38 protein-coding genes, 1 tRNA gene and 1 pseudogene (1 of these 40 only partly in view) are annotated in these 46309 nt (G+C 72.2%); 17 read left to right on the top strand and 23 right to left on the bottom strand.

Annotation, left to right across the window (positions count from 1 at the left end; genetic code table 11):
- Nucleotides 1–51: 51 nt before the first annotated feature.
- The 4 genes from V5O46_RS16745 to metH form a co-directional block, all read right to left on the bottom strand.
- Nucleotides 52–1632: an ABC transporter substrate-binding protein gene (locus V5O46_RS16745; RefSeq protein WP_332885407.1), complete on the bottom strand. Its 1581-nt coding sequence runs from the start codon at nucleotides 1630–1632 to the stop codon at nucleotides 52–54.
- Between the two features lie 119 nt (nucleotides 1633–1751).
- Nucleotides 1752–3353: an ABC transporter substrate-binding protein gene (locus V5O46_RS16740; protein WP_332885406.1), complete on the bottom strand. Its 1602-nt coding sequence runs from the start codon at nucleotides 3351–3353 to the stop codon at nucleotides 1752–1754.
- A 456-nt stretch (nucleotides 3354–3809) separates the two neighbouring features.
- On the bottom strand, nucleotides 3810–4511 hold the full coding sequence (locus tag V5O46_RS16735) for an HAD family hydrolase (protein ID WP_332885405.1): 702 nt from the start codon (nucleotides 4509–4511) through the stop codon (nucleotides 3810–3812).
- Between the two features lie 178 nt (nucleotides 4512–4689).
- Nucleotides 4690–8202, bottom strand: coding sequence for a methionine synthase (metH, locus tag V5O46_RS16730; protein ID WP_332885404.1), 3513 nt, complete (start codon nucleotides 8200–8202; stop codon nucleotides 4690–4692).
- A gap of 349 nt (nucleotides 8203–8551) precedes the next feature.
- On the opposite strand from metH, the gene V5O46_RS16725 reads away from it, so the two are divergent.
- The 4 genes from V5O46_RS16725 (at nucleotide 8552) to V5O46_RS16710 (ending at nucleotide 13724) form a co-directional block, all read left to right on the top strand.
- Nucleotides 8552–9316 carry an IclR family transcriptional regulator gene (locus V5O46_RS16725; protein ID WP_332885403.1) on the top strand — a complete coding sequence of 255 codons (765 nt, stop codon included), beginning with the start codon at nucleotides 8552–8554 and terminating at the stop codon, nucleotides 9314–9316.
- Nucleotides 9317–9680: 364 nt separating this feature from the next.
- Nucleotides 9681–10475 carry an MIP/aquaporin family protein gene (locus V5O46_RS16720; protein ID WP_332885402.1) on the top strand — a complete coding sequence of 265 codons (795 nt, stop codon included), beginning with the start codon at nucleotides 9681–9683 and terminating at the stop codon, nucleotides 10473–10475.
- 84 nt (nucleotides 10476–10559) lie between these two features.
- Entirely contained in the window at nucleotides 10560–12098 is a 1539-nt protein-coding gene (glpK, locus tag V5O46_RS16715; RefSeq protein ID WP_332885401.1) for a glycerol kinase GlpK, read from the top strand.
- A gap of 9 nt (nucleotides 12099–12107) precedes the next feature.
- Nucleotides 12108–13724 (top strand): glycerol-3-phosphate dehydrogenase/oxidase, encoded by a 1617-nt coding sequence (locus tag V5O46_RS16710; protein WP_332885400.1) that lies wholly within the window; start codon nucleotides 12108–12110, stop codon nucleotides 13722–13724.
- A 71-nt stretch (nucleotides 13725–13795) separates the two neighbouring features.
- Here the strand turns inward: V5O46_RS16710 and V5O46_RS16705 are convergent, their stop codons facing one another.
- On the bottom strand, nucleotides 13796–16261 hold the full coding sequence (locus V5O46_RS16705) for an NACHT domain-containing protein (RefSeq protein ID WP_332885399.1): 2466 nt from the start codon (nucleotides 16259–16261) through the stop codon (nucleotides 13796–13798).
- Nucleotides 16262–16527: 266 nt separating this feature from the next.
- Here V5O46_RS16705 and V5O46_RS16700 point away from each other — a divergent pair, with 266 nt between their 5' ends.
- Complete coding sequence (locus V5O46_RS16700) at nucleotides 16528–17514, top strand: PAC2 family protein (RefSeq protein WP_332885398.1); 987 nt, start codon at nucleotides 16528–16530, stop codon at nucleotides 17512–17514.
- Nucleotides 17515–17615: 101 nt separating this feature from the next.
- Here the strand turns inward: V5O46_RS16700 and mshC are convergent, their stop codons facing one another.
- The 6 genes from mshC to V5O46_RS16670 all read right to left on the bottom strand — a co-directional run bounded on the left by mshC (nucleotide 17616) and on the right by V5O46_RS16670 (nucleotide 23300).
- Nucleotides 17616–18845, bottom strand: a complete 1230-nt coding sequence (gene mshC, locus V5O46_RS16695; RefSeq protein ID WP_332885397.1) for a cysteine--1-D-myo-inosityl 2-amino-2-deoxy-alpha-D-glucopyranoside ligase — start codon at nucleotides 18843–18845, stop codon at nucleotides 17616–17618.
- Between the two features lie 131 nt (nucleotides 18846–18976).
- A complete protein-coding gene (locus V5O46_RS16690) occupies nucleotides 18977–19795 on the bottom strand; it encodes an SCO1664 family protein (RefSeq protein ID WP_332885396.1) in 819 nt (272 codons plus the stop codon).
- Nucleotides 19759–20349 (bottom strand): DUF3090 domain-containing protein, encoded by a 591-nt coding sequence (locus V5O46_RS16685; protein ID WP_332885395.1) that lies wholly within the window; start codon nucleotides 20347–20349, stop codon nucleotides 19759–19761. The genes V5O46_RS16690 and V5O46_RS16685 overlap by 37 nt, the downstream gene beginning before the upstream one ends.
- A gap of 68 nt (nucleotides 20350–20417) precedes the next feature.
- On the bottom strand, nucleotides 20418–21104 hold the full coding sequence (locus V5O46_RS16680) for a histidine phosphatase family protein (protein ID WP_332885394.1): 687 nt from the start codon (nucleotides 21102–21104) through the stop codon (nucleotides 20418–20420).
- A 94-nt stretch (nucleotides 21105–21198) separates the two neighbouring features.
- A complete protein-coding gene (locus V5O46_RS16675; RefSeq protein ID WP_332885393.1) occupies nucleotides 21199–21987 on the bottom strand; it encodes a ferritin-like domain-containing protein in 789 nt (262 codons plus the stop codon).
- 257 nt (nucleotides 21988–22244) lie between these two features.
- On the bottom strand, nucleotides 22245–23300 hold the full coding sequence (locus V5O46_RS16670; protein WP_332885392.1) for an LLM class F420-dependent oxidoreductase: 1056 nt from the start codon (nucleotides 23298–23300) through the stop codon (nucleotides 22245–22247).
- Between the two features lie 195 nt (nucleotides 23301–23495).
- Here V5O46_RS16670 and V5O46_RS16665 point away from each other — a divergent pair, with 195 nt between their 5' ends.
- Together V5O46_RS16665 and V5O46_RS16660 are read left to right on the top strand one after the other, a co-directional pair.
- Complete coding sequence (locus V5O46_RS16665; protein ID WP_332885391.1) at nucleotides 23496–24482, top strand: aldo/keto reductase; 987 nt, start codon at nucleotides 23496–23498, stop codon at nucleotides 24480–24482.
- The gene (locus V5O46_RS16660; RefSeq protein WP_332885390.1) at nucleotides 24479–26731 is read left to right on the top strand and encodes a helix-hairpin-helix domain-containing protein; all 2253 of its coding nucleotides are present in this window, start codon (nucleotides 24479–24481) and stop codon (nucleotides 26729–26731) included. Before V5O46_RS16665 ends, V5O46_RS16660 begins: the two co-directional genes overlap by 4 nt.
- A gap of 723 nt (nucleotides 26732–27454) precedes the next feature.
- Here the strand turns inward: V5O46_RS16660 and V5O46_RS16655 are convergent.
- Complete coding sequence (locus tag V5O46_RS16655) at nucleotides 27455–28195, bottom strand: hypothetical protein (RefSeq protein ID WP_332885389.1); 741 nt, start codon at nucleotides 28193–28195, stop codon at nucleotides 27455–27457.
- Nucleotides 28196–28242: 47 nt separating this feature from the next.
- Between V5O46_RS16655 and V5O46_RS16650 the strand changes: the two genes are divergently transcribed.
- A complete protein-coding gene (locus V5O46_RS16650) occupies nucleotides 28243–28431 on the top strand; it encodes a DUF5703 family protein (protein ID WP_332885388.1) in 189 nt (62 codons plus the stop codon).
- 104 nt (nucleotides 28432–28535) lie between these two features.
- On the opposite strand, the gene V5O46_RS16645 is transcribed toward V5O46_RS16650, so the two are convergent.
- From V5O46_RS16645 to V5O46_RS16635, 3 genes are all read right to left on the bottom strand, one after another.
- Nucleotides 28536–29411 (bottom strand): chaplin, encoded by an 876-nt coding sequence (locus tag V5O46_RS16645; protein WP_332885387.1) that lies wholly within the window; start codon nucleotides 29409–29411, stop codon nucleotides 28536–28538.
- Nucleotides 29412–29654: 243 nt separating this feature from the next.
- Entirely contained in the window at nucleotides 29655–29888 is a 234-nt protein-coding gene (gene chpH / locus V5O46_RS16640) for a chaplin ChpH (protein WP_332885386.1), read from the bottom strand.
- Nucleotides 29889–30088: 200 nt separating this feature from the next.
- On the bottom strand, nucleotides 30089–31414 hold the full coding sequence (locus V5O46_RS16635) for a M20/M25/M40 family metallo-hydrolase (protein ID WP_332885385.1): 1326 nt from the start codon (nucleotides 31412–31414) through the stop codon (nucleotides 30089–30091).
- Between the two features lie 183 nt (nucleotides 31415–31597).
- On the opposite strand from V5O46_RS16635, the gene V5O46_RS16630 reads away from it, so the two are divergent.
- Nucleotides 31598–31685: transfer RNA gene (locus V5O46_RS16630), tRNA-Leu, on the top strand.
- A 70-nt stretch (nucleotides 31686–31755) separates the two neighbouring features.
- Nucleotides 31756–32133 (top strand): YchJ family protein, encoded by a 378-nt coding sequence (locus tag V5O46_RS16625; protein WP_332885384.1) that lies wholly within the window; start codon nucleotides 31756–31758, stop codon nucleotides 32131–32133.
- A gap of 33 nt (nucleotides 32134–32166) precedes the next feature.
- Here the strand turns inward: V5O46_RS16625 and V5O46_RS16620 are convergent, their stop codons facing one another.
- Complete coding sequence (locus V5O46_RS16620) at nucleotides 32167–32868, bottom strand: FadR/GntR family transcriptional regulator (RefSeq protein ID WP_332885383.1); 702 nt, start codon at nucleotides 32866–32868, stop codon at nucleotides 32167–32169.
- Between the two features lie 148 nt (nucleotides 32869–33016).
- Here V5O46_RS16620 and V5O46_RS16615 point away from each other — a divergent pair, with 148 nt between their 5' ends.
- Together V5O46_RS16615 and V5O46_RS16610 are read left to right on the top strand one after the other, a co-directional pair.
- A complete protein-coding gene (locus V5O46_RS16615; RefSeq protein ID WP_332885382.1) occupies nucleotides 33017–33544 on the top strand; it encodes a gluconokinase in 528 nt (175 codons plus the stop codon).
- A 109-nt stretch (nucleotides 33545–33653) separates the two neighbouring features.
- Nucleotides 33654–35051 (top strand): GntP family permease, encoded by a 1398-nt coding sequence (locus V5O46_RS16610; protein WP_332885381.1) that lies wholly within the window; start codon nucleotides 33654–33656, stop codon nucleotides 35049–35051.
- A gap of 122 nt (nucleotides 35052–35173) precedes the next feature.
- Here V5O46_RS16610 and V5O46_RS16605 read toward each other — a convergent pair whose 3' ends face one another.
- The 4 genes from V5O46_RS16605 to V5O46_RS16590 form a co-directional block, all read right to left on the bottom strand.
- A complete protein-coding gene (locus V5O46_RS16605; protein WP_332885380.1) occupies nucleotides 35174–35806 on the bottom strand; it encodes a cytochrome b/b6 domain-containing protein in 633 nt (210 codons plus the stop codon).
- Nucleotides 35790–36515, bottom strand: coding sequence for a molybdopterin-dependent oxidoreductase (locus V5O46_RS16600; RefSeq protein WP_332885379.1), 726 nt, complete (start codon nucleotides 36513–36515; stop codon nucleotides 35790–35792). The genes V5O46_RS16605 and V5O46_RS16600 overlap by 17 nt, the downstream gene beginning before the upstream one ends.
- Before the next feature lie 93 nt (nucleotides 36516–36608).
- The gene (locus V5O46_RS16595; protein ID WP_332885378.1) at nucleotides 36609–38153 is read right to left on the bottom strand and encodes an APC family permease; all 1545 of its coding nucleotides are present in this window, start codon (nucleotides 38151–38153) and stop codon (nucleotides 36609–36611) included.
- 35 nt (nucleotides 38154–38188) lie between these two features.
- Nucleotides 38189–39139 (bottom strand): hypothetical protein, encoded by a 951-nt coding sequence (locus V5O46_RS16590; RefSeq protein ID WP_332885377.1) that lies wholly within the window; start codon nucleotides 39137–39139, stop codon nucleotides 38189–38191.
- A gap of 219 nt (nucleotides 39140–39358) precedes the next feature.
- Between V5O46_RS16590 and V5O46_RS16585 the strand changes: the two genes are divergently transcribed.
- From V5O46_RS16585 to V5O46_RS16565, 5 genes and pseudogenes are all read left to right on the top strand, one after another.
- Nucleotides 39359–39868, top strand: a complete 510-nt coding sequence (locus tag V5O46_RS16585) for an NUDIX hydrolase (RefSeq protein ID WP_332885376.1) — start codon at nucleotides 39359–39361, stop codon at nucleotides 39866–39868.
- Between the two features lie 502 nt (nucleotides 39869–40370).
- Entirely contained in the window at nucleotides 40371–40763 is a 393-nt protein-coding gene (locus tag V5O46_RS16580) for a YidH family protein (RefSeq protein WP_332885375.1), read from the top strand.
- Nucleotides 40760–41089 (top strand): annotated as a pseudogene (locus tag V5O46_RS16575) (DUF202 domain-containing protein); the annotation flags it as partial. The gene V5O46_RS16580 and the pseudogene V5O46_RS16575, both read left to right, overlap by 4 nt.
- Before the next feature lie 355 nt (nucleotides 41090–41444).
- A complete protein-coding gene (locus V5O46_RS16570; RefSeq protein WP_332885374.1) occupies nucleotides 41445–42479 on the top strand; it encodes a phosphotransferase family protein in 1035 nt (344 codons plus the stop codon).
- A 5-nt stretch (nucleotides 42480–42484) separates the two neighbouring features.
- Entirely contained in the window at nucleotides 42485–43699 is a 1215-nt protein-coding gene (locus tag V5O46_RS16565; protein ID WP_332885373.1) for an acyl-CoA dehydrogenase family protein, read from the top strand.
- A 63-nt stretch (nucleotides 43700–43762) separates the two neighbouring features.
- Here V5O46_RS16565 and V5O46_RS16560 read toward each other — a convergent pair whose 3' ends face one another.
- The 3 genes in view from V5O46_RS16560 to V5O46_RS16550 are tightly spaced (at most 35 nt apart) and all read right to left on the bottom strand, a layout consistent with a single transcriptional unit that may run on beyond the window.
- The gene (locus V5O46_RS16560) at nucleotides 43763–44356 is read right to left on the bottom strand and encodes a TetR/AcrR family transcriptional regulator (RefSeq protein WP_332885372.1); all 594 of its coding nucleotides are present in this window, start codon (nucleotides 44354–44356) and stop codon (nucleotides 43763–43765) included.
- 35 nt (nucleotides 44357–44391) lie between these two features.
- Nucleotides 44392–46056, bottom strand: a complete 1665-nt coding sequence (locus V5O46_RS16555) for a class I adenylate-forming enzyme family protein (protein WP_332885371.1) — start codon at nucleotides 46054–46056, stop codon at nucleotides 44392–44394.
- Nucleotides 46053–46309: the 3' end of an SDR family oxidoreductase gene (locus tag V5O46_RS16550; RefSeq protein ID WP_332885370.1), read on the bottom strand. 508 nt of this gene lie beyond the right edge of the window; only the last 257 of its 765 coding nucleotides appear in the window; the start codon falls outside the window, past its right edge; its stop codon occupies nucleotides 46053–46055. Before V5O46_RS16550 ends, V5O46_RS16555 begins: the two co-directional genes overlap by 4 nt.

The raw sequence follows: 46309 nt of genomic DNA, 5'->3' as shown, positions 1-46309 counted from the left end.
TGTGCGCGGACGCTATGCCGTGTCCGGCAGGCTGTGCCGTGTCCGGCAGGGTCAGCTCTTGCGGAGCTCCCAGAAGCGGAAGACGGTGGAGGCGTCCAGGCAGGACTCCACGCCGTAGACGCCGTCGCCGACCACCGCGTACTGCTTGGCCTGCCAGACGGGCAGGACGGGGATGTCCTCGGCGACGATGTCCTGGAGCCGGCCGAAGTCCTTGTCGGTGCCGGAGCGGTCGCTCTGGGCGGCGGTGGCGGGGATGAGGGTGCCGGTGATGGTGTCGTTGGTGTAGTTGTTGCCGAGCACATTGCCCTCGCCGAAGAAGGGGGCCGTGAAGTTGTCGGCGTCGGGGTAGTCGGGCACCCAGCCCTTGACGTACACGCCGTACTTGCCGGCGGCGATGTCCTTCTCGTACTGCTCGAAGGGGACGGACTTCATCTCGGCCTCGAACAGCCCGCTGGCGTTGAGCTGCTCGGCGATGGCGGTCAGTTCCTCGTCGGTGGCGGGGCCGTAGCGCGACGGGGTGGACCACAGCGTGAGCTTCACCTTGCCGGTGATGCCCTCCTCGTCCAGGGCGGCCTTGGCCTTGGCCTTGTCGGGGCGGGCGCCGTAGGTGTCGAAGAAGGCGGTGTTGTGGCCGGCGATGCCGGCCGGGACGATGGAGTACAGCGGGCTGGCGGTGCCGCGGTGGACGTCCGCGATGAGAGCGTCGCGGTCCAGCAGGTGGGCGATGGCCTTGCGGACGCCGAGCTGTCCGGCGACCGGGTCGTCCATGTTGAAGACGAGGTGCTGGACCTCGGCACTGCTGCCCTCCACGACGTCGGCGCCGGTGCCGTCGTCGGACTTGTCGACGTCGTCGATGTCGTGCGCGGTCAGACCGCGGTAGGCGACGTCGACGTCGCCCCCGAGGACGGCCTTCTTCAGGCCGGCCCGGTCACCGTGGAAGAAGCGGAGGGTGACGCCGCTGTTCTGGATGTCGGCGGTGCCCTGGTAGTGCTCGTTGACGGAGAAGACGGCCCTGTCGTCGCGGAAGGACTCGAGCCGGTAGGGGCCGGAGCCGACCGCTTCGCCGTCCTTGCGGAGCCCGTCGGCGTCGTACTCGCGGTGGTTGACGATGGAGCCGGCGCCGGAGGCGATCTTGCTGGGGAAGGTGGCGTCGGGTGCCGAGAGGTGGAAGACGACGGTCTTCTCGTCGGGCGTCTGGACCCGGTCGAGGGTGGTGAACATGACCGCGGGGCCGGCGGCGTCGTCGATCTTCAGCATGCGGTCGAAGGAGAACTTGACGTCCTTCGAGGTGAGCGGATCGCCGTTGCTGAACTTCAGGCCGTCGCGCAGCGTGCACTGGTAGATGCGCGCCTGAGTGTCGCTGAAGCCGCACTTGTCGGCGGCTTCCGGCTGGGGCTCGGTGGCGCCCACGGGGAAGCTCAGCAGCGACTGGAAGACGTTGTTGAACAACAGCCAGGAGCCGGGGTCGTAGCCGGAGGCGGGGTCGGTGGCCAGGACGTCGTCGGACATGCCGACCACCACGGTGGAGGAGTCGCTCGCGGGTCCGGAGCCTTCCGTACCGCAGCCGGTCAGCAGTCCGCCGGCCAGCACTGCCACGACGGGCAGGGCGGGCCACTGGTTACGCAGGTTCACGTGCATGGTGCCTTGTCTTCGGTTCTGGCCGGTGTCTTGGGTTCTGGCCGGTGTCTTCTTCGGTTCCGTCCGCGTGGGGCCGCCGTGGGTGGACGGCCCCGGCGCGGACGCGGGTGACGTCAGCCGCTGACGCCGCGGCTGAGTTCCCACAGCTGGAGCGTCGAGGAGGAGTTGAGGGCGTAGGCGGTGCCCGTGACGTCGTCGCGTGCGGCGACGTACTGCTTGCCCTGCCACAGCGGCAGCACCGGGACGTCCTCGGCGACGATGTCCTGGATCTGCGTCAGGCTGTCGGCCGCGGAGAGCCGGTCGGCCTCGCGGCGGGACTCCGGGATGAGCGTGTTGTTGACGGTGCTGTTGGTGTACGGCGAGTTGAGGAAGTTGTCCTTGTCGAGGAACGGGGCGAGGAAGTTGTCGGCGTCGGGGAAGTCCGGGAACCAGCCCATGCCGTAGACGTCGTACTCGCCCTTCATCCCGGCGGGGCGGAACCTGTCCCAGGGGGCGCCCTGGATGTCGACCTGGAACAGGCCGCTGTCGTTGAGCTGCTGCCTGAGCACCTCGAACTCGCGCTCGGTGGCGGCGCCGTAGTGGTCGGTGGTGTAGTGCAGGGTCAGCTTCACGGGGGTGCTGACCCCGGCGTCCTCCAGCAGGGACTCGGCCTCGGCCTTGTCGGGGTCGCCGTACTTGTTGAAGAACGAGTTGGAGTGGCCGGTGACGGTGGCGGGGACCAGCGAGTAGAGCGGCTCGGCCTGGGTTCCGTAGACCTTGGAGACGAGTTCGCTGCGGTTGATCAGCTGGGCCATGGCCTGCCGGACGGCCTTGTCCTCGACGGACTCGGCATCGGTGTTGAAGCCCAGGTAGCGGATCTCCAGGCCGGCCATCTCGATGAGATCGACCTTGGTGTCCGAGGCATTGGCGAGCTTCTTGACCTGTTCCGGGGTCATGGCCCGGGTCATCAGGTCGATGTCGCCCTTCTCGAGGGCGGTGCCCATGGTCTCGGCGTCGTCGTAGGAGACCATCTCGACCTTGCCGTTGTTCACGTTGAGGCTCCCCTTGTAGTCGGGGTTCCTGGTGAACACGGCCTTGGTCAGGCGGCCGTCCTCGGTGTGGGACTTCAGGGTGTACGGGCCCGAGCCGGACACCTCGAAGCCCTCGCGCAGCTCGCCCTTGTCGTAGTCGTCGGGGTCGACGATGCCGGCGACGGGGGTGGACAGCTTGAACGGGAAGGTGGCGTCGGCGTTCCTGAGGTGGAAGATGACCTCTCGGTCGCCCTGGGTCTCGATGGTGTCGATGGTGGAGAGCAGGGCGAACACGCCGCTGTCGGCCTTGAGGGAGAGCGCCCGGTCGATGGAGTACTTCACGTCCTCCGCGGTGATGGGGTCGCCGCCCGCGAAGGTCAGACCGTCCCGGAGGGTGCAGGCGTACCGCTCGTTGCCGGTGTCGGTGAAGCCGCACTTCTCGGCTGCCTCGGGGACCGGGTCGCCGCCGCCCCGGGGCTGGACCATCAGGGTCTGTACGGTCTGCCGGAGGACGTTCCAGGTGCCGACGTCGTAGGCGTAGGCGGGGTCGAGGGGGGCGGGGGCGTCGGCCGAGGCGGTGAACCGGTCCGTGGTGCCGACGACGATCGCGTCACCGCCGCTGCCGCTGTCGGACCCGCCGCAGGCGGCGAGCGCCGGCGTGAGCAGGCCGACGACGGCCGGCAGCACCAAGGTCTTGCGGTTCATGCTCGGGGTTCTCCACAGCTGTCGGCTCCGTGTACCCGGCACGCATGGGTGGTGCGGCGGTTCACGGGTGTTGGGGCGAGGTTCTCGCGACGAGGTTAGTCCGGGCCCGCAGAAGGGTTCGCGGCCACCGGAGTTGACCGCTCATCACGCTGCGAAACCGGGTGCGGACACACCGAAAACCCGACAGCGGAAGGTTTGGTGCAGCGTCTCATCAAACGGGACACATGGGCATGCCCACCGACGGTACGACACGGCCGGGAGCATATGCCGGGCGGCCTGTCGACCCTGGATGCCGTGACGAACGTCACATGGCCGGGTCCGCGGGCATCCGGCGGAATTCGGCCGTCCGAGCGGCGTGAATTCCCCTGGCGAACAGATGTGCCTTCTCCCCCGCCCGGGTGTGTTCCGGTGTTCCGGAATTTCCGTGGCAGTGTCCGGTGCACGCTGGGTGAGGGGTCAGGCGGCGCGGGTCATCAATCCGCGCAGGAAGGTCAGGTCGACCGCTTCGAGCGAGGGGACGACGGTACGCCGGGCGGACGGGGTGATGGGGGCGACCGAGGGGACCGCGACCACCTGGCACCCGGCCGCCTCTGCGGCGGCTACGCCGGTGGCCGTGTCCTCGACGACGGCGCACCGGGCGGGGTCCACGCCGAGCCCGGCGGCGGCCGCCAGGTAGGGGTCGGGGTGCGGCTTGGTGCGCGGGACCTCGTCGCCGGCCACGGTCAGGGCGAAGTGGTGGGCGCCGAGCGAGTCCAGCACACGGTCGATGATGCGGCGGTGCGAGGCGGAGACCAGCGCCGTGGGGATCTCGTACTCGTACAGCTCGGCCAGCAGCCGCGCGGCGCCGCGCATCAGGGGCAGGGCGCGGCCGATCCGGTCCTCGAACCCGTCGTTGAGCAGCACGGTGAGCTCGGCCAGGGTGATGTCGGCGCCGGTGGCCTCGATCAGGAACCCGGCGCTGCGGCTCATCGGGCCGCCGACCACGACATGGCGCCAGGAGTCGTCGAGGGTGTGTCCGAGGGCGGCGAAGACCTCGACCTCGACGTCCCACCAGAAGCCCTCGGTGTCCACCAGGGTGCCGTCCATGTCGAGGAGCACGGCCTGCAGGGCCGAGCCGTCGGCCGTACGGGTGCCGAGCGCGGGGACCGTACTGGTCATCCACCTACCTCCTTGAGGGACGATCAGGCCGGTTCCCACGAGGGGAACCGGCCTGCAGTGGACCGACCAGTCTACGTCGCCCGGGAGCGAAACGCCTGTTTTTTACGATGTGCCCTGGGGCACACGGGACCGGCGGTGCTCAGCGGGGCGTGCTGAGCGGGCGCTCGGCCCGACCTCCTCAGCGGGCGTTGAAGTACTTGGCCTCCGGATGGTGGATGACGATGGCGTCGGTGGACTGCTCGGGGTGCAGCTGGAACTCCTCGGACAGCTCCACCCCGATGCGCTCGGGCTGCAGCAGTTCGGCGATCTTGGCCCGGTCCTCCAGGTCGGGGCAGGCGCCGTAGCCCAGGGAGAAGCGGGCACCCCGGTACTTCAGGGCGAACATGTCCTCCATCTCGGCCGGGTCCTCGCCGGCGAACCCGAGCTCGGAGCGGACCCGTGCGTGCCAGTACTCGGCGAGGGCCTCGGCGAGCTGGACGGAGAGCCCGTGCAGCTCGAGGTAGTCGCGGTAGGCGTTGGCCTCGAAGAGCTTGGCGGTCTCCTCGCCGATGCGGGAGCCGACGGTGACGACCTGGAGACCGATGACGTCCTGCTCGCCGGACTCCTCGGGGCGGAAGAAGTCGGCCAGGCACAGGCGCCGGCCGCGGCGCTGGCGGGGGAAGGTGAAGCGGGTGCGCTCGTTGCCCCGCTCGTCGAGGAGGATGAGGTCGTCGTCCTTGGAGACGCAGGGGAAGTAGCCGTAGACGACGGCCGCCTCCAGCAGGTTCTCCGTCTGGAGCCGGTCCAGCAGGCCGCGCAGCCGGGGCCGGCCCTCGGTCTCGACGAGTTCCTCGTAGGTGGGGCCCTCGCCGGTGCGGGCCTGCTTCAGGCCCCACTGGCCCTTGAACAGGGCGCCCTCGTCCAGCCAGGAGGCGTACTCCTTGAGCTGGATGCCCTTGATGACGCGGGTGCCCCAGAAGGGGGGCTCGGGGACGGGGTTGTCGGTGGCGACGTCGGAGCGGACGTGGCCTTCCTCGGGCCGCTCCTCGACCTGGACGGTGGCCGCCCGCACCCGGCGCTGCCTGAGCTCGGGCAGTTTGGCACCCGGCACGCCCCGCTTGACCCCGATCAGCGCGTCCATCAGCCGCAGGCCCTCGAAGGCGTCGCGCGCGTAGCGGACCTCGCCCTCGTAGATCTCGTGCAGGTCCTGCTCGACGTAGGCGCGGGTGAGGGCGGCGCCGCCCAGGATGACGGGGTAGTCGGCGGCGAGGCCGCGCTGGTTGAGCTCCTCCAGGTTCTCCTTCATGATCACCGTGGACTTGACCAGCAGCCCGGACATGCCGATGACGTCGGCCCGGTGTTCCTCGGCGGCGTCCAGGATCGCGGAGACCGGCTGCTTGATGCCGAGGTTGACGACGTTGTAGCCGTTGTTGGACAGGATGATGTCGACGAGGTTCTTGCCGATGTCGTGGACGTCGCCACGGACCGTGGCCAGCACGATGGTGCCCTTGCCCGCCTCGTCGGTCTTCTCCATGTGCGGTTCCAGATAGGCGACGGCGCTCTTCATCACCTCCGCCGACTGGAGTACGAACGGCAGCTGCATCTGGCCGGAGCCGAACAGCTCACCGACCACCTTCATGCCCTCCAGCAGCACCTCGTTGACGATCTCCAGGGCCGGGCGTGCCTCCAGGGCGGAGTCCAGGTCGGCCTCCAGGCCGTTGCGCTCGCCGTCGATGATGCGCCGCTGGAGGCGCTCCTCCAGCGGCAGCGCGGCCAGCTCCTCGGCTTTGGAGGCCCTGAGGGACTTGGCGGTGGCGCCCTCGAACAGCGCCATCAGCTTCTGCAGCGGGTCGTAGCCCTCGGCACGGCGGTCGTAGATCAGGTCGAGCGCGGTGGTCACCTGCTCCTCGTCGAACCGGGCGATCGGCAGGATCTTGGAGGCGTGCACGATGGCGGAGTCCAGGCCCGCCTTGACGCACTCGTCGAGGAAGACGGAGTTGAGCAGGATCCGGGCGGCCGGGTTGAGGCCGAAGGAGATGTTGGACAGCCCCAGGGTGGTCTGCACCTTCGGGTGCCGCTTCTTCAGCTCGCGGATGCCCTCGATGGTGGCGATGCCGTCGCCGCGGGACTCCTCCTGGCCGGTGCAGATGGTGAAGGTCAGGCAGTCGACGAGGATGTCCTCCTCGTGGATGCCCCAGTTGCCGGTCAGGTCGTCGATCAGCCGCTCGGCGATCTCGACCTTCTTCTCGGCGGTACGGGCCTGGCCCTCCTCGTCGATGGTCAGCGCGATCAGCGCCGCGCCGTGCTCCTGTGCCAGCCGGGCGACCTGGGCGAACCGGGACTCGGGGCCGTCGCCGTCCTCGTAGTTCACCGAGTTGATCACGGCGCGTCCGCCGAGCCGCTCCAGCCCGGCCCGGATGACGCCGACCTCCGTGGAGTCCAGCACCACCGGCAGCGTCGAGGCGGTGGCGAACCGTCCGGCCAGCTCCGCCATGTCGGCGACGCCGTCCCGGCCGACGTAGTCCACGCACAGGTCCAGCATGTGGGCGCCCTCGCGGATCTGCTCGCGGGCCATCTCCACACAGTCGTCCCAGCGGCCCTCCAGCATGGCCTCGCGGAACTTCTTGGATCCGTTGGCGTTGGTCCGCTCGCCGATCGCCAGGTACGAGGTGTCCTGCCGGAACGGCACGGTCTGGTACAGCGAGGCGGCGCCGGGCTCGGGGCGCGGTTCCCGCTCGGCCGGGGCGAGCTCGCGCACCCGCTCCACGACCTGGCGCAGATGCTCGGGGGTGGTGCCGCAGCAGCCGCCGACCAGGGACAGGCCGTACTCGCGGACGAAGGTCTCCTGGGCGTCGGCCAGCTCGGGGGCGGTCAGCGGGTAGTGGGCGCCGTCCTTGCCCAGGACCGGCAGGCCGGCGTTGGGCATGCAGGACAGCGGGATGCGGGAGTGCCGGGCGAGGTAGCGCAGGTGCTCGCTCATCTCGGCAGGGCCGGTCGCGCAGTTCAGGCCGATCATGTCGATGCCGAGCGGTTCCAGCGCGGTCAGTGCGGCGCCGATCTCGGAGCCGAGCAGCATGGTGCCGGTGGTCTCGACGGTCACCGACACGATCAGCGGCATGTCGATGCCGAGGGCGTCCAGGCCGCGGCGGGCGCCGAGCACGGAGGCCTTGGTCTGCAGCAGGTCCTGGGTGGTCTCCACCAGCAGTGCGTCCGCGCCGCCGGCCACCAGGCCCTCGGCGTTCTGCTGGTAGGCGTCGCGCAGTACCTGGTACGGGGCGTGGCCGAGCGTGGGCAGCTTGGTGCCGGGGCCCATGGAGCCCAGCACCCAGCGCTGCCGGCCGTCCTCGGCGGCGAACTCGTCGGCGACCTCGCGGGCCACCCGGGCGCCCGCCTCGGACAGCTCGTGCACCCGGTGCGGGATGTCGTACTCGCCGAGGGCGGAGTGGTTGGCGCCGAAGGTGTTGGTCTCGACGCAGTCGACGCCGGCGGCGAAGTACTCGCGGTGCACCGAGCGGACGATGTCGGGCCGGGTCAGGTTGAGCACCTCGTTGCACCCCTCCAGCTGCTGGAAGTCGTCCAGCGAGGGGTTCTGCGCCTGGAGCATGGTGCCCATGGCTCCGTCGGCCACCACCACGCGGGTGGCGAGCGCCTCGCGGAGGGCGGTGACACGGGTCCGGACGTCGGCGGACGGGGTGGATGGCGACGAGGCCATGAAAGGGCTCCCTTGATGCGACGGCTGTCGGCTTTGCGTCTCCCCGGATCCGTCGGCGGGCGACGTCCGGGAGACGGACGCACCCAGCCAGGGTAGCCGGGAGGCGGGGTCGATCGTCAGAGCGTCCACGGGACGGACGAGGATGTCGGGGCAATCGGCGGAGGAACCGCGAGGGAGCGGCGGGAACGGCGAGAACGGCGTCCGGGGGGCGCCGCGCGGCTCAGGAGTGCGAGAGTTGCCGACCAAGCATTAGCGGTAGGTCGGCATCGACCGGTAGTGTTCGACATTGCCGAACGATGGCATCGGACGCCACGGGTCGGCGGTCGAAGGGGACGGAGGCAGGACGGCGATGGCACGGAACATCCAGTCGCTCGAACGGGCGGCGGCGATGCTGCGGCTGCTCGCGGGCGGCGAGCGACGACTCGGCCTGTCGGACATCGCCTCGTCGCTGGGCCTCGCCAAGGGCACCGCGCACGGCATTCTGCGCACCCTGCAGCAGGAGGGCTTCGTCGAGCAGGACGACGCCTCGGGGCGGTACCAGCTGGGCGCCGAGCTGCTGCGGCTGGGCACGACCTATCTGGACGTGCACGAGCTGCGGGCGCGCGCCCTGGTGTGGACCGACGACCTGGCCCGCTCCAGCGGCGAGAGCGTCCACGTGGGCGTGCTGCACCAGCAGGGCGTGCTGATCGTGCACCACGTCTTCCGACCGGACGACAGCCGGCAGGTGCTGGAGATCGGGGCCATGCAGCCGCTGCACTCCACGGCTCTCGGCAAGGTGCTGTCGGCGTACGACCCGGTCGCGCACAGCGAGGTGCTGGAGGCCGACCGCAAGGCGTTCACCGACCGGACCGTGTGCGGGCTGGAAGACTTCGAGCACGTCCTGGACCTCACCCGCGCGCGCGGGTACGCGGCGGACGTGGAGGAGACCTGGGAGGGCGTCGCCTCCATCGCCGCGCCCATCCACGACCGGCGGCGCATGCCGGTCGGTTCGGTCGGCATCACCGGCGCCGTGGAACGGGTGTGCCGGGACGGGGAGCTGCGCCCCGAGCTGGTCGCGGCGGTGCGGGACTGCGCCCGCGCGGTGTCCCGGGACCTGGGCGCCGGGCGCTTCTGAGGCGCGGCGCGGTCACGACACGGAGCAGTGAGCACCGGGACGCCACGGGCGGCGTTCCGGCCTTCGGCCTACCCTGAAGCCCACAGAAAACCACTCGAATCGGTCAAATAGCCGCATATACCGTCGAAGATCGACAGGTAAAGGCGATCAATAACGATCGCGTTATCGACAACACAGCTCTTGACGCACGTGTGACGCCGGGGAAAGACTCCCGTCCATCGGTCGGCATTGTCGAACACCTACCGGCAATACACGCTAGAGTGTGACAACGCCAAGGGCCGGGATCGCTCTCACCCCCGAGGGCGCCAGAACTCCGGTGGGACCCGGGGTTCGGCTCCCTGGACGAAGGACAAAGGAGTCGCGGGTGTCCAGCTCCGACATCTTCATCGGCGAGACCATCGGTACCGCCATACTCATCCTGCTCGGTGGCGGCGTGGTCGCCGCCGTGACCCTCAAGGCCTCCAAGGCCCGCAACGCCGGCTGGCTGGCCATCACCCTCGGGTGGGGCTTCGCCGTCATGACCGCGGTGTACGTCGCCGGTCCGCTCTCCGGCGCACACCTCAACCCCGCCGTGACGGTCGGCCTCGCCATCAAGGACGGCGACTGGAGCAACGTTCCGGTGTACTTCGCCGGCGAACTGCTCGGCGCCATGATCGGCGCGACGCTGGTCTGGCTCGCCTACTACGGCCAGTTCCAGGCCCATCTCACCGACCGTGAGATCGTCGGCGGCCCCGACGCCGAGGACTCGAAGGCCAAGGCCGTCGAGGCCCAGGAGAAGGGCGCGGGCCCGGTCCTGGGCGTGTTCTCCACCGGTCCCGAGATCCGGCAGACGGTGCAGAACCTCGCCACGGAGATCATCGGCACCTTCGTGCTGGTCATCGCCGTGCTCACGCAGGGCCTGAACGACGAGGGCAACGGCCTCGGCATCCTCGGTGGCCTGATCGTCGCGCTCGTGGTCGTCTCCATCGGTCTGTCGCTCGGCGGCCCGACCGGCTACGCGATCAACCCCGCGCGCGACCTCGGCCCGCGCATCGTCCACGCCCTGCTGCCCCTGCCCAACAAGGGGGGCTCCGACTGGGGCTACGCCTGGATCCCGATCGCCGGTCCGCTGATCGGCGGAGCGATCGCCGCAGGTGTCTACAACGTCGCGTTCGCCTGAGCGGGTATCTCGCCCATCAGGCATCGAGCCGCACAGCACGCGCGTACGTACCGCCCCTCAACCACGGAACCTCAGGAGCACACAGTGACCGACGCCCACACCGCCGGCCCCTTCATCGCTGCGATCGACCAGGGCACGACATCCTCCCGCTGCATCGTCTTCGACCGTGACGGCCGCATCGTCTCCGTCGACCAGAAGGAGCACGAGCAGATCTTCCCGAAGCCGGGCTGGGTCGAGCACAACGCCACCGAGATCTGGACCAACGTCCAGGAGGTCGTCGCCGGAGCCATCGAGAAGGCCGGCATCACCCGCGACGACATCAAGGCCATCGGCATCACCAACCAGCGCGAGACCACCGTGCTGTGGGACAAGAACACCGGTGAGCCCGTCCACAACGCCATCGTCTGGCAGGACACCCGCACCGACGCCCTCTGCAAGGAGCTGGGTCGCAACGTCGGCCAGGACCGCTTCCGCCGCGAGACCGGCCTTCCCCTGGCCTCCTACTTCGCCGGTCCCAAGGCCCGCTGGCTGCTGGACAACGTCGAGGGCCTGCAGGAGCGCGCCGAGGCCGGCGACATCCTCTTCGGCACCATGGACACCTGGGTCATCTGGAACCTGACCGGCGGTGCCGACGGTGGCCACCACGTCACCGACGTCACCAACGCCTCGCGCACCATGCTCATGAACCTGCACACGATGCAGTGGGACGAGAAGATCGCCGAGTCGATCGGTGTGCCGACGCAGATGCTGCCCGAGATCCGCTCCTCCGCCGAGGTCTACGGCGAGATCAAGGGCGGCCGCCTCGGCGAGCTGCTCGGCGGCATCCCGGTGGCCTCCGCGCTCGGCGACCAGCAGGCGGCCCTGTTCGGCCAGACCTGCTTCTCCGAGGGCGAGACCAAGTCCACCTACGGCACCGGCACCTTCATGGTGATGAACACCGGTGACAAGATCATCAACTCCTACAGCGGCCTGCTGACCACCGTCGGCTACAAGATCGGCGACCAGGACACGGTCTACGCCCTGGAGGGCTCGATCGCCGTCACCGGCTCGCTGGTGCAGTGGATGCGCGACCAGATGGGCCTGATCTCCACCGCCGCCGAGATCGAGACCCTCGCCCTGTCGGTCGAGGACAACGGCGGCGCCTACTTCGTGCCGGCCTTCTCCGGCCTGTTCGCCCCGTACTGGCGCTCCGACGCCCGCGGTGTGATCGCCGGCCTGACCCGGTACGTCACCAAGGCGCACCTCGCGCGCGCCGTGCTGGAGGCCACCGCCTGGCAGACGCGGGAGATCGCCGACGCCATGACGAAGGACTCCGGTGTGGAGCTCACCGCCCTCAAGGTCGACGGCGGTATGACCTCCAACAACCTGCTGATGCAGACGCTCTCGGACTTCCTGGACGCACCCGTGGTGCGCCCGATGGTCGCCGAGACCACCTGCCTCGGCGCCGCCTACGCCGCCGGTCTCGCCGTCGGCTTCTGGAACAGCACCGACGACCTGCGCGCCAACTGGCGCCGTGCCGCCGAGTGGACCCCCCGCATGGACGCGGACACCCGCGACAGTGAGTACAAGAGCTGGCTCAAGGCCGTCGAGCGGACCATGGGCTGGCTCGAGGACGAGGAGTAAGAAACCGCAATGACCACTCAGTCCACCCTGCAGTCCATACCTGCCCTGGGAACGCGCCCGGCCTCCGGCTCGAACCCGAGCCGAGCCGAGACCCGGGAGCAGCTCTCCCAGGCGTCGTACGACCTGCTCGTCATCGGCGGCGGCATCCTGGGCATCTCCACCGCCTGGCATGCCGCGCAGTCCGGCCTCAGGGTGGCTCTGGTGGACGCCGGTGACTTCGCCGGCGCCACCTCCTCCGCCTCCTCCAAGCTTCTCCACGGCGGTCTGCGCTATCTGCAGACCGGCGCGGTGAAGCTGGTGGCGGAGAACCACTTCGAGCGCCGTGCGGTCTCCCGCCAGGTGGCCCCCCACCTGGCGAACCCGCTCACCTTCTACCTCCCGGTGTACAAGGGCGGGCCGCACGGCGCGGCGAAGCTCGGGGCCGGTGTGTTCGCGTACTCGGCGCTCTCCGCGTTCGGGGACGGCGTCGGCCATCTGCTCTCCCCCGCCAAGGCGCAGGCGGACGTGCCCGAGCTGCGTACCGAGAACCTCAAGGCCGTGGCCGTGTACGGCGACGACCAGATGAACGACGCCCGGATGGCGCTGATGACGGTCCGCGCGGCCGTCGACGCCGGCGCGACCGTCCTCAACCACGCCGAGGTGACCGGCCTGCGGTTCACCCAGGGCCGGGTGACCGGGGCCGAGCTCAGGGACCGGCTGTCCGGCGAGGAGTTCGGCGTCAGCGCCCGCCTGGTGCTCAACGCCACCGGCCCGTGGGTCGACCACCTGCGCCGTATGGAGGACCCGAACGCCGCGCCGTCGATCCGGCTGTCGAAGGGCGCGCACCTGGTGCTCAAGCGCACCTCCCCGTGGAAGGCCGCGCTGGCCACCCCGATCGACAAGTACCGCATCACCTTCGCCCTCCCCTGGGAGGACATGCTGCTGCTGGGCACCACCGACGAGATGTACGAGGGCGACCCGGCGGACGTCGCGGTCAACGACAAGGACATCGCGCAGATCCTCGACGAGGCCGCCTTCTCCGTCCGCGACCAGCAGCTCGACCGCGATCTGATCACCTACGCCTTCGCGGGTCTGCGGGTGCTGCCGGGCGGCCCCGGCGACACCGCCAAGGCCAAGCGGGAGACGGTGGTCACCGAAGGCCGGGGCGGCATGCTGTCGATCGCGGGCGGCAAGTGGACCACCTTCCGCCACATCGGCCGTACGGTGATGAAGAAGCTGGAGTCGCTGCCGGGCCACCCGCTGGGCGAGGACTTCGAGCCGATCGCCTCGCTGCCGAAGAAGCTGCCGCTGCCGGGCGTCGCCAACCCCCGCGCGGTCGCCCACCGGCTGCTGGTGGACGGGCCCGCGCCGGGCCCGCGGATGGCGGCGGACACCGCCAGGCACCTGGCCACCCACTACGGTTCGCTGGCCTTCGACATCGCGCGGCTGGCCAACGAGAGCCCGGAGCTGGCCGAGCGCGTTCACCCGGACGCCCCCGAGATCTGGGCGCAGGTCGTGTGGGCCCGCGACCACGAGTGGGCCGAGACCGCCGACGACGTGCTGCGCCGGCGCACCACGCTGACCATCCGCGGCCTGGCCACGGACGACGTCCGCGGCCGGGTCCAGGACCTGCTCGACAAGAAGTAGGCCCACCGGACGCGGAGGGCGGCGGCTCCACGCCGATGGAGCCGCCGCCCTTCGCTTGCCCGCCCGGCCGCTCACCCGCGCCGCGGTTCCGCTTCGGGCCCCGCCAGATGGTGCTGGAGTTCGATGTGCCGGAACTGGTGCACGGCGCCCACCCGGCGCAGCACCCCGCGGTCGTGGGCGTCCGCGAGGAAGGCCATGAGGTCGAGGGGCAGCCCCGCGCGGAGGGCGAGCCAGCAGCGGGCGACCGTGTAGCGGCTCCAGGCCGCCTGCCGGATGCCGATGGCCAGGCCGACGAGCAGCGCGGGCACCAGGCCGACCAGGTACATCCACAGGCGGCTCTCGGCGACCGTGGCGCCCCACACCCGCGTCGAGCCGAAGAGTGTGGCGAACCAGCCCTGGGTACCGAGCACCAGGGCGCCTACCACGGCGGCGGTCAGCACACAGGTGCCGAGCGTGCGCCGGTCGTTGGCCAGCAGGGCGCGGACGTCCACCGAGACGCCCAGGTCCACCGGGACCGTGCGCAGACCGTGCACCAGCAGACAAGCCACCGCGAAGACCGCGCTCACCTGCTGGGCCGCCCAGAACGCCGCCGACGGATCGGGGGGCGCCAGGTACTCCCGTCCGTCGCCGGGCGCGAGCACACCGGCGAGCAGCCCTTCCAGGAGGATTCCCGAGCCGAGCAGCGTCCCGCCCAGCAGCCCTCTCAGAACCCCGCGCGGAGTCCAGCGCCACCGCAGCCGGGCGGCCGGGCAGGCCGGGTCCCGGAGCACGCCGTCCGCTCCGACGACGGCCGCGGTGAGACCGTAGAGCAGGGAGCTCGCGACGCCGGCGCCGTTGCCGTACGCCAGCACGTAGCAGAGCGCGGACGACACTCCGGTCAGCAGAGCCCACCGGTGCCGGCCGGACGGCGAACGCAGGCGCGGCCGGGCACCGAAGGCGAAGCCTGCAATGGTCATGCCCACCAACGCCAGGGAACCGCAGTCCCCTAGGCGGCTCAGCACCAGTTCGGCGGAGACGCCCGGCCCGGCGGCGGCCACACACAGCAGCGTGATCACCGCGGTGGCCGCGAGTCCGCCCGCCAGCCCACCGCAGATGCCCGCGGCCACGGCGCCGAGCCCGCCCCGCTGCTCCCAGAGCGGCGGGAAGAGAGGGTTGGGCGCGAACCGGTGGTCGAGTTCCATGGCCGTGCCCTCGACCAGCCAGCCGGTGGCGCCCAGCAGCGCTCCGGCCAGGGCCCGGGGCAGTGCGGCGGGCACGACGTGGTGCAGCTTCCACCAGGCGACCTCGGCGGCTCCGTCGAGCCCGCGTTCCATGTGCCGGGCCAGGAAGCGCAGCGCGACCCGGGCCCGGTCGGCCGTCCACCGGCCGGGACGCCCGGTGCGCGGCCGGTACGCGGCACCGAGGAACGCGGCCAGGAGGTGGTGTTCCACCGCGGCGCGCGTGGGCAGCCGCAGCAGCCCGGCCGGGTCCGGGAGCCGCCGGTGCCCCTCGTCGGGGCGCGGGTTGTAGACCGTCCGGGCCAGGGACACCATCAGGGGGCTGGTCAGGGCCCGTGCCACGGGCGCGTCGGTGCCCAGGACCGCGGTCACCGGATCCCATCGCCGGGCCGCCGGGGTCCCGGCCCCGCCCGCGTCGGCGAGCAGGTGGTCGGCGACGTCCCGGCCGTCGAGCGGGCGCAGGAGGACGGCGGCCGTCCCGGTGAGCCGTGCGGGCACCCCGGTGCGCGGCCGGAGCGCGGCCCGGTACTCGGCGGGCCTGCTCGACAGCACCATGCCGCATCCGTACGGCAGCTCGTCGTTGAGCCGGTGCAGCACCCGTGCGCCGGCGTCGGCCGGGAGTTCGTCGAAGCCGTCGAACAGCGGCAGGACCAGCCGCTGGTCCAGCAGCATCCGGGCCAGGGTGACCTCGCCGTACCGCTCCGGGGCGGCGGCGCCCAGCTCCGGGTGGTCCTGTACCAGTCTGCGCTCCATCCACCCGCGCAGGTCGGCGGCGGGATCGGCGGTGGCGAGCGGGAAGAGCACGGGAACGGGATCCGCGGGCCGCCGTCCGTCGATCAGCGCGAGCAGCAGCCGGACCAGCAGTACCGTCTTGCCGGAGCCCGGGTCGCCCAGCACCAGCAGCCGGGGGGCGGCGAGGCGTTCGGTGAACACCGTCGCGATCTCCGCGTCCCGGCCGGACAGCCGGTCCGGCTCCGGGGCACCGGTGAGGTCGACGGTGGCGGCCGTCCAGGAGACGGGCAGCGGGCGGGGGCCCAGCCGTGCCCGTGCCTCGCCCTCCCACTGCCGCCGTACGGCCAGGGCGAGGCGGTCGGCGGCGGCGCCGGGGTCCTCCGCGGCGGTCGCCTCGATCCGGTCGGCCCGGTAGGCGCTCCAGGCCAGATAGGCACCGGCCCCGGTCGGCAGCAGGGCGGCGAGGACGGACGCCGGGTCGTCCAGGTGCGGTGCGGTGAGCAGCGCCCCCACGGCGCCCGCCCCGAGCAGCACCAGATAGACCAGGCCTGCGCGGCGCACACGTGACCTCGGGGAAGCTTCGCTCACCTGCCGCAGGGTCCCGCATCGTGCCCATGCCCCGCGGGGATTCGGACCCGGCCCACACGAGTAGGTGAAACGGCGGGTCCGGGGGGACGCCGGGGCGCCGGAGACGGACGCCGGGGCGCCGGAACGGGTGTGACCCGCCGGGGTGTTCCGGGGTGGCTCGCGGGGCAGTGATCCGTTCACTCCCCCGTGCAAGGGGGCTGCGGGCGCCCCCTCGGCACGCCGTAAGGTTGGGGCGTACGAGAGGGAACGTCGGAAGGAGGCGCTGGGTGATCGAGCTCGAGGGGGTTCCCGAGCTGATCGACCCGGTCATGGTGGCCGCGTTCGAGGGCTGGAACGATGCCGGCGACGCCGCCTCCACCGCGGTCGCGCATCTGGACAGGGAGTGGAAGGGCGAGGTGTTCGCGGCGCTGGACGCCGAGGACTACTACGACTTCCAGGTCAACCGCCCCACGGTGTTCATGGACGCGGGCGTCCGCAGGATCACGTGGCCGACGACGCGGCTGTCGGTGGTCCGGGTCGGCGGCGAGAAGCCGCGCGACCTCGTGCTGGTCCGGGGCATCGAACCGTCCATGCGCTGGCGGTCGTTCTGCAACGAGCTGCTCGGCTTCGCCCACGAGCTGGGCATCGAGCTGGTGGTCATCCTGGGCGCGCTGCTCGGTGACACCCCGCACACCCGTCCGGTCCCGATCAGCGGGACGACCTCGGACGCCGATCTGGCACGCCGGATGGACCTGGAGGAGACCAAGTACGAGGGCCCCACGGGAATCGTCGGCATCCTCCAGGAGGCCTGTACGCACGCGGGCGTCCCCGCGGTGTCGCTGTGGGCCGCGGTGCCGCACTACGTGTCACAGCCGCCGAACCCGAAGGCCACGCTGGCGCTGCTGAACCGCCTGGAGGACCTGATCGACTTGCGGATCCCGCTGGGGGAGCTGGCCGAGGACGCGCGCGCCTGGCAGGTGGGGGTGGATCAACTGGCCGCCGAGGACAGCGAGGTCGCCGAGTACGTCCAGTCGCTGGAGGAGGCCCGGGACACCGCGGAGCTGCCGGAGGCGTCGGGCGAGGCGATCGCCCGCGAGTTCGAGCGGTATCTGCGGCGCCGGGACGGGGGCGGCCCGGCGGGCGGGCACGCCACGGCCGACGGCGGCGACGGCCCGCCCGGCTCGCCGTATCTGCGGGACAATCCCGGCGGGCGTACGCGCCCGCCGAAGCCGCCGAAGGCGGGCGGGGACGACGAGGAGCCGTCGGAGGACTGAGCGGAGAACTCAGCGGTCCCGGCCGCACGCGTGAGGGGGGCGCTTCCGCTAGCGTAAGCGCCCCCTCTGCCGTGTCCGGGTGCGTGCGTCGGCTCAGGTGGTCAGAGCGCGACGCCGAGCAGGGCGTCGACCGCGCGCGAGACCACTCCGGGTGCGCCGGTGTCCGTGCCGCCGGTCTCCTCCTGGCGTGCGGCCCAGCGGTCGACCGCGGCGAGAGCGGCCGGGGAGTCCAGATCGTCGGCGAGGGCCTCGCGGATCTCCTCGACGAGCGCGTCGGCGGACGGGCCGTCCGGCCTGGAGACGGCGGCGCGCCACCGGTCGAGGCGGGCGGCGGCGTCCCGCAGCACCTGGTCGGTCCACTCCCAGTCGGCGCGGTAGTGGTGGGCGAGCAGGGTCAGCCGGATGGCGGCGGGGTCGACGCCGTCGCGGCGCAGCCGGGAGACGAAGACCAGGTTGCCCTTGGACTTGGACATCTTGGCGCCGTCGAGAGCGACCATCCCGGCATGGACATAGGCCTTGGCCATGGGGAACTCGCCGGTGAGCACCTGGGCGTGGGAGGCGCCCATCTCGTGGTGCGGGAAGGCGAGGTCGGAGCCGCCGCCCTGGACGTCGAAGCCCATGCCCAGGTGGTCGAGGGCGATGGCCACGCACTCGATGTGCCAGCCGGGGCGTCCACGGCCGAGGGTGCCGCCGTCCCAGCTGGGCTCGCCGTCGCGGGCCGCCATCCAGAGCATCGGGTCGAGGGGGTTCTTCTTGCCCGGCCGGTCCGGGTCGCCGCCGCGCTCGGCGGAGAGCAGCCGCATGGCGGCGGCGTCGAGACCCGAGACCTGCCCGAAGTACGGGTCGGACTCGACGGAGAAGTAGACGTCGCCGTCCAGCTCGTAGGCGGCGCCGGCGTCCCGGAGCCGCTCGACGAGAGGGACGATGCCCGGTATCGCCTCCACGGCGCCTATGAAGTGCCGTGGCGGCAGCATCCGCAGGGCCGTCATGTCCTCGCGGAAGAGGGCGGTCTCCTGCTCGGCGAGGCCGGCCCAGTCGACGCCGTCGCGCCGGGCCCGCTCCAGGAGGGGGTCGTCGATGTCGGTGACGTTCTGGACGTAGTGGACCTGCCGCTTGGTGTCGAGCCACACGCGCTGCACGAGGTCGAACGCGTTGTAGGTCGCCGCGTGCCCCATGTGGGTGGCGTCGTACGGCGTGATGCCGCAGACGTAGATGCGGGCGACGGGACCGGGGTCGAGGGTGACGAGGCCGCCGGTCGCGGTGTCGTGGATCCTGAGATCGCGGCCCTGACCGGGCAGGGCGGGGACCTCGGAAGCGGGCCAGGCATGCATGCCTCGAGCCTAACCGGACAGCTGTCGCGTACACGAACCGGACCGGGGCGGATGGCTGGTTGGGCACTCTTGCGGAGAGCCGGCTGCTGTGCTTGCCCTGCTGCCCGGGAAGGGAGCTGTCCGGACCGGCCTCACACCGGTGGCCACGGGATGGCGGGCCACTGCCCGCCCGGCTCCGGGTGGGTGCCGGAGGCCAGCAGCGCGTCGACCCGCGCGCGAGTGGCGTCGATCTCGCCGGGCGTGATCAGGCCGGCCAGCCGGGTGGCCAGGGCGGCGCCGTCCTTGAGCTGCTCCTGCAGGGCGCCGAGGGCGGTCACGGCGTCCGGGGTGAGCGGTTCCCCGGCCCAGCCCCACAGCAGGGTGCGCAGCTTGTCCTCGGCGTGGAAGGTCACTCCGTGGTCGATGCCGTACAGGCATCCGTCGCCGGCGGGCAGCAGGTGGCCGCCCTTGCGGTCGGCGTTGTTGATCACGGCGTCCAGGACGGCGAGCCGGCGCAGCCGCTCGTCGTCGGCGTGTACCAGCAGCGCCGTGCGTCCCTCGCCGACGTCGGCGAAGCCGACCGCCTTCCAGCCGGGTCCGGGCTCCTCGGCGTCGACCAGGGCGAGCAGCTCGGCCTCCGGCACCGCCTCGACCCACAGCTGGCACATGCCCTCGCCGTACGGTCCGTCGCGCAGCACGGTGGGCGGGACGAGGGTCCAGCCGGTGGCCTCGCCGACCTCGTATGCGGCGACCTCGCGCCGGGCGAGGGTGCCGTCGGGGAAGTCCCACAGGGGGCGCTCTCCGGCGACCGGCTTGTAGATACAGGCGGCCTCGCCGCCTTCGTACGCGACCGTGCAGTACAGCGCAGCGTTGGACGCCTCCCGGATGCGTCCGCGCACCGTCAGCTCACCGCGGGTGAGCAGCTCGGCGGGGGTCACGCTCCGCGGCGGTATCCGTTCTGGCGCGGACATACGTGTCCTTCCGGGTCGAGCGGGAGGCTGCACAGCGGGCACGGCGGCCTTCCGGCGTTGACGACGTCGAGGGCGCGCTTGGCGAAGGCCCTGGCCTGCGCGCCGGTGAGCCGGACCCGCAGCATCGGCGGGCCGTTCTCCTCGTCCTGGAGCAGCCGTTCCTCGGCCTCGGCGAGGTCCTCCTCGGACTCGGCGTCCAGCTCCACCAGGGCCTGCGCCTCGACGATCATGCGCTGGTCCTCGCCGTCCCAGGCCAGCGCCATGGTGCCGACCCGGAACTCCTCGTCCACGGGGGCGTCCAGCGGGGCGGTGTCGGAGATCTCCGTGGGGGCCATGGCGGGGACGGCCGCGCTGCCGCCGCTGCGGCGCACGACCTCGTCGAGGAGTTCGTCCATGCGTTCGGCGAGCGCGGCCACCTGGGTCTTCTCCAGGGCCACGCTGGTCACCCGGGAGCCGGCGGAGGCCTGGAGGAAGAACGTACGGCGCCCGGGCAGTCCGACCGTGCCGGCCACGAAGCGGTCCGGCTGGTCGTAGAGGAACACCTGACGGGACACGTCCTGTCTCCATTGCGAGTCGGTGGGTGGCTACTGCTGGGACCGCTTCACCCTACTGCGGTCGACGATCACGGTGCGCCTGCACTGCCCCCGACCGTGGCGTCGTCACCGGGCGGCTCCTCGCGCGGCGCCAGGGACGCGAGATCACCGGTGTCGCCGAGGCGGACGAGAAAGGGCCGCAGCCGCGTGTAGCGGATCGCGGTGACGGAGCAGGGCTCCACGGAGATCCGCTGGAAGAGATCGAGATGCAGTCCGAGTGCGTCGGCGACGAGCGACTTGATGATGTCGCCGTGCGAGCACATGAGGTAGACGGCGTCGGCGCCGTGGTCGCGCTCCACGCGCGCGTTCCACTCGCGCACGGCCTCGGCGGCGCGGGTGTGCATGGCCCGCATCGACTCGCCGCCGGGGAAGGCCGCCGCCGAGGGGTGCGCCTGCACCACCTCCATGAGGGGCTCGTCCTTGAGCTCGGCGAGCTTGCGCCCGGACCAGTCGCCGTAGTCGCACTCCCCGATGCGTTCGTCAGTGTGCGTCGGCAGCCCGGGCCGGGCGTCGAGCAGCGGCCGGACCGTCTCCCGGCAGCGCTGCAGGGGGCTGGTGACGACCTCGGAGAGCGGCAGCCCGGCGAGCCGGCCGGGCAGGGCGGCGGCCTGTGCGGCGCCGCGTTCGTCGAGGGCGACGCCGGGCATCCGGCCCGCGAGCAGTCCCTCGGTGTTGGCTGTGGAGCGTCCGTGCCTGACCAGGATCAGCGTGGGCATGCGCCCAGGGTAGGCGTACGGTGCGGGGCTCCGGCGCCCGGCCACCGCCTCCGGCCGGTGTGCGGGCGGCGGTGGCGGCGGTGGCCGGGTGCGGTCAGGCGAATTCGGGGGCGGCGGAGGCGGGTCCGCCCAGTGCGTTGCGCCGCCGGGGCATCTTCAGGGAGACCATGCGGCGCCAGCCGCCGAGCCGCTCGTAGAGGTAGACGGCGTGGATGCCGGCGGCGAGGACCGCGGACCTGGCCTTCGGCCAGCCCAGGACCCGGCCCATGTGGGCCATGACGGCGAGGCTGACGTCGCGGTAGACGGCGATCTCGGCGAGGGCGCACTCGCGCAGGGTGCTCTGGATGAACCGGCCGTGTCCGGCGGCGGCGAAGCGGAGCAGCTCCTCGTGGGAGTAGGCGAGGTGGTTGTCCTCGTCGTCGGAGATCATCCGGACGGCCTTGCCGATGTCGGGGTGGTCGGTGAAGTGCTTGCGCAGCATCTGCATCTGCTCGGCGGCCCGCTGCTCGGTGACCCTGCTGTGTGCCAGGTAGGTGATGATGTCCTGCACGGTGAGCGGCTGGTCGGCCTGGAGCTTCTCGTGGGCCAGGCCGATGCCGTGCCGCTCCAGGAGCATGGTGTAGTCGGTCTCCGGCGGGACCTCGGCGGGTTCGAGGCCGCGCTTCCTCAGCAGTGCGTTGAAGATCCGCCCGTGCTTGTCCTCGTCCGCCCCGTGCCGGGTGATCTTCGGCGCGAGAGCGCGTTCGCTCTCCGGTACCAGCGCGGCGATGCGCGCGTTCTCCCAGCCGCCCTGCGACTCCCCGCTGGCCGCGATGGAGCAGAACAGACGGAACGAATCGTCGTGGTCGAGGATCTCCTGGAACAGACTCTTGGCCGACAGCATCGGTGCACCTCTCTGCTTCGTGCAGGGCTCATGCCGGACTCCGCGCAGGTTCCGCAAAGTGAGAGTCAAGTCCCGTGCGGGCGGCAGGGCAACAGGTGACTCGGGCAACTCCGCCGAAAGAAGGACGCCGAGGGGCGTGCGAGGGCGTAACCCCGCGCGCGCGTGGGCGTTGTTCCCCGTGACGGCCGTGGCGGGGAAGACCCCCGAGCCCCCACCACGGCCGCAGAAATCTCCGACGGGTGCGCCGGGTGGCCGGTTCAGGCGAGCCCGGCGCGCTCCATGGCCTCGGTTCCGGCGCGCAGGGCGGCGATCCGCTCGTCCAGGGTGAAGCCGGCCGGGGCGAGTGTCAGGGTGGTGACGCCGGCCGCCGCGTAGGCCTTCATGCGGTCCGCGATGCGGTCGACGGAGCCGAGCAGCGTGGTCCGGTCGATCAGGTCGTGCGGGACGGCCGCCGCGGCGCCCTGCTTGTCGCCGGAGAGGTACTTGTCCTGGATCTCGGCGGCCTCCCGCTCGTAGCCCATGCGCTGGGCGAGCTGGTTGTAGAAGTTCTGCTTGCGGCTGCCCATGCCGCCGACGTAGAGCGCCGTGTAGGGGCGGAAGGTGTCGGCGAGCGCGGTGACGTCCTTGTCCTCGCCGAGGGCCAGCGGGAGGGTCGGGCAGACGTCGAAGCCGTCCAGGGTCTTGCCGGCCTTCTCGCGTCCGGCGCGCAGATGCCGGATCGCGGTCTCCTCCAGGTGGTCGGCGGACGGGAAGATCAGCAGGGCCCCGTCGGCGATCTCGCCGGTCTGCTCCAGGTTCTTCGGGCCGATCGCGGCGATGTACAGCGGGATGTGCTCGCGCTGCGGGTGCACGGTGAGCTTGATGGGCTTGCCGGGGCCGCCGGGCAGCGGCAGCGTCCAGTGCTCGCCCTCGTAGGACAGGCGTTCGCGGGTCATCGCCTTGCGGACGATCTCGACGTACTCGCGGGTGCGGGCGAGCGGCTTGTCGAACTTGACGCCGTACCAGCCCTCGGAGACCTGGGGACCCGAGACGCCGAGGCCGAGCCGGAAGCGGCCCTGGGAGAGCGAGTCGAGGGTGGCTGCCGTCATCGCGGTCATGGCCGGCTGGCGGGCCGGGATCTGGAAGATGGCCGAGCCCACGTCGATGCGCTCGGTCTGCGCGGCGACCCAGGTGAGCACCGTGGCGGCATCGGAGCCGTAGGCCTCGGCGGCCCAGCAGACGGCGTAGCCGAGCCGGTCCGCCTCCTGGGCGACAGCCAGATTGTCCGCGTCCATCCCGGCGCCCCAGTAGCCGAGGTTGATCCCGAGCTGCATGGCCGATACCCCTTACCGATCAGTAACGTCACTGGTGCCCCGACCTTAGCGTGCGGTTTCGCGGTGCGTAAGGCACCGGCGGGTGTGCCGGCGGGGTGACGGCGCGGGATCGGCGCCACCACCCGGGACGGTGCGGGAAATTCGGTTGTCCACAGGCCCCCACAGGTCAACTTCTGGCCAGTAATCTCGGCGTTCATGGAGCAGAGGCATCTCGGCCGGACCGGCCTGCGTGTGTCCCGCATCGGACTCGGCACCCTGACCTGGGGCCGGGACACCGACGAGCACGAGGCCGCGGACCTCCTGAAGACGTTCTGGGAGGCGGGCGGCTCGCTGGTCGACACGGCGGACGTGTACGGCGACGGGGAGGCCGAATATCTGCTCGGGCGGCTGCTGGACGGCCTGGTGCCGCGCCGGGACCTGGTGATCGCCACCAAGGCGGGCAGCGTCCCCGATCCCGACCGCCGCTTCGACGGCTCGCGCGGCCATCTGCTCTCCGCGCTGGACGCCTCGCTGGCCCGGCTCGGCACGGACCACGTGGACGTGTGGCACGTGCACGCCTACGACCCCGCCACCCCCCTGGACGAGACCCTGCACGCCCTCGACCTGGCGGTGTCCAGCGGCCGGGCCCGCTATGCCGGGGTCTCCAACTTCTGCGGCTGGCAGCTGGCCAAGGCGGCGACCTGGCAGCTGGCGGCGCCGGGCGTGCGCAACCGGCTGGCGAGCACACAGCTGGAGTACTCGCTGCTCCAGCGGGGCGTCGAGCGCGAGGTGCTGCCCGCCGCCCTCGACCTGGGCATCGGGCTGCTGCCCTCCTCCCCGCTCGGGCGCGGTGTGCTCACCGGCAAGTACCGCGGCGAGGCGCCTCCGCCGGACTCCCGGGGCGCCTCGGAGCACATGGCGCCGTTCGTCGCCCCGTATCTCGACGACACGGCGAGCCGCGTCGTCGACGCGGTGTCGACGGCGGCGGACGGGCTCGCGGTCTCCCCGCTCCAGGTCGCCCTCGCCTGGGTCCGGGACCGGCCCGGCGTGGTGGCGCCGATCGTCGGCGCGCGCAACGCGCAGCAGCTCACGGCGGCACTGTCAGTGGAGGCCCTTAGTCTTCCTGACGAGATCTGCCGGGCGCTGGACGATGTGTCGGCGCCCGTGCACCGCTATCCCGATCACGACTGGAGCACGCTGTGAGCACGGAGCCCGGCCCCGCCGAGAACACCGAGGAGCCCGCGGACGCCGTGGCCGCCGGGCCCGGGGAACCGGGCGCGGACACCGCCGTCCCGGGGGCCGTGGAGCCGGCCGGCGAGGCCGCGCAGGAGGACGCGGCCGGGGCCTCCGGTCCGGTGTCGGAGGCCGAGGCCGAGCTGGCCGCCCAGCGGATCGAGCGGGAGCGCATCGAGCGGCGCAAGGCGGAGCGGAAGGGCCCGGTCGAGGCCGGGGGCAAGCTCAGCGGTACAGCGGCCGACCTGCTCGCCGCGGTACGGGCCGTGGAGAGCGGCGAGCGCCCGTCGGCGGCGGTCCTCGCCGCGCCCGTCCCCGAATCCGCCGCCGGGCGCGGGTCCGCGCCCGGACCGCACCGCTCGGCGGCCGAGGCCGCGCCGGTACGTCGGCCGCGGCCGGCCCCGGAGCCGACGTCCGGTGTCCCGGCGGGGCCGGCCCCGGAGACGGTCCTGACCGTGCGGCGTGTGCTGGCCGACGGCGGCGCCCCCGAGGCGCTGGCGCCACAGGTCGCCGCCCTGCTCGGGGAGGGAGCGGAGCAGGCACTGCGCGCCGACCCCTGGCAGTTGCTGCGGGTCGCCCAGGTGCGGCCGGAGCAGGCGGACGGTTTTGCGCGGGCGCTGCTCGGCGCTGAGTGCCGTGCGGACGACGAGCGGCGCGGACGGGCGCTCACCGTCCGGCTCCTGGAGCAGGCGGCGACGGCCGGGCACACGGCCCTGGAGCTGGAGCGGCTCACCGCCGAGCTGGGCCGGCGGGGTGTGCCGGATCCGGACGCCGCCGTCCAGATCGCGCTCGCCGAGAGCGAGGCCCTGGCCTTCGAGGACGCCCTGGAGGATCCCGGCACCCCGGCCCCGCGGGCGGACGGCCCCGCACCGGACGCGGAGGCAGCGGCGGAGGAGGACGCGGAGCGGCGGCCGGTCCGGATCCTGGTCGGCCTGGAGCGGTACGCGCTCGCGGAGGAGAGTCTCGCCGACGGACTGGCCCGGCTGGTCGGTTCGGTGCCGAAGCAGGGGGGATCGGCACCGGAGTGGGAGGAGGCGGCCTCCGCGGCCCGGGGCGGTGCCGCCGAGCTGATCCGGGCGGTGGCCGGCCACGGGCTGGTGCTGCACACCGGCGGTGAGGCCGCCCTGGCCGAACCCGCGGCCCTGCTGAGCGCCGCCGGCCGGCTCGGGCTGCGGGCCTGGACCGCGAGCCCCGGCGCCCTGGGCCGCGCCCGCTTCGCCGCCCTCGTGGAGCGGGCCGGCGGCACCGCGGTGGAACCGGTGGCACCCGTGGTCACCGTCGACGGGCTGCTGACCGGTGCCGAGGGGCCCGGGCGGGACGCCGACGGCGCCCTGGACCTGGATCTGCTCGTGGTGTCCGATGCGCCGCAGCTGGACGTCGAGGCGGCGGCGCTGCTGACCGAGTCGCTGCCGGACGGGGCCCGGCTGGTGCTCGCCGGGGACCCGGCGGTGCTCTGGTCGGCGGGCGCCGGGCGGGTGTTCGCCGATCTGCTCGCGGCGCGGGTCTGCCCGCAGATCGCCTCCCGGGTGCCCGACCCGGGCCCGCTGGGTGAGCTGGTCTCCGGTATCGGCATCGGCGAGCTGAACCAGGTGGAGGCGCCCGGCAAGGAGGTCGTGGTCGTGCCGGTGCGGGACGCGGGCGAGGCCGTGCACCGTGCCGTGCAGCTCGTGGTGGACTCGGTGCCCCGTGCCATCGGCGTTCCCGCCGAGGACACCCAGGTGATCACGCCGGGGCACGGTGGCGCCGTGGGCACCCGCGCCCTCAACGCGGCGCTGAAGGAGAGGCTCAATCCCGGTCCCGGCCGGTTCGGCGGCTTCGACCCCGGTGACCGCGTCGTCCACTCCCCCGTGCCGGGCCGAGTGGTGCCGGGCCGGGTGGAGCGGGCCGACGCCGACGGGCTGCATCTGTCCTGCGCCGACGGGTCCGTGGTGGTACCGAAGGAGCGGGTGGAGCTCTGCGTACGGCACGGGTGGGCGCTGACCGCGCACCAGGCCGTGGGGGGCCGGTGGCCCGCGGTGGTCGTGGTGCTGCCCGGGGATGCCGCGCAGGTCCTCAGCCGTCCATGGGTCTATACGGCCTTCGGCCGGGCCGAGCGCCATCTCTCCGTCGTCCACGGCGTGGAGGAGGCGCTCCCCCGCGCCGTGGCCGAGATCCCGGCCAGACCTCGCACCACACGGCTTCCGGTGCTGCTCGCCCCGCAGCCTGCGGAGTCCGACTGACGACCGGCCGGGAACCGGTACGCCGGCGAACGTCCGGGAGCCCGCGGCGGCCCCCAGGCGCGGCGAAACCGGCGGACCCGCCGGACCGGCAAGCCGCGTAACGGGCCCGCCGGCCCCGTTACGCCCGGCGGTCCGCCGGGTCTTGCGGACCGCGACGCGCACCCGGTCCTCCGTCCCTGGTCGTTCGTGCTTGCCGGGGCCGCCGCTGGACTGCCCGGTCGGGTGGGCGAGCCGTGCAGGCCGGGCGCGTCGCGGTCTGCGGTGACTCCCGGTCGTTCGTGTTCGTCGGGTCGCTGGACTGCCCGGACCGGGCGGGATCGCTGCGCTGGTCGCGTGCGTCGAGGTCTGCCGTGTGTCCCCGGTCCGTGCTGCTTGCCGGGGCCCCGGACCGCCCGGACCGGCGGTCTCGCTGTGGTGGCCGACAGGGCTGCGGGACGGGCAGTCCGGGGCGCGCCGGATGAGCCCGGCAGACCGGCAGACCGAAAGGACCCCGGGGACCCGGGACGCCACGGGGGGCCGGAAAGACGCGGCAGGCCGCCGAGACGCAGCCGGGCCGGGGAGACGCGGCAGGCCGAAGCAGCCGGCCGGGGAGATCCGGCGGACGGCCGAGACGCAGCAGGCCGTTGGGCCGGGCAGCGCGGCAGGCCCCCGAGCTGCGAGGCCACCGGACCGGGGAGACGCGGTTGGCCGGTGGGCCGGGAGTCCCGGACGCCGGCCCGGGGTTCAGCGGTCCGCGTCCAGCGGTTCCAGCTCCTCCTCGTCCAGATCGAGCTCCCCGTCCGGACTCCCGTCGCCGTCCGGGTCCCCGTCGAGGTCGCCGCCGATGTCCAGGTCGAGATCGGTGTCGAGATCGGTGTCGAGGTCGTCGTCGAAGACGGCGCTGACGTCGAAGCGGCAGACCACCCGCTGCGGATCGACCTGGTCGAACGGCGCCTCCAGCCACTCACCGGCCTCGGCGCGCTCGTCGGCGGCGGTGACCCACAGCGTGGAGTCGCCCTCGTCGAGGCCGAACTCCTTGTGCCGGGAGGCGATCTCGTCCGGCTCGAACTCACCGAACAGGACGCCCAGCGCCCCGTGCACCGTCTCGGCGGCGTCCGTGCCGTCGTCCTCACCGTCCGCCGCCTCGACCCGGCGTGCCTGTGCCAGCAACCGCTGGGGCTCCACCACGGCGTAGTCGCGGCGGATGAGCACGCTCAGCGCGTGCGGTTCCTCGGGCCCCAGGTACGGCGGCAGGGCGTCCTCTGCACCGGGGATCTCGAAGGGGGTGACCTCGTCGTAGCGGTCGTAGAGCAGCTCGTCGTACGCCTCGGCAGCCGTGGCGAGCTCGTTGAACGCCTCGTAGACGGCCGGGTCGTCCTCCCCCGACCGGCGTTCGACCGCGGCCAGGTGGCGGTCGAGCGCGGTCTTGACCGCCTCGGCGGCGGCACGTACCTCGGCAGCCGTGGGCTGCGCAGCATCAGACATACTGCAGACGCTATCCGTACCGGGCCCCAGCCCGCACAATAGATGCGATGCCGGAATATGAATTTGTCGACGTGTACCTGCCGCGTGGGGTTTCCCGCAGGGAGACGGCACGTCTGCTGACGGACCACGCCGAGTACGGGCACTGGGAGTTGTACCGACTGAGCCTGCTCCGGGACGGCAGCCGGAAGGTGCGGCTGCGTCGGCGGATCATCCGCCAGGTACGCGCCACCTGGTGAGCCGGGCGGCCGTGGGCGACGGAAGACGGAACGGGCCCCGCCGATGCGGGGCCCGTTCCGTGCGTCCGGGGCTCTTCCGGCTCACGCTCGACTGCTGCGTGCCGTCATGCCGAGGCACGCGCCTTGCGGTAGAGCACCGCGCCCGCGAGCAGTGCGCCCGCGCCCACCGGGAGGGTGAGCCCGAGCGGCAGGTCGCTGCCGGTCCGGGCGAGCGCCGCGGCGTCCTGGGACTGGCTGACGGCGTGGACACCGGTCCGGTTGCCGTCCGCTGAAGCACCGGACGACGCACCGCCCTGGCCGTCCTGACCGTCCTGACCGTTCTGGCCGTCCTGGCCGCCGGTACCGCCCTGGTCGTCGCGGTCGTCTCGGTCGTCCTGGCCGTCGGAGCCGTCCGGGCTCCCGGAGTCACCCGGGTTGCCGGACTCCCCCGGGTTGCCGGGGTTCCCCGGGTCGTCGGGGTTTCCCGGAGTCCCCGGGGGCGTTTCGTTCCCGCTGCCCGGCGGGTCCGTGCGGTGCCCGTGGCCGCCGCCGGGGTTGGCGCAGTCGTTGCCCGTGGTGGCGTTGGCGACGCCGATCACGTCGACGCTGTTGCCGCAGACGTTCACCGGCACGTGGACCGGCGCCTGGACGTGGTTGCCGGAGCCGATGCCCGGCGAGTCGGTGGCGTGACCGCCCGCGTGCGAGCCGCCGTGCGCGCCGTGGCCGCCGGAGTGGCCGTTGCCGCCGTGTGCGCCGCCCCCGGTGTTGGCGCACGCGTTGCCGATCGACGGATTGAGGACGCCGACGACGTTGACCGTGTTGCCGCAGACGTTCACCGGGACGTCCACCGGCGCCTGCACCGTGTTCCCGGAGAGCACGCCGGGCGACCCCGAACCGGAGCCGTGTGCACCGGAACCGGCGTGGGCGGTGCCGCCCGCGGCGGCGATCACACCGGTGGCCGCCGCCACCGTCATCAGGCCCTTGCGGGTGACCTGTCGCATGTGCTGGATTCCCTGCCTTAGACCGTGCCGAGAACTCTGGACTTCTCTCGGCATCCCGACGTTCCGAAAAGGCCGGTCGGCCCCGGAGCGCATGGCACACGCTCCGGGGCCGACGGGCTCAGGCCCTCAGGGACTCAGACCATCAGGGACTCGGGCCCCCGGGTACTCAGACCCTCAGGGGTGCTGCCCCGCTCCCGGCGGGCTCGGCCCGCACGGGGCCGAGCCCATGGGCGGGGCACGACGTCACTTGTTGACGCAGGTGTTGCCGAAGGCGGGGTTCAGCAGCCCGATCACGGAGATCGTGTTGCCGCAGACGTTCACGGGCACGTGGACGGGCACCTGAACGACATTGCCGGACGCGACACCCGGAGAGTGCACAGCGGCGCCCTGAGCGCCGGCGTCGGCGACGGCCATGCCCGCGCCCGCGAGAACCAGCCCACCGGTGGCAGCCGCAGCAGCGACGACCTTCTTGATCATTATTCCTCCTCGTTGGCAATGCGATCCCAATGTGCGGATCACATGACGAGTAACGAGGAGGGAGTAATGGGGCTACGAGCTTATGGTCGCATTCACCCTTCCCAGTAAGTCCCGCACGCGCGAACGAATAATGAAGTGTCGTTTCAGTGGGCCAAAGCAGGGCGGCGGGCGCGAGCTCCGGTACCCGCCGCCCCGCTGCATCAGGACGCGTCGATGAACCGGTCCAGTACCCGCACGCCGAACTTGAGGCCGTCCACGGGCACCCGCTCGTCCACGCCGTGGAACATGCCCGCGAAGTCCAGCTCCGGCGGCAGCTTCAGCGGCGCGAAGCCGAAGCAGCGGATGCCGAGGTCGTCGAAGGACTTGGCGTCGGTGCCGCCGGAGAGCATGTACGGCACGGCCCGGGCGATCGGGTCCTCGGCGCCCAGCGCGGTCTGCATGGCGTCGACGAGGCGGCCGTCGAAGTCGGTCTCCAGTGCCTTGTCTGCGTGCACGTCCTCGCGCCGCACCCGCGGGCCGAGGATGCGGTCGAGATCGGCGAGGAACTCCTCCTCGTGGCCGGGCAGGAAGCGGCCGTCGACATGGGCCGTCGCCTGGCCGGGGATGACGTTGACCTTGTAGCCGGCGCCGAGCATGGTGGGCGCGGCCGAGTTGCGGAGCGTGGCGCCGACCATCTTGGCGATGCCGCCGAGCTTGGCGAGCGTCTCCTCCATGTTCTCGGGGTCGAGTTCGGTTCCGAGCGCGTCGGACAGCTCGTCCAGGAAGGACCGTACGGTCTTGGTGACACGGACCGGCCAGGTGTGCCGGCCGAGCCGGCCGACCGCCTCGCAAAGTTCGGTGATCGCGTTGTCGTCGTTGGTCATCGACCCGTGGCCGGCCGTGCCGTCCACGGTGAGCCGCATCCAGTGCATGCCCTTCTGGGCCGTCTCGACGAGGTAGAGGCGCAGCTTCTCGTTGACGGTGAAGGAGAACCCGCCGACCTCACCGATCGCCTCGGTGACCCCCTCGAACAGCTCCGGATGCTTGTCGACCAGGTGACGGGCGCCCCAGGTACCGCCGGCCTCCTCGTCTGCGAGGAAGGCGAGCACGATGTCGCGGGGCGGCCTGCGCCCGCTGCGCAGCCGGTCGCGGACCACGGCGAGGGTCATCGCATCCATGTCCTTCATGTCGACGGCGCCCCGGCCCCACACGCACCCGTCGGCGATCTCACCGGAGAAGGGGTGATGGGTCCAGTCGTCGGCGTTGGCCGGGACGACGTCGGTGTGGCCGTGGATCAGCAGCGCGGGCCGGGAAGGGTCCTCGCCCTCGATCCGCGCCACGGTGGAGGCGCGCCCCCGGTGCGACTCGAAGATCTGCGGTTCCAGGCCCACCTCGGCGAGCTTCTCGGCGACGTACTCCGCCGCCTTGCGCTCGCCCGGGCCCGAGTGGTCGCCGTAGTTGCTGGTGTCGATCCGGATCAGCTCGCGGCAGAGGTCCACGACCTCGTCCTCGCCGGTGACGCTCCCGGCCGTGCCCGTCTCGCTCACGTGCTTCCTCCCGCTGTCACTGCTGGTGGGTCCCCCTCATCCTCCTCCTCCCACCGTCGCCGCCCAAGACCGGACCCGGTCCGTCACGGGGCGTTCGCGCCGGACGGGGGGTGATCGGCCACTCTCGAAAGCCTGGTAATGTTTACGTCGTCGCCGCGGGAAGCCCCGCACGACAGACACCTTGTCCGGGTGGCGGAATGGCAGACGCGCTAGCTTGAGGTGCTAGTGCCCTTTATCGGGCGTGGGGGTTCAAGTCCCCCCTCGGACACCAGATGAGACCCCTGCTGAGCAGGGGTCTTGTTGCTTTCCGGTGCCGCCCGGCGGGCGGGCAGAATGACGGCATGACGACGACGCGTTCCTGCCCCTGCGGGCTGCCCGAGGCGTACGAGGCGTGCTGCGGCCGCTACCACCGCGGCGCCGCGTCGGCGCCGACCGCCGAGGCGCTGATGCGGTCGCGCTACAGCGCGTTCGTGCGGCGGAACGCGGAGTATCTGCTGCGGACCTGGCACCCCCGGACGCGGCCCGGCCGTCTCGATCTCGATCCGATGATGCGCTGGACCGGACTGGAGATCCTGGACACGGCCGACGGGTCGGCCTTCCACTCCACCGGCACCGTGACCTTCCGCGCCTCCCACCGGGGCGGGTCGCTGCACGAGCGGAGCCGCTTCGAGCGGGTCGACGGGCTCTGGGTGTATGTCGGCGGGGAGTTCCTGGACTGACCCGGCCCCCGCAGGTCCGGCGGTCCGGTCGGGCTACGGCGCCAGGATGTCCAGCTCCTCGAGGGCGCCCACCGTGATCTCCCGGGTGAGCCGCTCCGCACGCCCGGCGTCGCCCTCGCGGACCGCCTCGGCGACCTGGACGTGGAGGGTGACGGCGGCCGGGTCCGGGTCGGGGAACATCACGTCATGGTGGGTGCGGCCGGCCAGCACCTCGGCGACCACGTCGCCGAGGCGGGCGAACATCTCGTTGCCGGAGGCGGTGAGGATCACCCGGTGGAAGGCCACGTCGTGGAAGAGGTACTGCTCGAGCTGTTGGCCGCGTGAGTTGGCGACCATGCCGAGCGCGCACTCGGTCAGCGTCGCGCACTGCTCCGGCGTGGCGTGCGCCGCGGCCAGGCCGGCGGCGACCGGCTCCACGGCGGAGCGCAGCACCGTGAGCGAGCGCAGCTGGCGGGGGCGGTCGGCGCCGGCCAGCCGCCAGCGGATGACCTGGGGGTCGTAGACGTTCCACTCGGACTCGGGCAAGACGGTCACGCCCACCCGGCGGCGGGACTCGACCAGGTGCATGGACTCCAGCACGCGGACCGCCTCGCGCATCACGGAGCGTGACACGTCGAAGCGCTGCGCCAGCTCGTCGGTGCGCAGCACGCTGCCCGGGGGGAAGTCGCCCGCGGTGATGGCAGGACCGAGGGAGTCCAGTACATGGCCGTGCAGCCCCCGGCCCGGTGTGCTCATGCACTCAGCGTACGGGGTGGATCACGCCCAGAAAAAGTCAGACTTATATGTCGCACACTCTTGAATTCGTCGTACCTAATGCGTTTCAGTTGCGTTCGACATCACGTGTCGACGCAAGACAGCAGACACAGCAGACAGCGAGAGCACGATGCAGCAACTGCACACCCCCCACGTGGTCGTGGTCATGGGCGTGGCGGGCACCGGCAAGACCACCGTCGGTCCCCTGCTCGCGGCCCGGCTCGGCGTCCCCTACGCCGAGGGTGACGACTTCCACCCGCCGGCCAACATCGCCAAGATGTCGGCGGGCACTCCGCTCACCGACGACGACCGGTGGCCCTGGCTCGATGCCATCGGCGCCTGGGCGCACGGGCGGGCGGGGCTCGGCGGGGTGGTGAGCAGCTCGGCGCTGAAGCGGTCGTACCGCGACCGGCTGCGAGCGGCCGCTCCGGGGCTGGTCTTCGTGCACCTCACCGGCAGCCGTGAGCTGATCGCGGAGCGGATGTCGCACCGGCAGGGGCACTTCATGCCGACGGCCCTGCTCGATTCCCAGTTCGCCACACTCCAGCCGCTCCAGCCGGACGAGGCCGGGGTCGAGGTGGATGTCGCCGGCGGTCCCGAGGAGATCGCCGGGCGGGCCATGAACGCCCTGAAGGCGCTGGCCGAGCCGATCCCGTAGCACCGCCACCCCCTGCTGTCCTCAACCACCCCCCACCGACGGGGCCGTGTCACTCCCCCGGGCACGGCCCCGTCCTCCCCCGTATCCCCGTCACCGCAAGGGAATCACCGTGACCAGACTCGGCGTCGAGATGCTGGCAGCGGACGCCGTCGGGCCGATCACCTCGGCCGGCCATGCCCGGCTGGGCCTCGCCGTTCTGGCGGGCATCGCCGTCATCGTCCTGCTCATCACCAAGTTCAGGCTGCACGCCTTCCTGGCGCTGACCATCGGTTCGCTGGCGCTCGGCGCGTTCGCCGGAGCACCGCTCGACGAGGTCATATCCGGCTTCAGCGGCGGGCTCGGCTCCACCGTCGCCGGCGTCGGCGTCCTGATCGCCCTCGGAGCGGTCCTCGGCAAGATGCTCGCCGACTCCGGGGGCGCCGACCAGATCGTGGACACCGTCCTCGCCCGGGCGAAGGGCCGGTCCATGCCCTGGGCGATGGTGCTGATCGCCTCCGTGATCGGTCTGCCGCTGTTCTTCGAGGTCGGGATCGTGCTGCTGATCCCGGTCGTGCTGATGGTCGCCAAGCGCGGCAGCTACTCCCTGATGCGCATCGGTGTCCCCGCGCTGGCCGGTCTGTCCGTGATGCACGGTCTGGTCCCGCCGCACCCCGGTCCCCTGGTCGCGATCGACGCGCTCGGCGCCGACCTGGGCGTGACGCTGGCCCTGGGGGTACTGGTCGCCGTCCCGACGGTGATCATCGCCGGTCCGGTCTTCTCCCGCTTCGCGGCGCGCTGGGTCGACGTCCCGGCCCCCGAACGGATGATTCCGCAGCGGGCCTCCGAGCAGCTGGAGCGGCGCCCGGGCTTCGGCGCCACGCTGGTCACGGTGCTGCTGCCGGTGGTCCTGATGCTCGCCAAGGCGCTGGTGGAGATCGTCGTCGACGACCCCGGCCAGCCGGTGCAGCGGGTCTTCGACGTGGTCGGCTCCCCGCTGATCGCGCTGCTCGCCGCCGTGCTCGTCGGCATCTTCGCACTGCTGCGCCCGGCCGGTTTCAGCAGGGAGCGCGTGTCGGGTCTGGTCGAGAAGGGACTTGCGCCGATCGCGGGCATCCTGCTGATCGTCGGTGCGGGCGGCGGCTTCAAGCAGACGCTGATCGATGTCGGCGTGGGGCAGATGATCCTGGAGATCACCGAGGACTGGTCGGTCCCTGCGCTGCTGCTGGCCTGGCTGATCGCGGTGACGATCCGGCTGGCGACCGGTTCGGCGACGGTCGCCACGGTCTCGGCGGCCGGTCTGGTCGCCCCGCTGGCGGCCGACATGTCGACCACGCACGCGGCCCTGCTGGTCCTGGCGATCGGCGCCGGCTCACTCTTCTTCAGCCATGTCAACGACGCCGGGTTCTGGCTGGTGAAGGAGTACTTCGGGCTGAGTGTCGGGCAGACCGTCAAGACCTGGTCGGTGATGGAGACGATCATCTCGGTGGTGGCGGGTGCGCTGGTCCTGCTGCTGTCCTTGGTGATCTAGCGGTATGCCGACATGCCCTCGCCACCGCGCGGACGGCCCGCGCGGCTCCGACGACGGCGCACCCCGCCGGGGAGGTGGCTTCCCCGGCGGGGTACGCCGTCGTGAGGAGTCAGTCCGAGGAGTCAGTCCCGCCACAGCGGGTGCTGCCGCTCGGCCCACGCCCGGCCGACCGAGCCGGTGCGCATACCCCGGCGGGCCTCCGGGTCCGCCAGCGCCATCCCGATGTGGCCGGCGAGGACGATACCGAGGGTGAGGGCCAGCCAGTCGTGGACGAAGGTGGCGCTGGTGCGCCACACCAGCGGGACGAGATCGGTGAACCACATCATCAGACCGGTGCCGAGCATCACCAGCGTGGCCCCCGCCACCCAGGCCGCGTAGATCTTCTGGCCCGCGTTGAACTTCCCGGCCGGGCGGGACCCGGGCCGCCGGTCGCGGCGCAGGGCGGCGCGCAGCCAGCGGCGGTCGTGCGGGCCGAAGCGGTTCAGCCGGCCGAGGTCGGCGCGGAGTGCCCGGGAGGCGAGCCCGGCCAGCAGCGGTACGGGCAGTGCGACGCCGGTCCACCGGTGCAGGGTGACGACCAGGGCGCGGCGGCCGACGAGTTCGGCGAGCTGGGGGACGTACAGGCAGGCAGCGGTCAGTACGCACACGCCCATCAGCGCGGCGGTCGTACGGTGCACCCACCGCTCGGCGCGCGCGAACCGGCCTACCCGCGTGCCGCTGCCGGCTTCCTCGGTCGTCTCAGGCGGTCGGCTCATCGTCCCGCCCGTTCGAACGGCCCACCCAGGCGTCGATGTCGTAACCGCGCCGCTCCCAGTAGCCCGGCTGGACGTCCTCGGTGACGGTGATGCCGGAGAGCCACTTGGCGGACTTGTAGAAGTACATGGGCGCCACGTACAGGCGGGCGGGCCCGCCGTGGGAGTGGCCGAGGTCCTGGTCCTGCATGCGCAGGGCGACCAGGACGTCCGGGCGGCGGGCCTGGTCGAGCGTGAGGCTCTCGGTGTAGGTGCCGTCGAAGCAGGTGAAGCGCACGGCGCCGGCCCCGGACCGTACCCCCGCGGCGTCGAGGATCCGGGACAGACGTACGCCGTCGAAGGGGGTCTCGGGGACCCGCCAGCCGGTGACGCACTGGACGTCGCGGACCAGCCGGGTCTGGGGCAGGGCGCGCAGTTCGGCCAGGGTGTAGGTGGCGGGGCGGTCGACGAGGCCGTCCACGGTGAGCCGGTAGGTGTCGGCGTTCTTGCGGGGGACGGAGGAGGCGACGGAGTAGTAGCGGAAGCCGCCCCCGTTGGGGAGCAGGCCGGTCAGGCCGGTGGGGTCCTTGCCCGCGGCGCCGCTCAGGAGGGATTCGAGTCCGCGTTGCAGGGTGGGCGCGGTGATCACGCCGAGGGCGCCGAGGCCGAGGGTGCCCAGGAGGACACGGCGGCCGACGGGCGTGCCCCGCTGCTCGGGTTGTCCGGTGTTCACGTCCTCATTCGAGCACCCGCGCCCCGGTGCGGTGAAGGATGCGCGGGTGCTCGTCAGAGTTCCGTAACCTCGGTTCCGTGACCTTCAGGCGGGTCAGGGGGTCTTCTCGGCGGCCTGGTCGAGCTGGAAGGCCTCGTTCCCGAGCCCGATCCGGGCGTGCCGCTCCGGTGACCGGGCGCGCAGTACGAGCCCCTGCACCAGCCCGGCGACGACGGCGAGGCCGATGATGCCGGGCAGCAGCAGACTCAGGGAGGAGTCGGGGCCGGTGCCGACGAGCACGTCGAAGTCCTTGACGGTGTAGCCGGCGATGATCAGCAGGGCGATGCCCGCGACCGTGGCGGTGACCAGCCGGACCGCCTGGGCTCCGGCCGCACCGCGGCGGACGAAGAAGGCGACGACCGAGAAGGAGGCCGCCGCCATCAGCAGGATGACGCCGAGGGCGCCGAGGTTGCCTCCCCAGGTGAACAGGTGCAGCACCGGCTCGGTGGGGTCACCGGCGGGCTTGTCGTCGGCGATGGCGAAGCCGATGACGATCACGGCGGACACCGTTGTCTGGAGCAGCGAGCCGGTCCCGGGTGCGCCGCTGCTGCCGCTGGTGCGTCCGAAGGCGGCGGGCAGCAGTCCCTCACGGCCCATGGCGAAGGCGTACCGGGCGACGACGTTGTGGAAGCTGAGCAGGGCGGCGAACATGCCGGTCACGAACAGTACGTGCAGGACGTCGGTGAAGGTGCCGCCGAGCCGGGACTCGGTGAGGAAGAACAGCAGTCCGGCGCTCTGCTCCTGGGAGGTGGCGACGATCCGGTCCGGGCCGGTGGCGACGGTGAGGGCCCAGCTGCTGACGGCGAAGAACACGGCGACCCCGGCGACGGCCAGGAACATCACGCGGGGCACCAGGATGTGCGGGCGGCTGGTCTCCTCGGCGTAGACGGGCGCCTGTTCGAATCCGAGGAATGCGGCGATGCAGAAGCACAGGGCGGTGCCGACCCCGGCCCCGGACAGGGTGTCGGGGTCGAAGGCCTGCAGGGACAGCCCCTGGGCGGCGGGGTCGGCGATGGCGGCGACATCGAAGACGACCACGAGAACGACCTCGATGAGCAGCAGCACGCCCAGCACCCGCGCGTTGACGTCGATCTTCAGCCAGCCCAGGACGCCGACCGCGGCCAGGGCGAGCAGGGACGGTATCCACCAGGCGATCTCCAGGTCCGCGTAGGTGGCGAGGAGCCCGGAGACCTCGAAGCCGAAGATGCCGTAGATGCCGACCTGGAGGGCGTTGTAGGCGACGAGCGCGACGAGGGCCGCGCTCGCTCCGGCGGTGCCGCCGAGTCCGCGGGAGATGTAGGCGTAGAACGCCCCGGCGTTGTGGACGTGCCGGCTCATCTCGGCGTAGCCGACGCTGAACAGGATCAGGACGGCGCCCAGCGTCACGAAGAGCAGGGGCTGGCCGACGATGCCCATCACCGCGAATGTGGTGGGCATGACACCGGCGACCACCATGAGCGGGGCGGTCGCGGCGAGCACCGAGAGCAGCAGGCCCCCGGTGCCGAGGCGGTCCGCGCGCAGGGCGCGTTCCGCTCCCTTGAAGGTGCTGATGCCGGGGTCGGCCGGGGGACTGGTCGTGCGCGAACTGCCCGTGGTCATCGGTGGGACCGTCCTTCGGTGGGATTCGGAGGTGTTCAGTCCGTACCGAGCGCGCTGGCGCGGGCGGCACGGAAGGCGGGGTACGGATCGCGGTCCGGATACGACCACGGGGCGGGCGTGACATGCTCGCCGATGCGCAGGAACAGGGCGGCGGCCTCGGCGCCGCGGCCCTCGCAGGACTTGGCGTGGGCGAGGAAGTTGAGGTCGGTCAGCCGACGCGGGTGGCCCTCCTGCTCCCACTCCAGCCACCAGTCGAAGGCGGCCTTCATCACCAGCCGGGCGCGGCGGCCGGACCAGTGTCCGGAGGCGTGCGGGTCGGCGGGTTCCTGGCCGGTGGCGGCGAGCACGCGGTAGCGCTCGGTGTGTGCGATGACGGGGAGGATGGCGAGCGGGGAGTCGGCGGGGGCCTGTTCGGCGGCCCAGGAGGCGAAGTCGTAGACCTCGTGCAGCGGGTCGGGGCCGGCGTCGGGGCGGCGCTCGGCGAGCCGGGCCACCATCAGGTGGTGGGCGTGGTGGTGGTCGGCGTACCGGCCGCGTACGGCCTCGAAGGCCCGCTCGACCTCGGCCTCCGCACCGAGGGAGCGCTCCAGCATCAACAGGCCGAGCCAGGGAGTGGGGTCGGCGGGCACCATCCGGGCGGCGTCCCGGCAGGCCTCTCTGACCGGTCCCGGTTTCTCCTTGCCGAGCAGGGCGCGCCGGACCCGGGCGAGTGCCAGCAGCACGGTGGCGTCGACGGATCCGGGCTCGGCGAGCAGCCACTCGCGGGCCCAGGCGGCGCAGTAGGGCTCGCGGGCGAGGACGGTCGCCCGGTGTCCGCGGCGGTCCCAGTCCTTGCCGGTGTGCGCGAGCAGCGTCCGGGCGGTCTGCCATCGGCCCTGGGCCAGGTCCGCGCGGGCGGAGACGAGTTCGGCGTCGTCGAGGGCCTCGTCGAAGGTGTGGGCCGCGCGTCTGCGGCCACGGCCGAGGGGAGGCGGAGGTGGGGGCACCGCGGGAACATCCTTCACGCGGCCGGGTGGTCGGGCCGGTCGCTGTTTGCCATGAACGGATCACGCACAGCAAACCGGCAGCCACGGCTCGAAGTCAAGGGGAGTCAGAGTGTTACACGCGTCAACCGGGCTTACTCCAGGGGAACTTGTGCCCGGCGGCACGACACAGGGCCGGGCCCTCGCCGCTCGGCCGAGGGGGCTACCGGTTTGAATGACCCCATGAGCGCTGCTGACGAGATTCTGGACATCGTGGACGAGGAGGACCGCGTGGTCGGCCGGGCGCCGCGCGGCGAGGCGTATGCGCGCGGGCTGCGGCACCGGTGCGTCTTCGTGCTGGCCCGGGACGCGCAGGGACGGCTCTTCGTGCACCGCCGCACGCCGGAGAAGCTGGTCTTCCCGTCCCTGTACGACATGTTCGTCGGCGGAGTCGTCGGCGCGGGCGAGTCCTACGACGACGCGGCGCTGCGGGAGGCGGAGGAGGAACTGGGGGTGACGGGGCTGCCCCGTCCGCGCAGGCTGTTCAAGTTCCTGTACCAGGGCGGCGCCGGCGGTACGTGGTGGTCGACGGTGTACGAGGTGCGGTGCGAGGGGGCTGTGCGGCCGCAGGTGGAGGAGGTGGCGTGGTACGGGTTCCTGACGGAGGCGGAGGTGGAGCGGCGGTTGGGTGAGTGGGAGTGGGTGCCGGACGGACTGGCGGCGTTTGCGCGGCTGCGGGCTTACCGGGATTGAGGGCACCCTCCGAGCTGGTGGCTGCCGGGGTGCCCGGCGCTGCAGTGACCCGCCGGGATGACCAGCCCCCCGGCGCTGCGGTGCCCTCCGGGGGTGGACAGGCCGCCCGGCGCTGCGGTGACCGCGGGGGTGGGTTGCGCAGCCCGGCGCTGACGGGGTGCCGCCGCGCCCATCCGTTCCACCCCTGGGGGTACCTCCCAGGCCGTTGAGGCACTGGGGGAGGCACGACTGCCCGCGGTTTGGGCGGGGCCCGCCGCACGCGCGGGTGGGCACCACACCCAGCCGCACGACCACCCAACCCGCACAGGCCGCCGCAGGCACAACGCGCACCCCCGACCACCCGCACAGGCCGCCGCAGGCACCCCACCCGCACCCCCGACCACCCGCACCGCAAACACCACCCACCCCACCGAACCGCCGGAGGCACCCCGCACCCGGCCCCCACCGAACCGCGCAGGCCGCCGCAGGCGCCGCCGGGTTCGGCTCCCTGTAGGGTCTGCGGGTGATCGAATTCGCACGGAACGTCCGGCTGTGGTTTGCGCCGCAGGAGGTGCGGCGGGAGGGCACCACCCCCGACTACCGTTTTTCGCTCGCGAACGAGCGCACCTTCCTCGCCTGGCTGCGCACCGCCCTGGCCCTGATCGGCGGCGGGTTCGCCGTCGACCAGTTCCTGCCCGACCTCCGCTGGGGCTGGCGCGTCGGACTCGCGCTCGCGCTCCTCGGCGCCGGCGTCCTGTGCTCCCTGCGCGCCGTCAACCACTGGGTCCGCTGCGAACGGGCCATGCGCCGCGGGGAGAACCTCCCCGCCTCCCGCTTCCCCGCCCTCCTCAGCGTCGTCGTCGCGACCGTGGCCGTCGCCATGGTCCTCGTCGTCCTCCTCGGCTGGGAAGGATGACCCCCGGCAGCTCCCCCGCCCCGGGCGACCGCGACCCGGGCCTACAGCCCGAGCGCACCCGCCTCGCCTGGCGGCGCACCACACTCACCGGCGCCGTGGCCGCCGTACTCGCCGCGAAGTCCGCACTGCAGAGCGGCGTCTCCCCCGCCACTCTCGTGACCGTCGCCCTGTGCTGCGTTCTCTGGCTGGCCCTCGTCGGCATCGCCCACCGCCGCATCCGGACCCTCTCGGCGACGCCCCGCCCGCCGGCCCTGGCTGCCCCGCCGGCCACCGCGGCGGCCCTGTGCACAGTGGCACTGGCCGCGCTGGGCGCGGTTCTCGTGCTGCTCCAGCCGGGATGCATCCGGGGGCCCGGGCCCGAGCGGTACGTAGAATCCGAGCCCGAGGTGAGCATCATGACCGTTGCCCCGCATCACGAGCACGAGCCCCACCCGCACACCCACGGACCCGGCTGCGGGCACGCGTTCGTGCGGCACGGCGATCATGTCGACCACTTCCACGACGGCCACCGGCACGCCGCCCACGACCGTCACCGGGACGACCACTGACCGAGCAGGGCACGGCACCCACCCTGGCCGAAAAGCCTCCGTGGAACCGATCACGTTCCGCCCCGGCACTGGACGCCATACCGACCGGTCGGCATCATGAGCGGGTACCTGTTTCACTGCCGTAGGAGCGATGATGAGCCCCGATCACCCGCCCGGACTCGATCTCGACCGGCTGCGCGGACTGCTCGACCGTGAGCACCCCGGCCTGGTGAACGGCCCGCTGACCGGCCGGCTGATCGAGGGCGGACGGTCGAACCTCACCTACGCGGTCACCGACGGCACCGCGAAATGGGTCGTGCGCCGACCGCCGCTCGGCCACGTCCTGGCCACCGCGCACGACATGAAGCGCGAGCACCGGGTGATCAGCGCCCTGCACCCCACCGCCGTCCCGGTCCCGCGCACGGTGCTGCTGTGCGAGGACGACGAGGTGCTCGGCGCGCCCTTCTACGTGATGGAGTTCGTCGAGGGCACCCCGTACCGCAGCGCCGAGCAGCTCGCCCCGCTGGGCCCCGAGCGCACCCGGGGGGCCGTGCTCAACCTGGTGGACACCCTCGTCGAGCTGCACGCGGTGGACCCCGCGGAGGCGGGCCTCGCGGACTTCGGCCGCCCCGAGGGCTTCCTCGACCGCCAGCTGCGCCGCTGGGGCAAGCAGCTGGACGCGTCCCGCAACCGCGACCTGCCCGGCATCGACGAGCTGCACGCCGCGCTCGGCCGCGAGCTGCCCCGCTCCCCCGCCCCGGCCGTGGTGCACGGCGACTTCCGCCTGGACAACGCCCTGATCGGCGACGACGACCGGATCACGGCGGTGCTCGACTGGGAGATGTCCACCCTCGGCGACCCGCTCACCGACCTCGGCCTGCTGGTCATGTACAGCCAGCCGCTGGACCTGCCCGACTCCCCCGTCTCCACCACCGCGCAGGCCCCCGGCCACCCCGCCCCGGCCGAGCTGATCGAACGGTACGCCGCGTGCTCGGGGCGCGACGTCTCCGCCGTCTCCTGGTACACGGCGTTCGCCTGGTTCAAGCTCGCCGTGATCCTGGAGGGCATCCACTACCGCTACACCCTGGGCCAGACGGTCGGCCGCGGCTTCGACCGCATCGGCGATCTCGTCCCGGTCTTCATCGAGCACGGTACGACGACACTTCACACGGGCCTCCAGGAGGGCTGATCGGCATGGACTTCGCGTTCGACGCACGCACCGAGGAACTGCGCGCCAGGTTGCTCGCCTTCATGGACGAGTACGTGTACCCGGCCGAGCAGGTCGCGCACGAGCAGCGCGAGCGTCTCGCCTCTCCCTGGGACACCCCGCAGATCGTCGAGGAACTGAAGTCCGAGGCCCGCCGCCAGGGGCTGTGGAACCTCTTCCTGCCCGACACCGAGCACGGGGCGGGCCTCACCAACCTCCAGTACGCCCCGCTCGCCGAGATCACCGGCCGCAGCCCGCATCTGGCGCCCACCGCGACCAACTGCGCCGCCCCCGACACCGGGAACATGGAGGTGCTCGCCCAGTTCGGCGACGAGGCGCAGCAGAAGCAGTGGCTTGAGCCGCTGCTGGCCGGCGAGATCCGGTCGGCGTTCGCGATGACCGAGCCGGACGTGGCCTCCTCCGACGCCACCAACATCACCACGCACATCGAGCGGGACGGCGACGAGTACGTCATCACCGGCCGCAAGTGGTACATCTCCGGGGCGATGAACCCGGACTGCAAGATCTTCATCGTCATGGGCAAGACCGACCCGGACGGCGCGGACATCCGCCGCCAGCAGTCGATGGTGCTGGTCCCGCGGGACACGCCCGGGGTCACCGTCACACGGGCGATGCAGGTGTTCGGCTACGAGGACCACTCCCACGGCGGCCACGCCGAAGTGGTCTTCGACCGGGCGCGCGTGCCGGTGTCGAACCTCGTCGGCGAGGAGGGCGGCGGCTTCGCCATCGCCCAGGCCCGGCTCGGCCCGGGCCGGATCCACCACTGCATGCGGCTGATCGGCATGGCGGAGCAGGCGATCGAGCTGATGTGCAGGCGGGCGGTGTCCCGGTCGGCCTTCGGCAAGACCCTCGGCCAGCAGGGTGTCGTGCACAACTGGATCGCCGACGCCCGGGTCACCGTGGAGCAGCTGCGCCTGCTGGTGCTCAAGACGGCCTGGCTGATGGACACGGTCGGCAACAAGGGTGCCCACACCGAGATCCAGGCGATCAAGATCGCCACTCCGCGCGCGGTGGTCGGCATCCTCGACAAGGCGGTCCAGCTGTACGGCGCGGGGGGCGTCAGCCAGGACTTCCCGCTCGCCGAGCTGTATGCCGGCGCCCGCACCCTGATGATCGCCGACGGACCGGACGAGGTGCACCAGCGGTCGCTGGCGCGCCGGGAGCTGAAGAAGTACGTCTGAGTCACCCTGCCGGGGCACCGGTGCGTCACCCCGCCGGGGCACCGGCCACGGGCGCTGCGTCCCTCAGGGGCGCAGCGCCCGCAGCAGCAGGTCCGCGAGATGGTCGGCGACCTGCTGCGGGGCGAGCGGGCCGTCGGGCCGGTACCAGGTGGACAGGTGGTGGACGGAGCCGAAGTGGTAGTCCACCACGAGGTCGGCCGGGGTGGCGGTGGAGAACACCCCGGCGCGCTGGCCCTCCTCGACGAGTGCGCGGAAGCGTTCGTGGTAGCGCCGGCGTTCGGCGCGGACCTGCTTGTTCTTCTCGGGGCTCAGATGGTGCATGGAGCGGAAGAAGATCGCCGCGTCGTCGAGGTTCTCGATCGTGGTGACCACGACGTCGGCCGCGGCGCCGCGCAGCCGCTTCTCGATCGGCTCGTCGGCGTCCGCGAAGGTGTCGAGGCGCTCCTGCTGGAGGCGCAGCACGCGCGCGTACACCTCGTGCAGGAGGTCGTCCTTGGAACCGAAGTAGTGGTACAGCGCCCCCTTGGTGACGCCAGCCGCCTCGACGATCTCCTGCACCGAGGTGCGGTCGTAACCCTGTTCGGCGAAGAGCCGGGTGGCGGCGGCCAGGAGCCGCTGCGGCACCGGTGTGCCGTCCCCGTCCGTCTTCTGGGGCACTGCCGCCACCTGCCTTTCGTCTCGCTGTGCAGCTGCTAGTCGTGATCGGTGCGGGAACGCAGTTCCCGACGGAGGATCTTCCCACTTGCGGTCTTCGGCAAGTCGGGCAGGATCTCCACCTCGCGCGGATACTTGTAAGCGGCCAGTCTCTCCTTGCAGTACACGGCGAGCGCGTCCGGGTCCGTCTCGGCGCCCGGGCGGAGGCTGATGTACGCCTTGACGGTCTCCCCGCGGTACCCGTCGGGCACCCCGACGACGGCGGCCTCACGGACCGCCGGGTGGGTGTAGAGCACGTCCTCGACCTCGCGGGGCCAGACCTTGAAGCCGGAGGCGTTGATCATGTCCTTCTTGCGGTCGACGACGTACAGCCACCCCTGGGGGTCCATGAAGCCGATGTCGCCGGTGCGCAGCTCGCCGCCGGGGAAGGTCTCGGCGGTGGCGTCCGGGCGCCGCCAGTACCCGGGCACCACCTGGGGCCCGCTGACGACGATCTCGCCCTGCTCCCCGAAGGGCACCTCGGCGCCCTCCGGGTCGAGGATGCGGACGATCGTCTCCGCACCGGGCACGCCCACCGCCAGCGTCCCCGAGGCCGGGTCGACCGGCGCCTCCAGGTGCGGCGGGACGGTGGCGCAGGGGGCGGTGCACTCGGTGAGGCCGTAGCCGTTGCGGATGTACGGCCCGAAGCCGGCCCGGAACTTCTCCACCAGGGCGGGCGGCAGCGGGGCGCCGCCGGAGGAGATCTGGACGAAGGACGCGAAGTGCTCGCGGGTGACCGAGGGGTGGGCGGCGAGCGCCATGAAGGCGGTGGAGGGGCCGACGGTGTAGTGCGGGCGGTGCTCGGCGAACGCGTCGAGGACGGTGCCGGCATCGAAGCGATAGGTCAGGACGAGGGTGCCGGTGCTGTTCAGACAGGCGCCGAACTCGCAGACCAGGCCGGTGATGTGGAACAGCGGCGCCAGGGCGAAGTACACCGGTGCCTCGGGCAGTCCGAGACCGGTGCGCTGCCGCTCGGCGTTGTACATGATGTTGCGGTGGGTGTTGGTGGCGCCCTTGGGGGTGCCGCTGGTGCCCGAGGTGTAGCCGATCAGTGCGATGTCGTCGGCGGCCGGGTCGCGTCCCTCGGGTGCCGGGTGTCCGGCGCGGGCGACGGCCGCGAGGTCGTCGGCGTCGGCGGCCTGCGGGAGCCGTTCGAAGGAGAGGACGCGGGCGTCGCCGCGGGTCTGGAAGTCCAGCTCGCAGCCGGTGAGCACGATCCGCACCGGCGAGTCGGCGGCGGTCTCGCGCAGGTACGCCTCCCAGGCCCGGTCGGAGCAGATCAGCGCGGCGACCTCACCGTCCCGCAGGACGTGGCCGACCTCGCCGGACTTGTACATGGGATTGACGGGGACGACGACCGCACCGGCCTTCCAGGCACCCAGCACGGCGAGCACGAAGTGCGGGGAGTTCTGCAGCAGGACGGCGACCCGGTCGCCGCGCTCCAGTCCCCGCGCGGCGAGGTGCCCGGCGACGGAGTCGCTCAGCGCGTCCACCTCGCGGTAGCTCAGCCGGCCGTCGAAGTAGGCGAGGAAGGTGTGGTCGGGGGCCTCGGCTGCGGACCGGCGCAGGGCGTGCACCAGCGAGGCCTCCGGGGCCACCGGGGCCTTCTGGGCGTCGGTCAGCAGATCGCACCAGGGCCGGTCGGCGTAGCTCACCCCGGTCACCGGGCCGTCTCCCACTGCTGCTGGAGGCGGTTCATGCCGGTGAGCCAGCGGTCGGGTTCGGCGGCCCTGGCCTGGTAGTACTCGGCGACCTCGGGGTGCGGCAGGATCAGGAAGCGGTCCTCCTCGATGCCCTTGAACAGGGCGTCGGCCACGTCGTCGGGCTCGATCGCGGTGGGCTGCAGCACCAGGTCGCCGGCGCTGCCGCTGGCGGTCAGCATGGCGGTGCGCACGCCCTGCGGGCAGATGGCGTGCA

This window comes from Streptomyces poriticola (assembly GCF_036689765.1).
GTDB classification, from domain to species: domain Bacteria; phylum Actinomycetota; class Actinomycetes; order Streptomycetales; family Streptomycetaceae; genus Streptomyces; species Streptomyces poriticola.
This window is presented reverse-complemented; position numbering and strand designations above follow the sequence as displayed.

Bases quoted from the DNA above. Each gene is read 5' to 3' on its own strand.
- V5O46_RS16740 (WP_332885406.1), bottom strand. From the start codon at position 3,353: ATGAACCGCAAGACCTTGGTGCTGCCGGCCGTCGTCGGCCTGCTCACG.
- V5O46_RS16565 (WP_332885373.1), top strand. From the start codon at position 42,485: ATGGACTTCGCGTTCGACGCACGCACCGAGGAACTGCGCGCCAGGTTG.
- mshC (WP_332885397.1), bottom strand. From the start codon at position 18,845: ATGCATGCCTGGCCCGCTTCCGAGGTCCCCGCCCTGCCCGGTCAGGGC.
- V5O46_RS16645 (WP_332885387.1), bottom strand. From the start codon at position 29,411: ATGCGACAGGTCACCCGCAAGGGCCTGATGACGGTGGCGGCGGCCACC.
- V5O46_RS16615 (WP_332885382.1), top strand. From the start codon at position 33,017: ATGCAGCAACTGCACACCCCCCACGTGGTCGTGGTCATGGGCGTGGCG.
- chpH (WP_332885386.1), bottom strand. From the start codon at position 29,888: ATGATCAAGAAGGTCGTCGCTGCTGCGGCTGCCACCGGTGGGCTGGTT.
- V5O46_RS16655 (WP_332885389.1), bottom strand. From the start codon at position 28,195: ATGTCTGATGCTGCGCAGCCCACGGCTGCCGAGGTACGTGCCGCCGCC.
- metH (WP_332885404.1), bottom strand. From the start codon at position 8,202: ATGGCCTCGTCGCCATCCACCCCGTCCGCCGACGTCCGGACCCGTGTC.
- V5O46_RS16690 (WP_332885396.1), bottom strand. From the start codon at position 19,795: ATGTCCGCGCCAGAACGGATACCGCCGCGGAGCGTGACCCCCGCCGAG.
- V5O46_RS16570 (WP_332885374.1), top strand. From the start codon at position 41,445: ATGAGCCCCGATCACCCGCCCGGACTCGATCTCGACCGGCTGCGCGGA.
- V5O46_RS16605 (WP_332885380.1), bottom strand. From the start codon at position 35,806: ATGAGCCGACCGCCTGAGACGACCGAGGAAGCCGGCAGCGGCACGCGG.
- V5O46_RS16670 (WP_332885392.1), bottom strand. From the start codon at position 23,300: ATGCAGCTCGGGATCAACCTCGGCTACTGGGGCGCCGGGATGGACGCG.
- V5O46_RS16680 (WP_332885394.1), bottom strand. From the start codon at position 21,104: ATGCCCACGCTGATCCTGGTCAGGCACGGACGCTCCACAGCCAACACC.
- V5O46_RS16725 (WP_332885403.1), top strand. From the start codon at position 8,552: ATGGCACGGAACATCCAGTCGCTCGAACGGGCGGCGGCGATGCTGCGG.
- V5O46_RS16595 (WP_332885378.1), bottom strand. From the start codon at position 38,153: ATGACCACGGGCAGTTCGCGCACGACCAGTCCCCCGGCCGACCCCGGC.
- V5O46_RS16675 (WP_332885393.1), bottom strand. From the start codon at position 21,987: ATGCTGTCGGCCAAGAGTCTGTTCCAGGAGATCCTCGACCACGACGAT.
- V5O46_RS16735 (WP_332885405.1), bottom strand. From the start codon at position 4,511: ATGACCAGTACGGTCCCCGCGCTCGGCACCCGTACGGCCGACGGCTCG.
- V5O46_RS16620 (WP_332885383.1), bottom strand. From the start codon at position 32,868: ATGAGCACACCGGGCCGGGGGCTGCACGGCCATGTACTGGACTCCCTC.
- V5O46_RS16665 (WP_332885391.1), top strand. From the start codon at position 23,496: ATGGAGCAGAGGCATCTCGGCCGGACCGGCCTGCGTGTGTCCCGCATC.
- V5O46_RS16710 (WP_332885400.1), top strand. From the start codon at position 12,108: ATGACCACTCAGTCCACCCTGCAGTCCATACCTGCCCTGGGAACGCGC.
- V5O46_RS16585 (WP_332885376.1), top strand. From the start codon at position 39,359: ATGAGCGCTGCTGACGAGATTCTGGACATCGTGGACGAGGAGGACCGC.
- V5O46_RS16625 (WP_332885384.1), top strand. From the start codon at position 31,756: ATGACGACGACGCGTTCCTGCCCCTGCGGGCTGCCCGAGGCGTACGAG.
- V5O46_RS16650 (WP_332885388.1), top strand. From the start codon at position 28,243: ATGCCGGAATATGAATTTGTCGACGTGTACCTGCCGCGTGGGGTTTCC.